At 62.8% G+C, this 54,756-nt stretch carries 60 protein-coding genes (1 of these 60 only partly in view); 34 read left to right on the forward strand and 26 right to left on the reverse strand.

What is annotated here, in order from left to right; translation table 11 throughout:
* Positions 1 to 220 precede the first annotated feature (220 nt).
* Entirely contained in the window at positions 221 to 556 is a 336-nt protein-coding gene (locus AB4136_RS29935) for a hypothetical protein (protein ID WP_024927233.1), read from the forward strand.
* A 355-nt stretch (positions 557 to 911) separates the two neighbouring features.
* On the opposite strand, the gene AB4136_RS29940 is transcribed toward AB4136_RS29935, so the two are convergent.
* Together AB4136_RS29940 and AB4136_RS29945 are read right to left on the reverse strand one after the other, a co-directional pair.
* Positions 912 to 1,403 (reverse strand): GNAT family N-acetyltransferase, encoded by a 492-nt coding sequence (locus AB4136_RS29940; protein ID WP_024925347.1) that lies wholly within the window; start codon positions 1,401 to 1,403, stop codon positions 912 to 914.
* 34 nt (positions 1,404 to 1,437) lie between these two features.
* The gene (locus AB4136_RS29945) at positions 1,438 to 2,541 is read right to left on the reverse strand and encodes a lytic transglycosylase domain-containing protein (RefSeq protein WP_036255226.1); all 1,104 of its coding nucleotides are present in this window, start codon (positions 2,539 to 2,541) and stop codon (positions 1,438 to 1,440) included.
* A gap of 185 nt (positions 2,542 to 2,726) precedes the next feature.
* Between AB4136_RS29945 and AB4136_RS29950 the strand changes: the two genes are divergently transcribed.
* Entirely contained in the window at positions 2,727 to 3,320 is a 594-nt protein-coding gene (locus tag AB4136_RS29950) for a methylated-DNA--[protein]-cysteine S-methyltransferase (RefSeq protein ID WP_051504783.1), read from the forward strand.
* A 47-nt stretch (positions 3,321 to 3,367) separates the two neighbouring features.
* Here AB4136_RS29950 and AB4136_RS29955 read toward each other — a convergent pair whose 3' ends face one another.
* Positions 3,368 to 3,700 (reverse strand): hypothetical protein, encoded by a 333-nt coding sequence (locus AB4136_RS29955; RefSeq protein WP_036255237.1) that lies wholly within the window; start codon positions 3,698 to 3,700, stop codon positions 3,368 to 3,370.
* 271 nt (positions 3,701 to 3,971) lie between these two features.
* Between AB4136_RS29955 and AB4136_RS29960 the strand changes: the two genes are divergently transcribed.
* Entirely contained in the window at positions 3,972 to 4,181 is a 210-nt protein-coding gene (locus AB4136_RS29960) for a cold-shock protein (protein ID WP_024925349.1), read from the forward strand.
* A gap of 228 nt (positions 4,182 to 4,409) precedes the next feature.
* Here AB4136_RS29960 and AB4136_RS29965 read toward each other — a convergent pair whose 3' ends face one another.
* The 3 genes from AB4136_RS29965 to AB4136_RS29975 form a co-directional block, all read right to left on the reverse strand.
* Positions 4,410 to 5,036, reverse strand: coding sequence for a glutathione S-transferase family protein (locus tag AB4136_RS29965; RefSeq protein ID WP_024925350.1), 627 nt, complete (start codon positions 5,034 to 5,036; stop codon positions 4,410 to 4,412).
* A gap of 46 nt (positions 5,037 to 5,082) precedes the next feature.
* On the reverse strand, positions 5,083 to 5,694 hold the full coding sequence (locus tag AB4136_RS29970; protein ID WP_024925351.1) for a glutathione S-transferase family protein: 612 nt from the start codon (positions 5,692 to 5,694) through the stop codon (positions 5,083 to 5,085).
* A 183-nt stretch (positions 5,695 to 5,877) separates the two neighbouring features.
* Complete coding sequence (locus AB4136_RS29975; RefSeq protein ID WP_024925352.1) at positions 5,878 to 6,777, reverse strand: EAL domain-containing protein; 900 nt, start codon at positions 6,775 to 6,777, stop codon at positions 5,878 to 5,880.
* A gap of 182 nt (positions 6,778 to 6,959) precedes the next feature.
* On the opposite strand from AB4136_RS29975, the gene AB4136_RS29980 reads away from it, so the two are divergent.
* Positions 6,960 to 8,162 (forward strand): pyridoxal phosphate-dependent aminotransferase, encoded by a 1,203-nt coding sequence (locus AB4136_RS29980; RefSeq protein WP_024925353.1) that lies wholly within the window; start codon positions 6,960 to 6,962, stop codon positions 8,160 to 8,162.
* 82 nt (positions 8,163 to 8,244) lie between these two features.
* On the opposite strand, the gene AB4136_RS29985 is transcribed toward AB4136_RS29980, so the two are convergent.
* Positions 8,245 to 8,640, reverse strand: a complete 396-nt coding sequence (locus tag AB4136_RS29985) for a (R)-mandelonitrile lyase (protein ID WP_024925354.1) — start codon at positions 8,638 to 8,640, stop codon at positions 8,245 to 8,247.
* A 187-nt stretch (positions 8,641 to 8,827) separates the two neighbouring features.
* On the opposite strand from AB4136_RS29985, the gene AB4136_RS29990 reads away from it, so the two are divergent.
* Together AB4136_RS29990 and AB4136_RS29995 are read left to right on the forward strand one after the other, a co-directional pair.
* Entirely contained in the window at positions 8,828 to 10,879 is a 2,052-nt protein-coding gene (locus tag AB4136_RS29990) for an elongation factor G (RefSeq protein ID WP_441932048.1), read from the forward strand.
* Positions 10,880 to 11,706: 827 nt separating this feature from the next.
* Positions 11,707 to 12,210: a methyltransferase family protein gene (locus AB4136_RS29995; RefSeq protein ID WP_024925356.1), complete on the forward strand. Its 504-nt coding sequence runs from the start codon at positions 11,707 to 11,709 to the stop codon at positions 12,208 to 12,210.
* A gap of 49 nt (positions 12,211 to 12,259) precedes the next feature.
* Here AB4136_RS29995 and AB4136_RS30000 read toward each other — a convergent pair whose 3' ends face one another.
* Positions 12,260 to 13,156, reverse strand: coding sequence for a LysR family transcriptional regulator (locus tag AB4136_RS30000; RefSeq protein WP_024925357.1), 897 nt, complete (start codon positions 13,154 to 13,156; stop codon positions 12,260 to 12,262).
* Positions 13,157 to 13,211: 55 nt separating this feature from the next.
* Positions 13,212 to 14,186: a thioredoxin-disulfide reductase gene (trxB, locus tag AB4136_RS30005; RefSeq protein ID WP_024925358.1), complete on the reverse strand. Its 975-nt coding sequence runs from the start codon at positions 14,184 to 14,186 to the stop codon at positions 13,212 to 13,214.
* 258 nt (positions 14,187 to 14,444) lie between these two features.
* Between trxB and AB4136_RS30010 the strand changes: the two genes are divergently transcribed.
* On the forward strand, positions 14,445 to 14,933 hold the full coding sequence (locus tag AB4136_RS30010) for an Lrp/AsnC family transcriptional regulator (protein ID WP_024925359.1): 489 nt from the start codon (positions 14,445 to 14,447) through the stop codon (positions 14,931 to 14,933).
* Positions 14,934 to 14,984: 51 nt separating this feature from the next.
* Positions 14,985 to 15,800, forward strand: a complete 816-nt coding sequence (locus AB4136_RS30015) for a glycosyltransferase family 2 protein (RefSeq protein WP_024925360.1) — start codon at positions 14,985 to 14,987, stop codon at positions 15,798 to 15,800.
* Here AB4136_RS30015 and AB4136_RS30020 read toward each other — a convergent pair.
* The 3 genes from AB4136_RS30020 to rfaE1 are packed head-to-tail and all read right to left on the reverse strand — an operon-like array spanning position 15,784 to position 18,459.
* Entirely contained in the window at positions 15,784 to 16,383 is a 600-nt protein-coding gene (locus AB4136_RS30020) for an HAD-IIIA family hydrolase (protein ID WP_137901376.1), read from the reverse strand. The genes AB4136_RS30015 and AB4136_RS30020 overlap by 17 nt on opposite strands.
* The gene (locus tag AB4136_RS30025; protein WP_024925362.1) at positions 16,380 to 16,964 is read right to left on the reverse strand and encodes a D-sedoheptulose-7-phosphate isomerase; all 585 of its coding nucleotides are present in this window, start codon (positions 16,962 to 16,964) and stop codon (positions 16,380 to 16,382) included. The genes AB4136_RS30020 and AB4136_RS30025 overlap by 4 nt, the downstream gene beginning before the upstream one ends.
* Before the next feature lie 7 nt (positions 16,965 to 16,971).
* Positions 16,972 to 18,459, reverse strand: a complete 1,488-nt coding sequence (gene rfaE1 / locus AB4136_RS30030; RefSeq protein WP_024925363.1) for a D-glycero-beta-D-manno-heptose-7-phosphate kinase — start codon at positions 18,457 to 18,459, stop codon at positions 16,972 to 16,974.
* Here rfaE1 and AB4136_RS30035 point away from each other — a divergent pair.
* The 4 genes from AB4136_RS30035 to waaC are packed head-to-tail and all read left to right on the forward strand — an operon-like array spanning position 18,458 to position 21,490.
* Positions 18,458 to 18,595: a hypothetical protein gene (locus tag AB4136_RS30035; protein ID WP_161773052.1), complete on the forward strand. Its 138-nt coding sequence runs from the start codon at positions 18,458 to 18,460 to the stop codon at positions 18,593 to 18,595. The genes rfaE1 and AB4136_RS30035 overlap by 2 nt on opposite strands.
* Complete coding sequence (rfaD, locus tag AB4136_RS30040) at positions 18,595 to 19,542, forward strand: ADP-glyceromanno-heptose 6-epimerase (protein WP_024925364.1); 948 nt, start codon at positions 18,595 to 18,597, stop codon at positions 19,540 to 19,542. The genes AB4136_RS30035 and rfaD overlap by 1 nt, the downstream gene beginning before the upstream one ends.
* Entirely contained in the window at positions 19,515 to 20,522 is a 1,008-nt protein-coding gene (waaF, locus tag AB4136_RS30045; RefSeq protein WP_024925365.1) for a lipopolysaccharide heptosyltransferase II, read from the forward strand. Before rfaD ends, waaF begins: the two co-directional genes overlap by 28 nt.
* The gene (gene waaC / locus AB4136_RS30050) at positions 20,519 to 21,490 is read left to right on the forward strand and encodes a lipopolysaccharide heptosyltransferase I (protein WP_024925366.1); all 972 of its coding nucleotides are present in this window, start codon (positions 20,519 to 20,521) and stop codon (positions 21,488 to 21,490) included. Before waaF ends, waaC begins: the two co-directional genes overlap by 4 nt.
* Positions 21,491 to 21,544: 54 nt before the next feature.
* Here waaC and greA read toward each other — a convergent pair whose 3' ends face one another.
* From greA to AB4136_RS30065, 3 genes are all read right to left on the reverse strand, one after another.
* Positions 21,545 to 22,018 (reverse strand): transcription elongation factor GreA, encoded by a 474-nt coding sequence (greA, locus tag AB4136_RS30055; RefSeq protein WP_024925367.1) that lies wholly within the window; start codon positions 22,016 to 22,018, stop codon positions 21,545 to 21,547.
* Positions 22,019 to 22,291: 273 nt separating this feature from the next.
* The gene (locus tag AB4136_RS30060; RefSeq protein WP_024925368.1) at positions 22,292 to 22,876 is read right to left on the reverse strand and encodes a tetratricopeptide repeat protein; all 585 of its coding nucleotides are present in this window, start codon (positions 22,874 to 22,876) and stop codon (positions 22,292 to 22,294) included.
* Positions 22,877 to 22,961: 85 nt separating this feature from the next.
* A complete protein-coding gene (locus AB4136_RS30065) occupies positions 22,962 to 23,312 on the reverse strand; it encodes a DMT family protein (protein ID WP_024925369.1) in 351 nt (116 codons plus the stop codon).
* A gap of 498 nt (positions 23,313 to 23,810) precedes the next feature.
* Here AB4136_RS30065 and AB4136_RS30070 point away from each other — a divergent pair, with 498 nt between their 5' ends.
* From AB4136_RS30070 to AB4136_RS30080, 3 genes are all read left to right on the forward strand, one after another.
* Positions 23,811 to 24,356: an extensin-like domain-containing protein gene (locus AB4136_RS30070; protein ID WP_244431126.1), complete on the forward strand. Its 546-nt coding sequence runs from the start codon at positions 23,811 to 23,813 to the stop codon at positions 24,354 to 24,356.
* Positions 24,357 to 24,485: 129 nt separating this feature from the next.
* Entirely contained in the window at positions 24,486 to 25,298 is an 813-nt protein-coding gene (locus tag AB4136_RS30075) for an extensin-like domain-containing protein (protein ID WP_024925371.1), read from the forward strand.
* Positions 25,299 to 25,386: 88 nt separating this feature from the next.
* On the forward strand, positions 25,387 to 26,697 hold the full coding sequence (locus tag AB4136_RS30080; protein WP_024925372.1) for a hemolysin family protein: 1,311 nt from the start codon (positions 25,387 to 25,389) through the stop codon (positions 26,695 to 26,697).
* 75 nt (positions 26,698 to 26,772) lie between these two features.
* Here the strand turns inward: AB4136_RS30080 and AB4136_RS30085 are convergent, their stop codons facing one another.
* Positions 26,773 to 27,375, reverse strand: a complete 603-nt coding sequence (locus AB4136_RS30085) for an NADPH-dependent FMN reductase (RefSeq protein WP_024925373.1) — start codon at positions 27,373 to 27,375, stop codon at positions 26,773 to 26,775.
* Positions 27,376 to 27,461: 86 nt separating this feature from the next.
* On the opposite strand from AB4136_RS30085, the gene AB4136_RS30090 reads away from it, so the two are divergent.
* Positions 27,462 to 27,836 carry a winged helix-turn-helix transcriptional regulator gene (locus AB4136_RS30090; RefSeq protein WP_024925374.1) on the forward strand — a complete coding sequence of 125 codons (375 nt, stop codon included), beginning with the start codon at positions 27,462 to 27,464 and terminating at the stop codon, positions 27,834 to 27,836.
* A 12-nt stretch (positions 27,837 to 27,848) separates the two neighbouring features.
* Here the strand turns inward: AB4136_RS30090 and AB4136_RS30095 are convergent, their stop codons facing one another.
* Complete coding sequence (locus AB4136_RS30095) at positions 27,849 to 28,241, reverse strand: acyl-CoA thioesterase (protein WP_024925375.1); 393 nt, start codon at positions 28,239 to 28,241, stop codon at positions 27,849 to 27,851.
* A 208-nt stretch (positions 28,242 to 28,449) separates the two neighbouring features.
* Here AB4136_RS30095 and AB4136_RS30100 point away from each other — a divergent pair, with 208 nt between their 5' ends.
* Genes AB4136_RS30100 through AB4136_RS30110 form a run of 3 tightly spaced genes read left to right on the forward strand, consistent with a single transcriptional unit; the run spans position 28,450 to position 32,188 of the window.
* Positions 28,450 to 30,066 carry a GMC family oxidoreductase gene (locus tag AB4136_RS30100; protein ID WP_024925376.1) on the forward strand — a complete coding sequence of 539 codons (1,617 nt, stop codon included), beginning with the start codon at positions 28,450 to 28,452 and terminating at the stop codon, positions 30,064 to 30,066.
* Positions 30,063 to 31,274, forward strand: a complete 1,212-nt coding sequence (locus AB4136_RS30105) for a mandelate racemase/muconate lactonizing enzyme family protein (RefSeq protein ID WP_024925377.1) — start codon at positions 30,063 to 30,065, stop codon at positions 31,272 to 31,274. The genes AB4136_RS30100 and AB4136_RS30105 overlap by 4 nt, the downstream gene beginning before the upstream one ends.
* Complete coding sequence (locus AB4136_RS30110; protein ID WP_024925378.1) at positions 31,271 to 32,188, forward strand: NAD(P)-dependent oxidoreductase; 918 nt, start codon at positions 31,271 to 31,273, stop codon at positions 32,186 to 32,188. Before AB4136_RS30105 ends, AB4136_RS30110 begins: the two co-directional genes overlap by 4 nt.
* Positions 32,189 to 32,297: 109 nt before the next feature.
* On the opposite strand, the gene AB4136_RS30115 is transcribed toward AB4136_RS30110, so the two are convergent.
* Entirely contained in the window at positions 32,298 to 33,236 is a 939-nt protein-coding gene (locus AB4136_RS30115) for a diacylglycerol/lipid kinase family protein (RefSeq protein ID WP_024925379.1), read from the reverse strand.
* A 757-nt stretch (positions 33,237 to 33,993) separates the two neighbouring features.
* Between AB4136_RS30115 and AB4136_RS30120 the strand changes: the two genes are divergently transcribed.
* The gene (locus tag AB4136_RS30120; RefSeq protein ID WP_024925380.1) at positions 33,994 to 34,500 is read left to right on the forward strand and encodes a hypothetical protein; all 507 of its coding nucleotides are present in this window, start codon (positions 33,994 to 33,996) and stop codon (positions 34,498 to 34,500) included.
* A 90-nt stretch (positions 34,501 to 34,590) separates the two neighbouring features.
* Here AB4136_RS30120 and AB4136_RS30125 read toward each other — a convergent pair whose 3' ends face one another.
* Positions 34,591 to 34,833, reverse strand: a complete 243-nt coding sequence (locus tag AB4136_RS30125; protein ID WP_024925381.1) for a DUF1344 domain-containing protein — start codon at positions 34,831 to 34,833, stop codon at positions 34,591 to 34,593.
* Positions 34,834 to 35,356: 523 nt separating this feature from the next.
* Between AB4136_RS30125 and AB4136_RS30130 the strand changes: the two genes are divergently transcribed.
* Positions 35,357 to 35,614 carry a SemiSWEET family sugar transporter gene (locus AB4136_RS30130; RefSeq protein ID WP_024925382.1) on the forward strand — a complete coding sequence of 86 codons (258 nt, stop codon included), beginning with the start codon at positions 35,357 to 35,359 and terminating at the stop codon, positions 35,612 to 35,614.
* 47 nt (positions 35,615 to 35,661) lie between these two features.
* A complete protein-coding gene (locus AB4136_RS30135; protein WP_244431127.1) occupies positions 35,662 to 36,144 on the forward strand; it encodes a YegJ family protein in 483 nt (160 codons plus the stop codon).
* 4 nt (positions 36,145 to 36,148) lie between these two features.
* Here the strand turns inward: AB4136_RS30135 and AB4136_RS30140 are convergent, their stop codons facing one another.
* A complete protein-coding gene (locus AB4136_RS30140; protein WP_024925384.1) occupies positions 36,149 to 37,198 on the reverse strand; it encodes a CapA family protein in 1,050 nt (349 codons plus the stop codon).
* Positions 37,199 to 37,319: 121 nt separating this feature from the next.
* Complete coding sequence (locus AB4136_RS30145; protein ID WP_024925385.1) at positions 37,320 to 38,750, reverse strand: amidase; 1,431 nt, start codon at positions 38,748 to 38,750, stop codon at positions 37,320 to 37,322.
* Positions 38,751 to 39,083: 333 nt separating this feature from the next.
* On the opposite strand from AB4136_RS30145, the gene AB4136_RS30150 reads away from it, so the two are divergent.
* The 5 genes from AB4136_RS30150 (at position 39,084) to AB4136_RS30170 (ending at position 44,107) form a co-directional block, all read left to right on the forward strand.
* Positions 39,084 to 39,623, forward strand: coding sequence for a hypothetical protein (locus tag AB4136_RS30150; RefSeq protein ID WP_137901377.1), 540 nt, complete (start codon positions 39,084 to 39,086; stop codon positions 39,621 to 39,623).
* Between the two features lie 103 nt (positions 39,624 to 39,726).
* A complete protein-coding gene (locus AB4136_RS30155) occupies positions 39,727 to 40,167 on the forward strand; it encodes an SH3 domain-containing protein (RefSeq protein ID WP_024925387.1) in 441 nt (146 codons plus the stop codon).
* A gap of 109 nt (positions 40,168 to 40,276) precedes the next feature.
* A complete protein-coding gene (gene uvrB, locus AB4136_RS30160; protein WP_024925388.1) occupies positions 40,277 to 43,351 on the forward strand; it encodes an excinuclease ABC subunit UvrB in 3,075 nt (1,024 codons plus the stop codon).
* 121 nt (positions 43,352 to 43,472) lie between these two features.
* Positions 43,473 to 43,652 (forward strand): hypothetical protein, encoded by a 180-nt coding sequence (locus tag AB4136_RS30165; RefSeq protein WP_024925389.1) that lies wholly within the window; start codon positions 43,473 to 43,475, stop codon positions 43,650 to 43,652.
* Between the two features lie 26 nt (positions 43,653 to 43,678).
* The gene (locus AB4136_RS30170; RefSeq protein WP_024925390.1) at positions 43,679 to 44,107 is read left to right on the forward strand and encodes a VOC family protein; all 429 of its coding nucleotides are present in this window, start codon (positions 43,679 to 43,681) and stop codon (positions 44,105 to 44,107) included.
* A gap of 218 nt (positions 44,108 to 44,325) precedes the next feature.
* On the opposite strand, the gene AB4136_RS30175 is transcribed toward AB4136_RS30170, so the two are convergent.
* Both AB4136_RS30175 and AB4136_RS30180 read right to left on the reverse strand, forming a co-directional pair.
* On the reverse strand, positions 44,326 to 46,038 hold the full coding sequence (locus AB4136_RS30175) for a sulfotransferase (protein ID WP_441932059.1): 1,713 nt from the start codon (positions 46,036 to 46,038) through the stop codon (positions 44,326 to 44,328).
* Between the two features lie 130 nt (positions 46,039 to 46,168).
* On the reverse strand, positions 46,169 to 46,579 hold the full coding sequence (locus AB4136_RS30180; RefSeq protein WP_024925392.1) for a Kazal-type serine protease inhibitor domain-containing protein: 411 nt from the start codon (positions 46,577 to 46,579) through the stop codon (positions 46,169 to 46,171).
* A 543-nt stretch (positions 46,580 to 47,122) separates the two neighbouring features.
* Here AB4136_RS30180 and AB4136_RS30185 point away from each other — a divergent pair.
* From AB4136_RS30185 to AB4136_RS30195, 3 genes are all read left to right on the forward strand, one after another.
* Positions 47,123 to 47,335, forward strand: coding sequence for a cold-shock protein (locus AB4136_RS30185; RefSeq protein ID WP_024925393.1), 213 nt, complete (start codon positions 47,123 to 47,125; stop codon positions 47,333 to 47,335).
* A gap of 199 nt (positions 47,336 to 47,534) precedes the next feature.
* Positions 47,535 to 47,747, forward strand: a complete 213-nt coding sequence (locus AB4136_RS30190; protein WP_024925394.1) for a cold-shock protein — start codon at positions 47,535 to 47,537, stop codon at positions 47,745 to 47,747.
* Positions 47,748 to 47,938: 191 nt separating this feature from the next.
* Entirely contained in the window at positions 47,939 to 48,361 is a 423-nt protein-coding gene (locus AB4136_RS30195) for a BA14K family protein (protein WP_024925395.1), read from the forward strand.
* Between the two features lie 97 nt (positions 48,362 to 48,458).
* Here the strand turns inward: AB4136_RS30195 and AB4136_RS30200 are convergent, their stop codons facing one another.
* From AB4136_RS30200 to AB4136_RS30210, 3 genes are all read right to left on the reverse strand, one after another.
* Positions 48,459 to 49,100: an MBL fold metallo-hydrolase gene (locus AB4136_RS30200; RefSeq protein WP_024925396.1), complete on the reverse strand. Its 642-nt coding sequence runs from the start codon at positions 49,098 to 49,100 to the stop codon at positions 48,459 to 48,461.
* Between the two features lie 145 nt (positions 49,101 to 49,245).
* Complete coding sequence (locus AB4136_RS30205) at positions 49,246 to 49,557, reverse strand: hypothetical protein (protein ID WP_024925397.1); 312 nt, start codon at positions 49,555 to 49,557, stop codon at positions 49,246 to 49,248.
* Between the two features lie 143 nt (positions 49,558 to 49,700).
* Positions 49,701 to 50,594, reverse strand: coding sequence for a branched-chain amino acid aminotransferase (locus tag AB4136_RS30210; RefSeq protein WP_024925398.1), 894 nt, complete (start codon positions 50,592 to 50,594; stop codon positions 49,701 to 49,703).
* 243 nt (positions 50,595 to 50,837) lie between these two features.
* Between AB4136_RS30210 and AB4136_RS30215 the strand changes: the two genes are divergently transcribed.
* The 4 genes from AB4136_RS30215 to AB4136_RS30230 all read left to right on the forward strand — a co-directional run.
* Positions 50,838 to 51,383: a MarR family winged helix-turn-helix transcriptional regulator gene (locus AB4136_RS30215; protein WP_024925399.1), complete on the forward strand. Its 546-nt coding sequence runs from the start codon at positions 50,838 to 50,840 to the stop codon at positions 51,381 to 51,383.
* Positions 51,370 to 52,089: a response regulator gene (locus AB4136_RS30220; RefSeq protein WP_024925400.1), complete on the forward strand. Its 720-nt coding sequence runs from the start codon at positions 51,370 to 51,372 to the stop codon at positions 52,087 to 52,089. The genes AB4136_RS30215 and AB4136_RS30220 overlap by 14 nt, the downstream gene beginning before the upstream one ends.
* A 56-nt stretch (positions 52,090 to 52,145) precedes the next feature.
* Positions 52,146 to 53,555 (forward strand): ATP-binding protein, encoded by a 1,410-nt coding sequence (locus AB4136_RS30225; RefSeq protein WP_024925401.1) that lies wholly within the window; start codon positions 52,146 to 52,148, stop codon positions 53,553 to 53,555.
* A 192-nt stretch (positions 53,556 to 53,747) separates the two neighbouring features.
* Positions 53,748 to 54,756, forward strand: partial view of a glycosyltransferase family 4 protein gene (locus AB4136_RS30230; protein WP_024925402.1) — the 5' portion only. The gene runs 14 nt beyond the window's last position; 1,009 of the gene's 1,023 nt are visible here — the first part of the coding sequence; it begins with the start codon at positions 53,748 to 53,750; its stop codon lies beyond the right edge, outside the window.

Here is a 54,756-nt window from a genome sequence, read left to right on the forward strand (position 1 = left end):
CGGCTGCCGCGAATGGCGGCTTTGAGGTCCGAAGTCTGCCGTCGCGAATGACGGCGAGGTCGGTCCGGGGCAAGAACACTGGCGGGGCGCCCGGAAGGCGCCACGTACTGTTTGCTAAGAGGCACCGACCCGGCGCCCCGCTTCCCACCCCTTTTTCAACGGCCAGACGCGAAAGCGGGCGTGGCGGCGACGGGCCGCGCGCTTACCCGGGAGTTCGACAATGCCGAGAGACGATTATTACGACGATCTGTGGAAGAACCTGGAGACGCCGGGCTACATGCACGAGTTTCTGTCCAACAATAACCCCTTCGTGCTGGCGCTGTTCACCCGCGCGGCGCGCATGACCTTCACGCGCGACGGCGCGCCGAAATCCTGCCCCAACAAAACCTGCCGCAAGAGCGGCCAATGCCACATCATTTTGCGCCACAAGGCCACCAACTGCACCAGCAGCGTCGGCATCAGCCAGCGCGCGGCGGACGAATTCAAGGCGATCCTGCTCTACCTGATCGACATCGGCTCCAACCCGCCGGAGATCGACTATGGCAGGCGGGAGTGAGAAATGGTCCGCGTTAGCGGACGAAAAGCCAATTGCTTGGCTTTTCGAGTTTCGAACGCCCGAAGCGACAGCGAAGGGCCGGAGTGATGCCGCCCCCGGCCCTCGGCTATGGCCTTAGGCGTTCGAGCCCTTGGGAAGGTCCACCGGACCGCCCCCTGCCCCTCGTAAACTCGGGGCGTTAGCGGACCGCCCCCAGCCCTCGGCTACTGCCTCGGGCGTTCGAGCCCTTTGGAAGGTCCACCGGACCTTCCAATTCGCCTGCGGCGAACCGCTTCCCGGCCCCTCGTAAACTCGGGGCGTTCGAAGCTCGAAAAGCCAAGCAGTTGGCTTTTCGTCCGCTGAAGCGGACCGCTTCTCACCCCGCCCAGTCCACCTCGACCATGCCGTGGCGGCGGTAGAGGCGGATGGCGTTGGCGTTTTCGACCACCATCGTCTTCAGGTCGACGCGGGCGGCGCCCCGCGCCTTGAAGGTGGCGAAGACGTGCAGCAGCAGCGCTTCGGCCAGTCCGTTGCGCCGCGCGTCGGGGTGCACGGCCAGATATTTGAGATAGTCGCTGGTCCAGCACAGCGCCACCGCCGCCAGCCGCCCGTCGGGGCCGTCCACCACGAACCACAGCGCCGGGTCGTATTCGGCGTCGCTGGAATGCAGCGCCCACCAGAGGTCGAAATTCTCTTCTTCCTTCGCCAGCGTCTGGGTGAGCAGCGCATGCACGGCGCGCGCGTCGGCTGCCTGGAAGGGGCGCAGCGTAAAACCGTCGGGCCAGGCCGGCGCCGCGACCTCCTCCGCCAGCGAACGCCGCAGGCGGATGCCGACGTCGTCGGTCTTGTCGATATGGTGCTGGGTCATCGGCCGCTCATCCCTGCCGCTGGCCGTGTCCGGCTCAGGCGTCCGGTTCGGGCTTGCGCTTGCGGTCGCGGCCAAGGCCGGTCTCTTCGAGCAGGCCCTTGCGCTTGGCGTCGTAATAATAGCCGGTCTGGTAAAGCCGGTCGGCGCGCTTGTAGTCGCCATTGGCAACCAGGAAGGCACCGCGCAGATATTTCACCGCGTATTTCAGATTGGTCTCTGCGTCGAACAGGCCCTTGGGCGCGCCGCCGTAACCCATGCCGCGCGCGGTGGCATGCTTGATCTGCATCAGCCCCCAATGGCCATTGTTGTAGGCGCGCGGGTTGAAGGTCGATTCGCGCTTCACCACCGAGCGTACCAGTTCGATCGGCACCTCGTAGAGCGCAGCGTATTTGGCGATCAGCCGATCGACCTCGCCACGGCCCGCACCGGCCGGCGCCGGCGTTTCGGCCTCGGGTTCCGGCAGCGTGAGGTAGATCGGCACCGGGCCGGAATAGGCGATCGGCTGCACACCGGGCAGCGCCTTGGCGGCTTTCGGCGTGGCGGGTGCGGCCGGGAAGACCAGGCTGGTGGCGGCGGAGGCAACGATAACCGGCGCCGGCTTCAGCACCGGCTTGGGTGCCGGCAGATTGCCGCCCATGCGGGCCGAAAGCGTGCTGACGCGGCCGGACGTTGCGGTGGAAGTCGCGGGCTGGGCTGCGGCCTGGGCCGCCGTCGGCTGGGCAGCGCTTGCCGGATTGGCGTGAATGGCGGTCGCGGAGGCCGGTGTAGCGGCTGCGGTCGCAGCAGCCGGGACGGCTGCCGCTGCTACGGCCGTGGAATTGGCGAGACGGGCGCTGGTGCCGGGCGTGGTCGCCAGCGTTGCTGTGGCCTTGGCGGCTTCCTGCGGCGTCGGGCCGGCAAAGGCAGCACCCGCAGCTTCAGCCGGAAGCGCCGCGAACTGCACCGGAGCGAGCCCCGAGGATTCGGGCAGCACCGACACCTGCTCGGGCAGTGCCAGCGCAAAGCCGGCATCGCTCTCGGCGGTCGACGTCGTGGCTGGAGCCAGGGCCGGCTTCACCGCGGTGGTGGATGTGCAACCGGAAACGCCGGCCGCTGCCAGCAGAATACCGATCGACAGGGTGTGGGCTGTTGTTCGCAAGCCGCGCTCTGTTCATGCAAATCGTTAAATGCTCATTACACCACCGATTTTGGTCGGGCAACCTCGAGGGGAAATGGTTTTCGGGTGGCGAAAAGCCGCGAAACATGCCAGATTGTTCATGATTTGTACTGTTTTGCGTCGGTTTCTTCCCTGGAAGCCACGCTGGAAATGGAAGGAACCGCATCATGCAGACCGCCATTGAAAAGACCGTTGCTACAATACCCGGCCATGCCATCTTCGAGACGGCGATGGGTTTCATGGGCATCGCCTGGAACGAACGCGGATTGATCCGCCTGTGCCTGCCGCAGTCCAGTCGCGAAAGCCTGGAACGCCGGCTGCTCAGGCTGGAAGCCGTGCCGGGCAAGCATTTCGATGAGAACACAGCGCCGGGCTGGGTGGCCGAACTGATCGCCTCGATCAAGGCCTACGCGGCCGGCGAAACGGTCGATTTCTCGAAAGTGCCGGTCGATCTCGACGGCGTCGACGATTTTCGTCTTGCCATCTACGACGCCGCCCGCAAGCTGGCCTTCGGCGAAACCACCACCTATGGCGAACTGGCGAAACGCGCCGGCCATACCGGCCTGGCGCGCGAGACGGGGGCGGCGCTCGGCGCCAATCCGGTGCCGCTGGTTATCCCCTGCCATCGCATCACCGCGGCCGGCGGCAAGATCGGTGGCTTCTCGGCTCCGGGCGGCTCCAACACCAAGGAAAAGATGCTGGCGATGGAAGGCGTCCACGTCGGGCCGCCGCCATCAAAGCAGGCTTCGTTCGGGTTCTGAGCAGGCATATGGCCACTGACGCTCGAAAAAGCGCGCCGGGCGAACCGTTAGTCGAACGGCGTGATCATGCGGCGGAAGCGGCGGTCGTTGTCGGGCCGCTTGCATTTGAACACCGGACAGGAACTGGTGTCCGCGCTCGGCACATAGGCGCGGCTGCGCACCTCGCCCATGTCGCAGAAGCGAGCGCTGGCTACGTAGCGGTCATAGAGCGGCAGGTTGGGATTGTGCTTGGAACGATAACGCAGGATGACGGCGCCCTCGCGGGTAACCAGCGCCTGCACCCGGTCGCAGCTCATGCGGGTCGGATCGTAGCGCGAGATCGCCCCGGCTTCGGCGGCCACCAGGGACAGACAGGCGGCAAGCAGGATCGTCTTTTTCATGGCCTCCTCCGGCGTGAAGCGCGCAAGCCGCCAGATTACGCCGCCGTCCTGCATCTCGCCAGTCTGGCGGTGCACTGCATTGACGATTGAACAACACCACCTTGTTTTTGGAGAAAAAGTCGCTTATATGCGTGGCGTTGATATTTGGGCCGATTGACCCCATGCCTCGCGATACCCGCGTTTGCTCCCGTCTTTCTCCAAAATCTCGATACCAACGGCCGGATAGGGTCCGGTCTGAAGAAAACGCAAGTGAATGTGAAGGAACATCGATATGGCAACTGGAACGGTCAAGTGGTTCAACGCCACCAAGGGCTTCGGTTTCATTCAGCCTGATGCCGGCGGCGCGGACGTTTTCGTCCACATCTCCGCTGTGCAGCGTGCTGGTCTGACCACCCTGGCTGATGGCCAGAAGATCAGCTACGAGATCGAGCAGGACCGCCGCACCGGCAAGTCCTCGGCTGGATCTCTGTCGGCAGCCTGATTTGGCGCAAGGCGCGCGCCGGGCAATAGCCCGGGGCGCGCGGCAAGTCACGGATGTACTGGCAGTCGCGCGAGAAGCGCGCCGGAGCATGAAAGGCAAGACAGGCTGAAGCGGCAGATTGCCGCCAGCGTCACCCAGAATGCTCCGGGTCAGGCTAGCAGACATTGGAAAGGCGGGATTTATCCCGCCTTTTTGTTTTTTCCCATCGACCTTCGAAGCGATCGCCGCTCAGGCCGGCGCCACGAACTCCTGGGCGATCGCCTTGAAGACCGGCATCGCCTCGAGCTTTGCCGCATGCGCCGCCAGCTTCGGAAATCCGGACATCGACACCAGCCCCGGATGCGCGTCGTTAACGAAACGCAGCGCCGCTCCCACCGCGATATCGGCATGGCCAATGCGGTCGCCGAACCAGAATTCATGTCCGCGATCCGCCAGATCGCTTTCCAGCGCGGCGAGTACGCCAGCGATCTGCGTCCGGCACCGCTCCGCCCACAGGCCGGAAACATCGGCATGCAGGCGCTTTTCGTAGAACAGGCTCACCGCCTTGTCGGCCATGCCGGTCGCAAGTGCCGCCACCTTGAGCGCCTTGCGCCGCAACGGCTGCGCGCGCGGAAACATCGCCTCCTCGGCCGGCACCAGGCTGTCGAGGTAATCGAGGATGAGATGGCTTTCGATCAGCACTTCGCCATCGTCCAGCACCAGCGTCGGCACGCGGGTCAGCGGATTGTAGGGCCGGATCTTGTCGGCGTCGCCAAAGGTCGCCCAGGGTCTGTGCTCGAAGGGAATGCCGTAGAGCGTCAGCGCGATGCCGACCCGCCGCACGAACGGTGAATCATATTGCCCGATCAGGATCATGAAGTCGCCTTCCCGCAATCAATGGCGCGGCCCATGTTGAATTGTCTCACGGCAGCCATTCGATCGGGACGTGGCCGGGATCGGCCTCAACGCGCTTGAGCCATGCGCCGACGGCCGGATAGACCTTGAGATCGAAGCCGCCGAACTCGGCCGTATGCGTGTAGGCATAAAGCGCGATATCGGCGACGCTGTAGCTGTTTCCTGCAAAGAACGGGCTCTGCCGCAGTCGCTGCTCCATCACGCCAAGCGCCTTGTTGCCGCGCTCCAGCGTCGTTGCGAGCCGTTCCGGCGTTGCATCCTTGGCCCGCTCGGGAAAAGTCAGCAACGCCTTGCGCACGGCGATATAGGGTTCATGGCTGTATTGCTCGAAGAACAGCCATTGATAGGCAAGCGCCCGCTCGTAGCGATCGGCGGGCAGGAACCGCGTGCCTTCGGCAAGATAAAGCAGGATCGCATTGGATTCGGCGATGCGCCTGCCATCGTCCAGTTCGAGCAGAGGCACCATCGCATTCGGGTTCTTGGCGACAAAGTCCGGTTTTCTCGTCGCACCGTTGTGCGAGGAGACTTCGACATTGGTGAAGGGCAGACCAAGCTTGGCCATCAGAAGGCGCGGCTTGTAGCAGTTGCCGCTGTCGATCATGCCGTAGAATATTGTCATCGCGCTTCCCCGGAAAGCACCCCTTTGCCGCAGCCAGGGTACATCATCCAGCGATTTCTTTTGCTGTATTTCGATCAGCGACAGTGATGCATTCGCTTAACGGCGCCGCTCTCGATTCCCGCGCAATTCGTGCAAAGAGCGCGTGAGGGTCGGCCAACAGGCGCTTGCGGCACATGTCGTCGATTATTGGATGATGCGCTTGCCGAAGGTTTTGCCTGGGCGCGCCGGCGGGGACGGCCCGTTGCCGTCAGGTTCCGGAGACGGCTGGTGGTGCGCTTCCAGGGCCTGCATGGTCCTGGTCAGTGCACGGAAACTGGTCGGCGCGATCTCCGGTTTGGCCAGCACGTAGCCTTGCACCATGGAGGCGCCCGATTTCTCGGCGAGATCGAGCTGCCAGCTTTCCTCGATGCCTTCGAAAACCGTTCGGATGCCTCGCCCTTCGAACGCTTCGACCATCGTCATCAGCAGGGCAAAACCCGCGCCGGATTCCATCAACTGGGTGATCCAATGAGCGTCGAACTTGACGATGTCGGGCCGCAGTTCCTTGATACGGTTGATGTCGGAATCGTCGGCGCCGTAGTCGTCCACTGCGATACGAAAGCCGTTCGTCCTCAGCGCTTCGACGAAATTGGAGAGCGCCTCCTTCGAGGCCGAGCGTTGCTCGGTCACCTCGCAGACGACACGCTGTGGGTCGATGCCGGCTTCGTGCAGCACAAGCCGCATTTCGCGCAACGCGCTTTCGGACACGGCCCTGTCGATGAAAACCGAAGGGTCGAAATTGATGAAGATGGAGCTTTCCTCCGGCAGGCTGACGCCGACATTGAGCAAATGCAAGGTGCGGGTGAGCGCTTCGATATGCAGCCGATCCGCCGGCGGGCAATTGGCGAAGAACGCGCTGGGCGACTGCAATTCGCCGTCGCGGAAAGGCCGGATCAACCCCTCGAAGGCGACGACGACAAGCTTGCCTTCCTGGAACGCGAAGATGGGCTGGAAGGCGCTTTTTAAAGTATACGGGCCCCAGACACCGGTCGAGGTACCATCATCGTGACGGATGACATGGGCTAACCCGATGCTGCGCGACACAGTCCCTCGCTTCACGACCTGCAAGAACCCGGCAAATCTACTCACCAAGGTTTTACCGCGCGTTAATATATTCGAATGCGCTTACGGGTCTCTGGCTTATCAAACGAAGCTTGCGCTTGTTTTGCCGATACGACAATACAAGCGCCGCTGCCGTCTTGGCTGCTGCCCAATGGAGATATGTCATGGCCTTCCTCGCCGATGCCCTTTCCCGCGTTAAGCCTTCCGCGACCATCGCGGTCACGCAGAAAGCGCGCGAGCTGAAAAATGCTGGCCGCGACATCATCGGCCTGGGCGCGGGCGAGCCGGACTTCGATACGCCCGACAACGTCAAGAACGCGGCCATCGAAGCGATCCGCCGCGGCGAGACCAAATACCCGCCGGTTTCGGGCATCGCGCCTCTGCGCGACGCCATCGCCAAGAAGTTCAAGCGCGAAAACAATCTCGACTACAAGCCGGAGCAGACGATCGTCGGCACTGGCGGCAAGCAAATATTGTTCAACGCCTTCATGGCCACGCTCAACCCGGGCGACGAGGTCGTCATCCCCCGCCCTTACTGGGTCAGCTATCCCGAAATGGTGGCGATCTGCGGCGGCACCCCGGCCTTTGCCGAGACCAGCATCGACAACGGCTTCAAGCTGACCGCCGCTGCGCTCGAAAAGGCGATCACGCCGAAAACGAAATGGCTGGTGATGAACTCGCCGTCCAATCCGTCCGGCGCCGCCTATAGCGAGGCCGAACTCAAGGCCCTGGCCGAGGTGCTGCTGAAGCACCCGCAGGTCTGGATTTTGACCGACGACATGTATGAGCATCTGACCTATGGCGATTTCGTCTTCAAGACCATCGCCGAGGTGGAGCCGCGTCTCTACGAGCGCACGCTGACCATGAACGGCGTCTCGAAAGCCTATGCCATGACCGGCTGGCGTATCGGCTATGCCGCCGGCCCGCTGCCGCTCATCAAGGCGATGGACATGATCCAGGGCCAGCAGACATCCGGCGCCTGCACCATCGCGCAGTGGGCGTCGGTGGAAGCGCTGAACGGCCCGCAGGATTTCGTGAAGAAAAACAAGGCGATCTTCCAGGCACGTCGCGATCTGGTCGTGTCGATGCTGAACCAGGCACGCGGCATCACCTGCCCGTCGCCGGAAGGCGCCTTCTATGTCTATCCGTCCTGCGCGCAGCTGATCGGCAAGAAGACCGCCGCCGGCAAGGTGATCGATACCGATGAGACGTTCTGCTCCGAGCTGCTCGAGGCGGAAGGTGTGGCGGTGGTGTTCGGCTCGGCTTTCGGCCTCGGCCCGAACTTCCGCATCTCCTACGCAACCTCCGAAACGCTTCTGGAAGAGGCCTGCACGCGCATCCAGCGCTTCACCGCAAGCCTGACCTGAAAACGGCTACCATGATGCAATGATTGAAAAAGCCCGGTCCTGGACCGGGCTTTTTGTTTGGGCAGCGGTCGGGCCGTCGGCCTTAGCCGCCATACTGCTCGTCGCTCACCGGTTCCAGCCAATCGACCGGCGAGCCGTTGAGCGCTTCCTGCATGGCGATATGGGTCATCGCCGTCTTCGGACCGGCGCCGTGCCAGTGTTTCTCGCCAGGCTCGAACCAGACAGTGTCGCCGGCCCTGATCTCGCGGATCGGCCCGCCCGAACTCTGAACAAGTCCCGCTCCGGAGACGACGTAAAGCGTCTGGCCGAGCGGATGCGTGTGCCAATGCGTGCGAGCACCCGGCTCGAAACTGACCGAGGTTGCGCGCAGCCGCGCCGGCGCCTCGGTCTCGATGATCGGATTTTGCGTCACCCGCCCGGTGAAATAGGCATTGGAGGCGATGATTGTCGGCACGCTGCCGCAAGCGATGATTTTCACCGGCGTTCTCCTTCTGAAACCAGCCCGAGCGCCTTTGTCGGTCATCCGCGCCCGATCGTCACCTATTTTCCTTGCCCTGCCTCCTAACCCATGTTTCGATGATCTCCGGCAGGTGGCTAACCGACCTGCCTGCGACGGCCGACAGGCCGGCCGCCGCTCTCAGCGAAATGCCTGAGTGGAGGTCAGCATGGGTAATCGCGCCGGAGGACGACGCTCGGGACCGAAATGCATCGCCATAGTCGGTCCCTTCGCCAGCGGTAAGACGACACTTCTCGAAGCCATTCTCGCCCGCACGGGCGCCATTCCCAGGCAGAACCCGGTCTCGTCCGGCAACACCGTGTCGGATCATTCGCCGGAAGCCCGCTCGCACGCCATGAGCGTCGAAGCCACTTTCGCATCCACCGAATTCATGGGCGACCAGCTCACCTTCGTCGATTGCCCCGGCTCCATCGAATTTGCGTTCGAGGCCGAACCCGTGCTCGCTGCATGCGACATCGCGGTGGTCGTGGCCGAGGCAGACGAGAAGAAGATTCCGGCTCTCCAGCTCATCATGCGCAAGCTCGACGAACTCGGCGTGCCGCGCATCCTGTTCCTCAACAAGGTCGACAAGGCGATAGCCGGCGTGCGCGAAACGCTGAAGATGCTGCAGCCGACCAGCTCCGTGCCGCTATTGTTGCGCCAGATTCCGTTGCGCAAGGACGGGGTCGTCATCGGCTCGATCGACCTCGCTTTGGAGCGCGCCTACATTTATCGCGAATATGCCGAAAGCGAGGTCGCTGAAATCCCCAGCGACGACAAGGCGCGCGAGATCGAGGCCCGCTTCTCGATGCTGGAAACGCTGGCCGACCACGACGATCAGCTGATGGAGCAACTGCTTGAGGAGATCGAACCGCCCCGCGACGCTGTCTTCGACGACCTGGCCGCGGATTTGCGAACCGGCGCGGTGACGCCGGTGCTGATCGGCACCGCCGAAAAGGGCAATGGCGTTCTGCGCCTCCTCAAGACCATCCGCCATGACRCTCCCGACATCGACGCGACCCGCAAGCGCCTCGGTGTGCTCGATGGACCGGCAGCGATCGTGCAGGTGATGAAGACCATCCACACCGCCCATGGCGGCAAGCTGTCAGTCTCCCGCATCCTGTCGGGGCAAGTGGCCGACAGCGCCGAGCTCTTCCTGCCCAATGGAAACACGGCGAAGATTTCCGGCATCTACCGCATGTTGGGCAAGGACCAATCGAAACAGCCGTCGGCCAGGACCGGCGACACGGTCGCGCTGGGCAAGCTCGACGAAGTCCGCACCGGCGAGACCCTGACCTCCGCCAAGGGTGGCGCCAAACCGCTCGCGGCGCTCGCCGCGCCACGGCCGGTCTTTGCCTTTGCCCTGCGGCCCAAGGAACGCAAGGACGATGTCAAAATGTCGGCCGCCATCCAGCGGCTTGCCGAGGAGGATCCCTCGCTCAGCGTCAGCCACAACCAGGATTCGGCCGAGACAGTGCTGTCGGGACATGGCGAGATGCATCTGCGGGTGGTGCGCGAACGTCTGGAAGGCAAGAACCAGATCCAGATCGAGGGCCACGCCCCCGCAGTGCCGTATCGGGAGACAATCCGCAAATCCGTACAGCAGCGTGGCCGCCACAAGAAACAGTCGGGCGGCCACGGCCAGTTCGGCGACGTGGTGCTGGAGATCAAGCCGTTGCCACGCGGCACGGGTTTCCAGTTCACCGACACGATCACAGGCGGTGTGGTGCCGAAGACCTACATCCAGTCGGTGGAGACGGGCGTACGCGACTATCTCAAGGGCGGGCCGCTCGGCTTCCCCGTGGTCGACGTCACCGTGAACCTGTCGGATGGTTCCTACCACGCGGTCGACTCGTCCGACATGGCCTTCCAGATGGCGGCCAAACTCGCCATGAAGGAGGGCATGGCGGCCTGCTCGCCCGTACTGTTGGAGCCGGTCATGAAGGTCGAGATCGTCACGCCATCGGATGCGACGGCCAAGATCATTGCCCTCATTCCGCAACGTCGTGGCCAAATCCTGGGATACGACGCCCGCTCCGACTGGCCGGGATGGGATGTGGTGGAGGCGACAATGCCGCAGGCTGAGATCGGTGACCTCATCATCGAGCTGCGCTCGGCGACCGCCGGCGTGGCCAGCTATACGGCAACCTTCGATCATATGGCCGAATTGACCGGGCGCCTGGCCGACGAGGTCATGAACTCTAACGGCAAGGCAGCCTGAGGAATACCGGCTGCCTTCGGGAAAAGCCGTTTGGCTGGGCCACAAGGCTTGCAGCGTTGAACAAAAAACGGCGCTCCGATTGCGGGGCGCCGTTTTTCTGGGACCGCTTCGTCTCCGGGAGGAAACCTCAAGTCCGCCGCCTGGCCCCGGCGGCCGCCACACCGGGAAAAATAGGACTGGACGCGGCCGTTGCCAGAGCCCGACTGTTCGGAAGATGCCCCCATCCCCGAACAATCCACACCGCGTCCTGGGTATGTGCATAGTCGCTAATTCGCGTCGACTGCATGTTACCTGATGTTACATGTCACCGTTACACGGCGGATGAATAGCGCTTGGGCAGCCGATTTCCGAAACCGCCGCGCGCTGGACCAGCTGGCGACGGTGGATGGTGCGGCACTATTGGTCGGGAATGGGGCTCGATGCTGAAAGATCGCCGCGAGGGCGTATCCTGCTTCAGAAAACAAAAAAGCCGGATCGCGAAGACCCGGCTAAGTTGAATGGAAGTGCCCGTTAGGGCTAAACCTCCAGAGGGGAACACTCGAGGGCGCTAATGGGAGGAGAACGCGCCCAGGAGATGACTGATATATGGGCGTATCCTGCCCAAGAAACAAGCACTCATTTTGCAACGCACACATGCAAAAAGGCACAGGCTGTGGTCCAACGCGCATTTCTTGGCCATAGGGCCAGAAAAGCAAGCATATTGCACAATGATTGTCGTGCTGCGCTGCAAACAACGTCGATCAGGCATGCCAACAGCGCGGACCGCTGCCATCGAAACAGGCATCATATGGGCTAGCCCTTTCGCGGCCCAATGCACGGGGATTGTCATGAAGACCAGAGCTTCGGCGGTGGCGGGCAGTGCCGTCTTCTTCCTGCTGGCACCGTGCATCGTAGCTGGTGTGTTGCCTTGGCTGGTCCTCGACCGTTACAGGATGCCCTTCTCAGGCTTCCTGCCTCAAACCCTGCTCGGCGCGCTGCTGATCATCACGGCGATTGCCGTGCTGGTTCATTGCTTTGCCCGTTTTGCCCTCGAAGGCTCCGGCACCCCTGCCCCGATCGCGCCGACCGAAAAGCTGGTCGTTGGCGGTGTCTACCGCTTCGTCCGCAACCCGATGTATGTCGCGGTGCTGTCGATCATTGTCGGCCAAGCGATGCTCTTCGCCAGTTGGGCCGTCCTTCTCTACGCGATCGTCGTGGCGGTGGCGGTAGGGTCTTTTGTTCGCCTTTACGAAGAACCGACCCTGGCAAGGCGTTACGGCGCCCAGTACGAAGCCTATCGGCGCGCCGTTCCCGGCTGGCTGCCACGGCTGACGCCATGGCAAGGCGGCTGAGCGCCGCCGGCACCCAATCTGCCGAAACGGGAGCTGAACCAGCTTGCCTTCAATATGACCAGTTGCGAGCCTTCGCGATGATGAAGTCGCGGAACACATGCAGCTTGGCCTGATTCTTCATCGCATCGGGATACGCGAAGTAGGTGTCGAAGGACGGTACTTCGGTTTCCGGAAGAAGCTGCACCAGACCGGCATCCTTGCCGATGACATAGTCGGGCAGCATGGCGATGCCTGCGCCGCCCTGGACGGCGCGCTTGATCGACAGGATGTCGTTGATCTGCAGCGTCGGAACGCGCTGGCCGCTTTCGAAATCGCCGACCGTCTCCAGCCAGTTGAGCTCCGAAAGATGTGTCGGCACCGGCACGCCGAACGTGACGATGCGGTGGTTTTTCAACTCGGCCACGGAGGCCGGCTTGCCATATTTGTTCACATAGGCCGGCGAGGCGTAGAGGTGGAAGTGGACCGTGAACAGGCGCCGCTGGATCAGATCCGGCTGCTGGGGCTGCCTGAGCCGGATGGCGCAGTCCGCCTGCCGCATGGTCAGGTCCAGCTCTTCATTGGCGAGGATGAGCTGGAGGTGGATTTCCGGGTAGAGGTCGATGAATTCCTGCACCCGATCGGTCAACCAGCCGGCCCCAAGACCGACCGTGGTCGTCACGCGCAGAATGCCGGATGGCCGATCCTTGGACTCCGCCAGCCTTGTCTTGATCGATTCCAACTTCATCAGCACGTCGTGCGCCGTGCGAAACAGCATCTCGCCCTGTTCGGTCAGCACCAGCCCGCGGGCATGGCGATGGAACAGGGGCACGCCGACATCGTGTTCCAGCGCGCTGACCTGCCGCGAAATGGCCGATTGTGAAAGATGCAGTGTCTCGGCCGCATGCGTGAAGGAGCCAGCCTCCGCTGCGGCGTGAAACACGCGAAGTTTGTCCCAATCCAGCGCCATGATTCCCCTCGTTTTCGTTTTGGCGTCTGAAGAAAGATTTCGGAGATTTTGCGGCTTACTCCGCCGCTTCCCGATGTACCTCTATGCCCGCGAGATATTTCTCGGCTTCGAGCGCCGCCATGCATCCCATACCCGCCGCGGTCACCGCCTGCCGATAGATATCGTCGGTGACATCGCCGGCCGCGAAGACGCCCGGAATATCGGTGCGCGTCGAATCCGGCGCGGTCCACAGATAACCATTCGACTTCTGCTTGAGCTTGCCGGCGAACAGTTCGACCGCCGGCGCGTGACCGATCGCCACGAACACGCCATCGACCTTGAGTAGGCTTTCCTGACCGGTGACGGCGTTGCGCAGCTTCAGTCCTTCGACCGAAGGCGGCAGCGGTGTCTTCCCGGGGCGGCCGGTGATCTCGTCCACCACCGTGTCCCAGATGACGCGGACATTATCCTTCTTCATCAGGCGTTCGCGCAGAATGCGTTCCGCCCTGAACTCGCTGCGACGGTGAATGACCGTAACCGACTTGGCCAGATTGGCCAGATAGAGCGCCTCTTCAACAGCGGAATTACCGCCGCCGACCACGGCGACGTCCTTGCCGCGATAGAAAAAGCCGTCGCAGGTGGCGCAAGCCGACACGCCAAAGCCCATGAAAGTCTGCTCGGAAGGGATGCCCAGCCACTTGGCCTGCGCACCGGTGGCGATGATCAGCGTATCCGCCGTGTAGGTCGTGCCGGAATCGCCCTTGGCCACGAAGGGGCGAACATCCAGGTTCACCTCGGTGATAATGTCATTGACGATGTCGGTACCGACGTGTTCGGCCTGCTTCAGCATCTCGCTCATCAGCCACGGCCCCTGCACCGGCTCGGCAAAACCCGGATAGTTCTCGACATCCGTGGTGATCATGAGCTGGCCGCCCTGCTGCAGGCCCGCGACCAGCATCGGCTTCAGCATCGCCCGCGCCGCGTAGATGGCAGCAGTGTAGCCGGCCGGGCCGGAGCCGATGATGAGAACGGGCGCGTGCTTGACGGTCATGAAACGGCCTTTTGCGAAGGACGGCCGCATGGCGCGGCCGAAACGAGCGGCAATTGTTGCCGCAATGTAAGTGCTGGCCCCTTCCCCAGCAAGGACGTGCGACAAGTGTCCCCATAATGCTGAATACACGATGCGGAACCGGATGCTTGTGGTTAACCCCCGGTGAATATCGAAATTTCCTTTTCGCAGGGATGGCGCGACCCGCAAACTCGTTTAATGACGATGTCGCGAAACATTCTTGCGCAGCGGACAGCGACCATGCCGATCAAGGCCGATCTCGACGCCATCGACTGGAAGATATTGCGCGAGCTGCAAAAAGACGGCCGTATGACCAATGTCGAGCTTTCGCGCAGGGTCGGCATTTCCGCCCCTCCCTGTCTTCGACGCGTCAAGCGACTGGAGGAAAGCGGCATCATCCGCGGCTATCGCGCCTTGCTGAATGCGCCCGTGCTCGGCATGGATGTCGTGGCATTCTGCCTCATCGGTCTGCATCATCAGGCCGATGCGGAACTCAAGGCCTTCGCCGAACGTACCCGCAGCTGGCCCATCGTTCGCGACGCCTGGATGGTATCGGGGGAATCCGACTTTCTGCTACATTGCGTTACCAGCGACCTCGCCACCTTCCAAAGTTTCGTGATCGAGGAACTAACCTCCACGCCGAATGTTGACACGGTGCGGACCGCATTGACCATCCGCCAGGTCAAGGACGAAGGACTGGTTGAAATCGGCGCGGCGCACCAAACATAGGGAAAGTGCCGGCCGCAAGGCATTATCCGACCTTCTCTCAGATTGTTTCAGATGTCCCGATTTCAAGCTCCCGTTTCCGCGCTCATCATTTGCAAGAACGAAGTCGGCATGATCGCCGACTGCCTGGAAAGCGTCGACTTCTGCGCGGAGATCGTCGTCGTGGATTCGGGATCGACCGACGGCACGCTCGAATGCATCGAAAGCTTTGCGGCGAAAGGCTTTCCGATCCGTCTGATCCGCAATGAGTGGCCTGGTTTTCCGCAGCAGCGGCTCTTCGCACTCACGCACGCTACCCAGCCCTGGTGCCTGAGCATCGATGCCGATGAGCGCGTCGATACCGAGTTGAAGCAGTCGATCATGGAAGCGACACAGAAGGGCGATGACGCCGTCAACGGCTGGTACGTCCGCCGCCGCGATTGGATCAACGGTTACGGCTATGCCCATCGGTGGGTTGCCCATAACCGCATCTTTCGGCTCTTCCGGCGCGACAAGGCATCGGTCGACCTCTCCCGCCGCGTGCATGAAACCTACAAGGTCCCTGGCGAGACAGCCCTGATTCAGAAAGGCACATTGCTCCACCGCCGCCCGACGTCGGTTGCGAACGAGTTGAGCCGCACGAACGCCTATTCGTCGCTCAAGGTCGAAGCCCAGATGGAGCAGGGAGACGAGCCGAGCATGTCGCGCCTCGTGTTCTCACCCTGGGTCAATTTCCTCAAATTTTACGTCGGCAAGCGCTATTTTCTCTGCGGCCGCCACGGCTACGTCCATTCTGCGATGGTGTTTCTCTATTCTTATGTGACCGAGGCGAAGCTGTTCGAAGCGCGCGACTCCAGCTCCAATGGCAGCTCGGTCAAAGCCGGCGAATAGTTTCCATTTCGGCGATCGCGGCCTGTTCCGCGCTGACCGCGCCGCCCACCAGGAATATTTTCGACAGCCCCGCCCGACACCCGGCTTCAGCATCGGCTTGCTTGTCGCCGACCACAAGCGAATGTGCCAGATCGACCTTCAAAATCTCGGCCGCCCGCAGCAACATGCCCGGATTGGGCTTGCGCATCGGGTGATCGGCCACGCCGAGCAGTCCGTTGCCTGCTTCGTGATAGGCGCACGCCAACACCAGGTCGACCGAGCAATGCCTTGCGTGCAAAAGCTCCAGCACGCGACCATTGACCGCCGCGAATTCAGCCCAGCCGAAATAGCCGCGCGCGATGCCGGACTGATTGGTTACCACGACGACCGGAAGCCCGACGCTGTTGGCGGTCTGGATGACCGGCACGATTTCTTCGCGCAGAACGACCTGTCCGGCATTGCTCGGATAGCCGGTATCGACATTGATGGTGCCGTCGCGATCGAGAAAGAGGGCCGGCTCGCCCGACGGAAAGACGGTGTCGCCGACACGCTCCACCCACAGCCCCGGCTCGGCGAGCGGGAACCGGACAGCGTCTTCCGTCATCGGTTGTCCGGGCTGGCGCTGAGGCGGATTTCCACCTCCTCGCACAGATAATGGTAGAGGCAGATGTGGCCTTGCTGGATGATCGGCGTCGAGGTCGAAGGCACGTTGAGCAGCACATCGCAGAGCGGCTTCAGCTTGCCGCCGGTATCGCCGGTCATGCCAATCACGGTCATGCCCATCGTTCGCGCCTGTTCGGCCGCTGCCAGGATGGATGGCGAATTGCCACTGGTCGAAATCGCCAGCAGCACCGCACCTTGCGCACCATGCGCTTCGACCTGGCGCGAAAAGACAGTGTCGAAACCGTAGTCGTTGCCCCAGGCGGTCAACACCGCGGCATTGGCAGGCAGCGCAATGACGTTATAGGCCTTGCGCTCTTTCAGGAACCGCCCGACCAGTTCGCCGGCGATGTGGATCGCATCGCTGGCCGAACCGCCATTGCCACAGATCAGAAACGCCTTGCCCGATGACAAAGCGGTTACGACCGCATCGGTCGCCCGTTGCATTTCGGCCGAAAGATCGCGTTCGACCATGGCGGTGATCGCGGCGGCCGAACGGTCGAGGTAGTCATTCAGATTGGACATGAAGCTCTCAGTTTCCTGTGCCGGCGCGCAGTTTGCCGATTGTGCCGGTGGTACTCTTTCCCGCGACGAGATCGACCAGGACAACGCGCCCGCCCGCTTTCTGCACCACCTCTGCACCGACCACCTGGTCGATCGTATAGTCCGCGCCCTTGACCAGGATGTCGGGTAGCAGCGTTTCGATAAGCTTCAGCGGCGTATCCTCGTCGAAGACCACGACGGCATCGACGGAAGCGAGCGCCGCCAACACGCAAGCGCGGTCGTGCTGATCGTTGACGGGCCGGTTCGGTCCTTTCAGGCGCCGCACCGAGGCGTCGCTGTTCAGGCCGAGCACCAGCCGATCGCACTGGCTGCGCGCGGCATGCAGCAGGCTGACGTGCCCGGCGTGCAAAATGTCGAAGCAGCCGTTGGTGAAACCCACCGTCAGCCCCTCTTCCTTCCAGGTCGCCACCAGCCGCTGCGCGGCGGCGGCGTCGAGGATGGCGTCCTTGTGAATGGCGCCGTGCGAGCGGAACAGCGCGCCGGTCAATTCGTCGGCGGTCAGCCGCGCCGTGCCGCGTTTGCCGACGACGACACCGCCGGCGGCATTGGCAATGGCCGCCGCTGCGGCGCGGTCGGCCCCGGCGGCCAGCGCCAGCGCGAAGGAGGCGATCACGGTGTCGCCGGCGCCGGAGACGTCGAACACTTCCCGTGCCTGCGTGGCGATATGGCGAGCCGATCCGGCATCGACCACGCTCATGCCCTTTTCGCTGCGCGTGGCGACGACAAAGTCAAAGCCGTTCGCGGCGATCAACTCGCGCGCCGCAGCCACGATCTCATCGTCGGCGAACACGGCGCGTCCCGCCGCCTCGCCCAGTTCCTTGCGGTTCGGCGTGACAGCGGTCGCACCGCGATAGGGTGAATAGTCCCGCCCCTTCGGATCGACGAGCACCGGCTTGCCGGCCTCGCGGCAAATCGCGATCAATTCCGCGGCCACGCCGTCGAGCAGAACACCCTTGCCGTAGTCGGAGAGGATGACGATGTCCGCGCGCTCGAGCGCTGCGCGAAAATGCGCGACGAGCTCCTTGCGCTCCGCCGCATTGGGTGCGCGGACCTCTTCCTCGTCGAAGCGCAGAACCTGCTGGTTAAGCGCGCTGAACCGGCTTTTCGAGGAGGTCATGCGTTCGCGCGTCTGCCCGATCCCTGTGGCATCGACGCCGAGTTCCTCGAACATGCGCATGACGTTGCGGCCCGCCGCGTCATCGCCGAGCACCGAGACAGGAACCGCCCGGCCACCCAGCGAAACGATGTTGGAGACGACATTGCCGGCGCCGCCAACGGCCAGCATCTCGCCGCGCCCGTGCAGAACCGGGATCGGCGCTTCCGGTGAGATGCGCTCGATGACGCCATTGACGAAGCGGTCGAGAATGAGGTCGCCGACGACCAGGACGGTGACATCGGCGAACCGTGCAATCGCGCGGTGGAGGATTTCGGGAGAAGACAGGTGCAACTCGCTCATGGCGAAGCGGATATACCGCAAACCCTGTCTGCGCAACTGCGGCGCCGCCAGCACGACCGGCAAGGCAAGCCGTGTCGACAGCTTCGCCGGCCTCTCTTATAAGAGCCTCGATCCGCTCACCAATTCGAGGCCCTGATGATCATCGTAACCGGTGGAGCCGGCATGATCGGCTCCAACATCGTCGCCGCGCTCAACGCGGAAGGCCATGACGACATCCTCGTCGTCGACGACCTGACCGACGGCCACAAGATCGTCAATCTGGCCGACCTCAGGATCGCCGATTACCTCGACAAGGACGAATTCCTGCCGCTCATTGAGGCCGGGAAACTCGGCTTCGTCGAAGCCGTCTTCCATCAGGGTGCCTGCTCGACGACCACCGAGTGGAACGGCAAGTTCATGATGGACGTGAACTTCACCTACTCGAAACGACTGCTGCACGCCTGTCTGGGCTCACGCGTGCCGTTCCTCTACGCCTCCTCCGCATCCGTCTACGGCGGCGGCTCTGAGTTCCGCGAGGAAGCCGAGTTCGAGCGCCCGCTCAACGTTTATGCATGGTCGAAGAAACTTTTCGACGACTATGTGCGCCGCAACGTCGGTCCCAGCCATTCGCAGGTTGCGGGCCTGCGCTATTTCAACGTTTACGGCCCGCGCGAGCGGCACAAGGGCACGATGGCTTCGGTCGCCTTCCACCTGTTCAACCAGGTCGGGCGTGGCGAAAACCCGAAGCTGTTCGGCGCCTATGACGGGTTTGGTCCCGGCGAGCAGAGCCGTGATTTCATCCACGTCGGCGATGTCGCCGACGTCAATCTCTGGCTCTGGAAACGCGGCGTCAGCGGCATCTTCAACTGCGGTACCGGCCGCGCCCAGCCTTTCCGCGCCATAGCTGAGACGGTCATCACCTCGCTCGGCAAGGGGAGCATCGAATATATCGACTTCCCCGATCATCTGAAGGGCAGCTACCAGAGCTTCACGCAAGCTGATATGTCCCGCCTGCGCGCAGCCGGCTACAATGGCCAGTTCCGCGATGTCGAAACCGGCGTGAAAGACTATGTCGAATGGCTGAAAGCCCGACGATCCTCGTGATCGGCCCCCGCTGGGTGGGCGACATGGTCATGGCGCAGTGCCTGTTCTCGGCACTGAAGCAGCTTTATCCAAACGCCGGCATCGACGTGATGGCGCCTGCCTGGGCCGCTCCGCTGGTAGGGCGCATGCCGGAAGTTCGCCAGCAGATCGAAATGCCGGTACCGTCCGGCAAGCTGGAGCTTGGCGTGCGCCGCCGCTTCGGCCGCATGCTCAAGGGCCGCTACGACATGGCCTATGTTCTGCCCGGCAGCCTGAAGTCGGCGCTTATCCCGTTCTTTGCAGGCATCCCCAAGCGCGTCGGCCATCTGCGCGAGATGCGCTACGGCCTGCTCACCGACATCGTGCCGCTGCCCGAGAAGCAGAAACGCCGCACGGCGCATGGGTTCTTTTCGCTGGCGCGTGGTGGTTCCTTCCAGGCTCCGAAGCTGACCGTGGATGGCGCGAACCAGGCGGAACTCCTCGCTCGCTACGGGCTTGTTGAGGGGGCGTTCGTGGCAATGATGCCGGGCGCCGAGTTCGGGCCGGCGAAGCGTTGGCCGAGCGCTTCCTATGCCGGCCTTGCCCGCGCCATGATGGCGAAAGGGTTGCGGGTGGCGCTGTTCGGCTCCAGGAACGATAGCGCCGTAACGGCAGAAATCGCCGAGTTGGCTCCCGGATGTGTCGATCTGGCCGGCAAGACGCAGCTGGTGGACGCCATCGACCTGATCGCGGCGGCAAGGCTCGCTGTATCCAACGACAGTGGGCTCATGCACGTCGCGGCCGCCGTCGGGACGCCGGTCGTTGCAGTCTATGGCTCGACTTCGCCCGAAAACACGCCTCCGCTGGCCGAGCGGCGCGAGCTGGTATGGCTGCAGCTTTCCTGCTCGCCGTGTCACAAGAAAGTCTGCCCGCTCGGCCATATGAATTGCCTGAACACCCTCGATGTCGAACGTGTGTTGCAGGCCGCCGACCATCTGATCGATGCGCCGGCCGCCGCATGAAAGTGCTGATCGTCAAGACGTCCTCGATGGGCGATGTGATCCACACCTTTCCCGCCGTTCAGGACGCGTTGAACGCACGACCCGACATGTCCTTCGATTGGTGCGTGGAAGAAGCCTTCGCCAACATCGTTGCACTCCACCCCGCGATCGGTACCATTCACAAGGTTGCCCTGCGGCGCTGGCGGAAGCAGGTCGTCTCCTCCAACACCTGGCGCGAGGGCGCCGCGCTGCGCCACGCATTGCGCGCCGGCCACTACGATCTCGTTCTCGATGCTCAAGGCTTGCTGAAATCTGCCTTCGTGGCGAAGCTCGCCGGAGCACCGATCGCCGGCTTCGACAAGGCGAGCGCGCGCGAACCCTCGGCAACCGTCTTTTACGACCAGCGCTATGGCGTGCCCCGCGACATGCATGCCATCGAGCGCACCAGGCGCCTGTTCGGCCTGGCACTTGGTTACGAGCCGGACCTGTCGACGCTCGATTCCGGCATCGTGGTGCCGCCCGGCGCGCCCTTGGCGCAGGCAGAGCGAACCGCGATCCTGCTGCACGGAACCAGCCGCGAGGACAAGAAATGGCCGATGCAAGACTGGATCGAAACGGCCCAACTTATGGTCGCCAGCAGGTTCTCTCCGGTTACCACTTGGTCAAATGACAAGGAAAGAACCGTGGCGGAGGCGATCGGCAATGCCGTGCCGGAAACGCTGGTGGTGCCGAAATCGCCTCTGTCGGATGTCGCGCGCCTGATCGGCGGCGCGACGCTGGTTGTCGGCGCGGACACGGGTTTGACGCATCTTGCCGCAGCCTTTGGATTGCCGACGGTTGCCATCTTCCTGACCACGGAGCCGGGGCTGACCGGACCGCGTGGCCCCTTTGCCTCGACATTGATCGCAGGCGAAAACGGACGCGTCACGCCTCGGGCCGCTTTCGAGGAAGCGGCCAGGCTGCTGGCTTTGAAAGACGGGCGAGCCTGACCGTTCAGGCGCCCCGGCGAGCGGGATCGCTACACCGGGGGAAATCCGAAAAACTCAGACGAAACGGACCTCTACGATCTCGTAGCCGCGGGCGCCGCCTGGCGCGTTGACCTCGATGGCATCGCCAACGGCCTTGCCGATCAGCGCGCGGGCAATCGGTGAGGAGATCGAAATGCGGCCCGACTTCACGTCGGCTTCCTGGTCGCCGACAATCTGGTAGGTCTTCTCTTCCTCGGTATCCTCGTCGACAAGCACGACGGTGGCGCCGAATTTGACCTTGTCGCCGGTCAGCTTGGAAACGTCGATGATTTCGGCGCGGGCAACCAGATCCTCGAGTTCGCTGACGCGACCCTCATTGAGGCTCTGCTGCTCTTTTGCGGCGTGGTATTCGGCGTTTTCCGAAAGATCGCCATGCGAGCGCGCCTCTGAAATCGCCTCGATGATGCGCGGCCGCTCTTCTTGTTGGCGCCAGCGCAACTCTTCCCTGAGCGTCGCAAAACCTCCGCCTGTCATCGGCACTTTGTTCATCGTTTCACCTTTCATGCCGCCAGCCCCTCAACGGGGCAGACCGTGTCGCTGGGTGCAAAAAGAAAACGGTCCGGCAGCCTCGGACTGACGGAACCGTGTCACCTCAGATTCCCGGAATATAGCAAGCTTGCGGCGATTTTCACGTCAAAAAAACAACGCCGACGATTTGGGGATACCGCGGCGCCCATGGCACCGCAGCCAAGAACTCGCCTGTTTCAGAGATAGGTAAATGCCGGCCGCTCGCTGACAGCCGGCATTCAAAACCGGTGGGCTTCAGCTGCGTTCGTAGTGCTCGATCTGCTCCGAAAGCATGCCGTATTCGCGAGACGTCTTGCCTGTGCGCTTTTCGATCTCGCCAAGCTGCGCGCGCGCTCCGATGATATCGCCCATCTGCAGCCGTGCCTCGCCGAGATATTCGCGCACCAGCGTGTAGTCGGGGTTCTGGCGCAATGCTTCCTCGTAATAACCGAGGCCGACAACGACGCGGCCGGACTTGCGGTGCGAATAGCCGAGATAATTGAGGATGCGCGGGTCTTTCTTGTTCTCGGCGAGCGTCAGCACGGCGATCGCCTCGTCATAGCGACCTGCCATGGCGAGATCGTGCCCCGCCTGGTAGATGTTATTGTCATCCAGCATGCCCTGCTTGGGCAGCACGCATTTCTTGGACTTGGTGTCGTAGACCTCGCCCTTCTTCTTGCATTTGGCGGTTGTCTCGGCGCTACCGCCTCCGCCGCTGCTCGCGCCACCGCTGGTGCCGCCTCCGCTCCCGCCACTCTCGCCAGCGGCGTAGACTTGGGCGACAAGGAACGGCAGCGAGACCAGTGCAGCCGCCGCATGGATCAGAAGTCGCTTTTGCATGGGAATTCCTCCTGGCGTTTCGATCAGAACGATAACGCCGGGGCAGCTCGAATTCATCCCATCCGTTCGTTGGGCATCCAGATTGTCATCCCTTGAAGATGAAGGCGGCACCGCCGGCGATCAGCGCAAAGCCGATCGCATGGTTCCAGGTCAGCGATTCCTTCAGATAAAACACCGAGAACACCGCGAAGACCGTAAGCGTGACGACCTCCTGTATCGTCTTCAGTTCAGCCGCTGAATAGATCTGGCTGCCGATGCGGTTGGCCGGCACCGCAAACCAATATTCGAAGAAGGCGATCATCCAACTCGCGATCACCGCGATCCAGATCGGCGAGGTCTTGAACTTGAGATGGCCGTACCAGGCGAAGGTCATGAAGACGTTCGAGGCGACAAGCATCAGGATCGGCAGGAAGCGAGGCGACAGAATCTGGGACATTTTGGGAAAACCGGCAAAAAGGAGGGAACCGCATTTCAAGCTGTTGGCGTTGGCAGTCAACATCTCTCGAAGACACTGACGGCCAATCTTCCGCGACAGAGCGGTAACCCATTGTGATCGCCAACTTCCCTTCGCTCCGCAACCGATGCGGATGGCATTCGTTTGCAACCGGCCATGCTGTCGAAACGGACATTGTCGCCAATCGCAATAGCGTTGCTTGCCGCAGCTGCGGCATCGCAAGGCGATCTGCTTTGGGCCAAGCCCACACAGCTGCCGTCCCGGGCTCCGGTGCCGGAGATCAATCGCGACGCCTCGGAACCAACACCTCCCGCGGCGCCCGACATACCGCTGCCGCAGCCCAAGCCGAGGGAAGCCGACACATCGCCCACCCTGCCCCCAAAACCGTTCCAGGGCCCAAGCCCGCCGCCGGGATGGACGAAACAGCCCAATCCTCCGGCCACCCCGGACCCGCGTTCCGCGAACATAGCCGAGGACAAGATGCCCGCGGACGAATTGGCCTGCCGCGAGCGGTTGAAGGCGCTGGGCGCCGAATTCTCAGACCGGCCGCCGGAGCGCGACACCGCGCTAGGCTGCTCGGTGCCCTACCCGCTCACCCTTCGCAAGGCAGGAGGGTCGATCGAAATCACACCGGCGGCCGAACTCAATTGCGCGATGGCGGAAACGCTGTCCCGCTTCCTCATCGATGTCGTCTCGCCGGCAGCGCAGGCCGAACTCGGCGCGGCGCCGATATCGGTCGCACAGGCTTCCGGCTATGTCTGCCGGCCACGCAACGGCAGCACGAAACTCTCCGAACACGGCTTCGGCAACGCCCTGGACATCGCCAGCCTCACACTTGCCGACAACACGGTGGTTGAAGTCGACGGCGCACGACCCGAAAAGCAGGCAAGATTGCTTGATCGCGTGCGCCAGGCGGCCTGCGGGCCTTTCAAGACCGTGCTCGGCCCCGGCAGCGATGCCGACCACGCCAAACACCTGCATCTGGACCTGGCGCCTCGCCGCAACGGCGGCACTTTCTGCCAATGAGCGCAGGCCGCGACGGAGCCGCCGCCGCATTTCCACCACAGCCGTAAACCGCGCCGCTGAGCTTTCCTTTACCCTTGCAGCGTAAAACACGCTGGCTGGGAGGGGATTGCCCAACGGACGGGAACGACGATGGCTGGAAAACTGCATGCCATGCGGAGCGCCGCGCGGCCGAAGCGCGCCCCGTGGACGACACCCGGCCGCCTTGTGGCATTGTGCGTCGTGGCTGTGGCTTCAGCCTGCACCACCGGCGACGTCTTCGAATTGAAGCCTGCCGTGGATGTCGGCTCCACGACCGCCGCCCTGCCGAAAACGTCCGGCCTGCAAAGCCTCGTCCCTTCCAACCCCTACATGACCGCTGCCTATCCGCGCATGGATGAGCCGATGTCGCCGGTCGAGCAGTTGTCGGCGGAAGAGGTCGATTGCCGACAGGAATTGAAGCGGCTTGACGTGGCCTATACCGACCTCGCACCGATCCGCGAAGGGCAATGCGGCATCGAGCATCCGGTGAAAGTGACTGCGATCGGCAGCGTGCAGATGAAGCCGGCAGCGACATTGAGCTGCAACATGGCGGCCACCTTCGCTGCCTGGACAGAGAAGGAGCTCGTTCCGACTGCACGCTGGCGCTACTTCTCCGGCGTCAAGACCATCCATCAGGGATCGAGCTATTCCTGCCGCAGGATCGCCGGTGAAGGCGTTCTTTCCGAGCACGGCAAGGGCAACGCGCTCGATGTGATGAGCATCGAATTGAACAATGGTGAGGATATCGACGTGCGCAAGCCCGGCTGGTTCGCCTTCCGCACCAGCGGCTTCCTTGATTCCGTGCGCTCCGACGGCTGCGACTACTTCACCACGGTGCTCGGCCCCGGCTACAATTACGACCACCGCAACCATTTCCATTTCGACGTCAAGAACCGCAAGAACGGCTATCGCGCCTGCCGCTGAGGCGGCGCGTCCGATCAAGTTCAACATACATTGGACAAAACAGAGCTCGCCGCTTTTCGAAGCCCCCTTCGAAATGCTATGAGCGCGCATGCTTTATGCTGAAATCGGTATCGTGGTCGCTCTCATCTGTGTGAACGGCCTTTTGGCAATGTCCGAGCTCGCGATCGTCTCGGCCCGCCCCGCAAGGCTGAAGGCGATGATCGACCGCGATGTCCATGGCGCGGCGCGCGCGCTGGAACTGGGCGCCAACCCCGGCAAATTCCTGTCTTCGGTCCAGATCGGCATTACGCTGGTCGGCATCTTGTCGGGCGCGTTTTCGGGCGCCACGCTGGGCGAACGACTTGCCGACTTCCTGGCCGCTTCCGGCGTTGGTCCGCGATTTGCCAACCCCGTCGGCGTGGGCATCGTTGTCGCCATCATTACCTATGCGTCGCTCATCATCGGCGAACTGGTGCCCAAGCAGATCGCGCTGCGCGATCCCGAGCGCGTGGCGGCCCGCGCGGCGCCTTTCATGGCGGTGCTCGCCAAGATCGCCGCACCCGTGGTGTTCGTCCTAGACATTTCCGGCCGCGCCGTATTGTGGCTGCTCGGCCAGCGCGGCGAAAGCGAAGAGAAGGTCACCGACGAAGAGATCAAGATGCTGGTTGCCGAGGCCGAACATCACGGCACCATCGAATCCGACGAACGCCGCATGATTGCCGGCGTCATGCGGCTGGGCGACCGCGCCGTCCGCGCCGTGATGACACCGCGCACCGACATCGACTGGATCAACCTGCAGGCCGACGACGCCACCACGCGCAAGCTCTTGATGGAAACGCAGCACTCGCGTCTCCCCGCCGGCGAGAGCGTGGATGCCATGTTGGGTGTGGTGCAGACACGCGACGTGCTGGCTGCAATGCTTGGCGGCCGCGCGCTCGACCCGCGAAAGCATGTGAAGGCGGCCCCGATCGTCCACGACCAGGCCGATGCGCTGGACGTGTTGGCCAAGCTGCGCGAATCCGACGTGCCGATGGCGCTGGTCCATGACGAATACGGCCACTTCGAAGGCGTCGTCACGCCCGCCGACATCCTCGAGGCGATCACCGGCGTGTTCCGTTCCGACCTGGACGCCGGCGACGAGGAAGAAAGTGCCGTCCAGCGCGAGGATGGCTCGTGGTTGCTGGCCGGCTACATGCCCGCCGACGAAATGGCCGATCTGCTCGGCTTCGACCTGCCGGAAGATCGCGACTACGAAACCGTCGCCGGCTATCTCCTGTCCCACTTCGCGCATCTGCCGACGACCGGGGAAACAGTGGACGCGCAAGGCTGGCGCTTCGAGGTAGTCGATCTCGACGGTCGCCGTATCGACAAGGTCATCGCCTCGCGTCTGGCAGCGGCGCATCGTGGCGTGGTGCGCTAAGCTCCGGGCCTGAGGGCGCGGCAAGGGCAGCCTGTCGGCTGCCTTTTGCGCGTTCAGATCAACATCCAGGCGACTTCAAGCTGCTGCCACATCCGCCGTCTCGGCATCCGCGTCGCGCGCGGCCTTCAAGGCATGTGCAAACCAGGACAACTGGTTCAGCATGTCGTGCGCGGCCTGGTTGAGGTGCTCGAACTCCACGATCTTCCTGCCGGCTTTGATGGCGAGGTAGTCGGCAAGAACGATGTGCACGGCCGTACGCACCGGCGCCATCTGCAATTCGACGGCATTGAGACGCAGCTGTTCGATCGCGCGGGCACCGCCGACACCGCCATACCCCACGAAAGCCGCAGGTTTCCTGTTCCACTCGGTGTAGGCATAGTCGAGCGCGTTCTTCAGGACCGCGCTGGGCCCGCGATTGTATTCGCCGGTGACGAAGATGTAGCCGTCATATTCCTCGACCTTCTTCTGCCACTTCTGCGCAATCTCGTTGCTGGAGGGCACCCACAGCGACGACGCCACCTCATCGAAGAACGGCATCGGAAAATCACGAAGGTCCACCACCTCGACGGTTAAGTCGCCGCGTTCCCGGGCCAGTTTTGCAATCCATTCGGTCGGCGCGTCGGCGAAGCGGGCGGCACGCGTCGAGCCGATAACGACGGCGATCTTGGGCTTTGACATCTACAAGCTCCTCATCAAATACAGTATCATTTGGATACCGAGACTATATCTGATACTGTCAACTCGGTTGGCAAGGAGGCACTTTTTTGAAACCGAGGCACCCCCACATCACCAAGGATTGCCAGGCGGTGAGCGATATCCTGCAACGCATCGGCGACAAATGGTCTTTGCTCGTGGTGCAGAATCTCGGAGAGGGCCCGCAGCGCTTCAACGAGATCAAGCACGGCATCGGCAACATCTCGCAAAAGATGCTGACGACGACGCTGCGCAGCCTGGAACGCGACGGGTTTGTCACGCGCACGGTCTTTCCGACCATTCCGCCAAGGGTGGATTACGAATTGACCGATCTTGGCCGAGAGCTGTCGATCCCGGTCAAGGGATTGGCTGAATGGGCCATCGCCAATACAGGCCGCATCAACGAAGCGCGTGCCCGTTTTGACGGCATCAAGGCTGTGGCCTGACGGCCATCAGCGTCATTCGGCCGGCACGACTTTCGGCCTGCCTTCGCCATCGAGCGCCACCATGACGAAATCGGCGTGGGTTACCATTTCCATCAGGTCGGAAAGGTATCGTTGCGCCCAGGCCTCGACCTTCAGTGTCATCGAGGTCCGGCCGACACGCTCGACATGCGTGTAGATGCACAGCGTATCGCCGATTTTCATCGGCTTTGCGAAGGACATTTCCTTCACCGCCGCCGTCACCACCCTTCCCTTGGCGCGCTCCGCCGCGCGGATGCCGCAGGCAAGGTCCATCTGCGCCATCACCCAGCCGCCGAAAATGTCGCCCGCGGCATTGGCGTCCGAAGGCATGGCCAGCGTCCGCAGCGTCAGATCGCCGAGCGGTTTTCCATCCGCGTAATGCACCATGCGAAAGTCCCTCATGCCAAAGCGTCGTCATGATGGCGTAGCGACGTGACGCCAAGGCGTCAACGCCGCCACCACGCGAGACAGTGTTGCGCGAATGAAGAAACCACGTGGTCGCATTTCTCACACAGCATGCCGGAAGTGCCGGTGATTGCAGGGAATGCGACAGCTAGTCTGATGCCGACAAGCATTCCGGACATCACACCCCAACATGCAGACTTATGATTTCATCGTCGTTGGATCGGGCTCGGCAGGCTCGGTCGTGGCAGAACGCCTCTCGGCCTCCGGTCGCTTCTCGGTCCTGGTGCTGGAGGCAGGCGGCACCGACCGTCGCTTCTTCGTGCAGATGCCCCTGGGCTACGGCAAGACCTTTTTTGACCCTGTGGTGAACTGGAACTACAAGGCGGAACCGGACCCGGGGCTTGCCAACAGCGCCGATCATTGGCCGCGCGGCAAGATCCTGGGTGGATCGAGTTCCATCAACGCGATGGTATGGATCCGTGGTGCGCGGGAGGATTTCGACGCCTGGGCCGAAGCCGGCAACCCCGGCTGGAGCTATGACGACGTCCTGCCGATCTTCAAGGCGCTCGAGGACAACGAGGCTGGTGCCAACCAGTGGCGCGGGCGCGGCGGGCCAGTCCACATCACCGACAATCGCGCGCGCGTGCATCCACTGACGGTCCGCTATCTCAAAGCAGCCGAGCAGGCTGGCCTGCCGCCGAACAGCGACTTCAACGGTGCCGCGCAGGAGGGCGCCGGCGTCTACCAGATCACCACCAGGAACGGCCGTCGTGTCTCGGCGGCGCGTGCCTTCCTGCGCCCCGCCATGAAGCGCGCCAATGTCCGCGTCGAAATGCATGCGCTGGCAACAAAAATCCTGTTCGAGGGCAAACGCGCCGTCGGCGTCGAATATGTCCAGAATGGCGAAACCAGGACCGCGCGTGCCGGCAGGGAAGTCATCCTGTCGGGCGGCTCCATCAATTCGCCGCAGCTTTTGCAATTGTCGGGCGTTGGACCCGGCCCCCTGCTCACCGACCTCGACATCCCGGTCGTCCACGCGGCGGACAATGTCGGCCGCAACCTCCAGGACCACCAGGGCGTCAACTACACCTGGAAGGCTACGCAGCCGACGCTTAACCAGATCCTGCGACCGTGGTGGGGCAAGCTGCTGGTCGGCCTGCACTATCTGGTGCTGCGCTCCGGACCGCTGTCGATGTCGATGAACCAGGGTGGCGGCTTCTTCCGCACGGATGCCGACCAGCCGCGCCCGAACATGCAGCTCTATTTCCAGGTGTTCTCGACCGTGCTGCCTCGAGCCGGAGAGCGCCCTATCCTGACACCGGACCCCTGGCCGGGCTTCTCCATCGGCCTTTCCAACTGCAGACCGTCGAGCCGTGGCGAAATCATGATCCGCTCGGCGGACCCATTCGCCTACCCGAAGATCACGCCCAATGCCTTTTCGACCAATGAAGACGTGTCGGAAATGCTCGACGCGGTGAAATTCCTGCGCCGCATCGCAGCCATGCCGGCGATGGCCGAGGTCATCGCGGAAGAGGTTTTGCCAGGCCCGTCAATCACTTCCGATGCGGACCTGATTCAGGATTTCAGGAAGCGCTCGGGCACCGTTTATCATCCCGTCTCGACCTGCCGCATGGGGCCGGACCCATCGCGCGCCGTGGTCGATCCGCGCCTCAAGGTCCATGGCCTTGCGGGCCTGCGCGTCATCGACGCTTCGATTTTCCCTGACAATATCGCCGGCAACACCAATGCCGCCTCGATCATGACGGGTTGGAAAGGCGCCGAAATGGTTTTGGAGGACCACCGATGAAAATCACCGACGTCAAGACCTGGGTTGTCGGCAACCCTCCGCCGGGCATCGGCGGCAAGTATTTCATCTTCGTGAAGCTGACGACCGATTCCAACGTCGTCGGCTATGGCGAGGCTTACAACGCCACTTTCTCTGCGCATGTCACCGCGCGCATGATCGAGGATATGGCGGAACGCTATCTGGTCGGTCGCGACCCGCATGATGTCGAGAACTTCTTCCGCCGCTGCTATTCGTCCGGCTTCACCCAGCGTCCGGACGTGTCCGGCATGGGCTGTTTCTCGGCGCTCGAAATGGCTTGCTGGGACATCATCGGCAAGGAGGCCGGCAAACCGGTATACAAGCTGCTGGGCGGCCAGGTGCACGAGAAGCTGCGTTCCTACACCTATCTCTATCCGCATTCCGGCAGCGTCCATTCGGAGGACGCGAGCGGCAAGAACGTCTACAACGACCCCGACCTTGCCGCAGAATGCGCCGCACTCTACGTCGGCCAGGGCTTCAACGCGGTGAAGCTCGATCCGGCCGGTCCCTATACGGCCTTTGACGGCCATCAGCCCCGCCTGATCGACATCGACCTGTCCGCCCGGATGATCAAGGCGATCCGCGAGGCGGTCGGCACCCGCGCCGACATCCTGTTCGGCACGCACGGCCAGTTCACCGCGTCCGGCGCCTTGCGCATGGCTCGCGCCATCGAGCCCTACGATCCGCTCTGGTTCGAGGAGCCGGTGCCGCCGGACATGCCCGAGGTGATGGCGCAGGTCGCTCGTGGCACGTCGATCCCGATCGCCACCGGCGAGCGGCTGACGACGAAATTCGAGTTCGCACGTGTCATCGAAAATCGTGCCGCCACCATCCTGCAGCCGGATCTCGGCCGCTCGGGCGGCATTCTGGAAACCAAGAAGATCGCGGCGATGGCTGAGGCCTATCACATCCAGATCGCTCCGCATTGCTATTGCGGACCGATCGTCGGCGCCGCCAACATCCAGCTCGCCGCGACTCTGCCGAACTTCCTGATCCTGGAATCGCTCAAGCAATGGGATGGCTTCCACGCCACCCTGCTGAAGAAAAAAATCGAATGGCAGGACGGCTGGGTCATCCCATCGAAGGAGCCGGGCCTCGGCGTCGAGCTGAACGAGGCGGTGTGCGAAGCGCATCCCTACAGCGGCAAGGAACTTCACCTGCAGATGATGCAGACGCCGTTGATGCCGTGAGCGAGGCATACGCCTTCATCGGCCTCGGCCATCTCGGGGGTCATCTCGCCGCCTCGCTCGTCCGCAACGGCTTCGACGTCACCGTCCACGACCATGATCCGGCGGCGGTCGCGCGCCTCGTAGCGCTCGGCGCCACCGCCGCCGCCTCTCCAGCGGACGCGGCGGCCCGCGCAAAAAACGCCATCACCTGCCTGCCCTCGCCCAAGATCAGCGAGGCCGTACTCGCCGGCCCGGCTGGGCTGCTGGAAGGCCTGACGAGGGGCGGAACCTGGATCGAGATGTCGACCAACGGCCGCGACGAAATTATCCGTCTCGCGGCGCTTGCCGCCGCGAGGGGCGTCGAGACGCTGGAGTGCCCCGTCACCGGTGGCGTCCACCTCGCGGCCACGGGAAAAATCACGGCACTGGTCGGCGGCGACCCCGCCCTCTACGAGCGCCACCGCGAAGCAATCGAAGCGATGTGTTCGCGCTCGTTCCTGATGGGCCCGGTCGGCTCGGCGGCGGTGATCAAGGTCATCACCAACATGCTGGCCTTCATCCACCTCGTCGCCGCCGGCGAGGCGCTGATGCTGGCGAAGCAGGGCGGGCTCGATCTCGCCCAGGCGTTTCACGCCATCGCCGCCTCGTCGGGCACCAGCTTTGTCCACGAGACCGAGAGCCAGTTAGTGCTCAGCGGCTCCTACGACATCGGCTTCACCATGGATCTCGCGCTGAAGGATCTCGGCTTTGCCGCGCGCATGGGCGAGGAGTTCGGCGTGCCGCTCGACCTCGCATCGCGGGTCAATGCCATCTTCGAGTTGGGCAAACAAAAATACGGCGGCGACGCCTGGTCGACGATGATCGTCAAACTCCTGGAAGACGCAGTCGGCACTGACCTTCGAGCTCCAGGCTTTCCGGCCAAGCTTGAGGCCTGAGGAAAACGATTCAAGATCAACGGCTTGCCGCCCATAGCGGAATCGGATCGGCAGGTGGTTGAATCAACACCTGAGGACATTCGGCGTATGTCGCTGGAACCAGGCCTGCTTACCACCTGACCGACAGGGCCCGCGGCAGGATCTCGAACTGCGCCGGAATCTGGCCCGGCGACTCTCCGTCAATGTCGACGAGCGCGCTGTTGCCGTTCGCATCGCCGACCGGCTCCACCAGTAGCCTTTTGCCCCGTACGATGGTGATGGCCGGATGATTGCGATGCCGGCCGCCATAGAGCAGCCGGATATCCCAGATCAGCCGGAGCTTGCTCGCCGCCCGCAGGATGACGAAGTCGAACTGCCCATCGTCGAGCACGGCATCGGGCGCGATCATCATGCCACCGCCGAAGAAACGGCCATTGGCGGCGGCGACCAGCGCGACGCGCGCTTCGAACGGCTCGCCGTCGTCGACGGTGATCGACACCGTCTGAAAGCGGTAGCGCAGGAACTCCGTCGCCGTGCGCCATAGGAAGAGCAGTTTCGCCGACACCCTTCCCTTGCGCTTGTCGGCATTCACCGCCCGGTCCGCCGCCCCGGAAAGGCCGGCGCTGGCGATGTTGATGAAATGCCGGCTGGCGAGCGCTCCGTGGTCGTCGACATAACAGATGCGGCCGACATCGATCATGCGGGCTTCGCTGGCGGCGATCCGCGCGAGCAGCGCATCGATGTCGCGCGGAAGATCGAGCCCGCGCGCGAAATCGCTTCCGGTGCCGCAAGGCAGCAAGGCGAGCGCCGTGCCGGCATGGCCTTCGCCCACGGCCTGCAGCAGGCCGTCGGCCACTTCGCTGGCCGTACCGTCGCCGCCGGCGGCCAGCACCAGCTCGTAACCTTCGACGGCGAATTCCAGCGCCAGCCGCTCGGCATCACGCTCGGCCTGCGTCTCCCGCATGTCGAAGGCACCGAGATGCCGTTCGATCGCCGCGGCGACCATGGTCCAGTCCTGCTTCAATCGCCCGCCGCCGGCGACCGGATTGAGGATGACACCGACTTTCAACCGCGCCTCCCCCGATCGTGGCGGTTCTTTGCCGGCATTGAAGCGCGCAGGGGAATGGAGAGCAAGCGCCTGACCGAATTCGCCTGTTCAGGCCGCTCGCGGCAAACCGGCCTGTTTACCCGAAAAAACTGCGACCGCCAGCCGATATACCCGATAATCCCGGTATCCACAGGCCGTCAGCGGTTCCGGGCGCCGTCAAACGGGCGTATGGTTAGATTATCTCAGGCGGCCACGGATTGAACGGTCGAAAGACAACGGCAACCACGCGGAAACTCCTGAGGCCCGTACGGCGCCGACCGGCGCAGGTTTCGGCCTGATGCTGGAGCGGGAGCCACGAAGTACGGGGCCGCGGAAAGCGTGCGAACGCCAACGGCGGACCGATGCAAGCCATGAAGGCCGGGAAAGACCTTCGATGGCACGTCGACCGGAGTTCGAAAGGACCGAGAACGGCGTGATCCGGAAAGGGCGCTGCCTTTCGGGGTGCGCGACCTGAAGGGTCGTCAAAATCAAGGCTGGCACGCTGCAACAACCTTTGGATGTTGCGACCGCTGACTGGTCCTGGTCTGACAGGGAGGCGCTGGGAGAGATCCCGGCGCCAACTGTCTTTTGGAACCTGCCGGGCCGAACACGGCCACGGCTGCTGATCTTGTCGCGGCCGGCAGCGCTGCGCAAAACGCCACGCTCATTTCACAATCACAGCGAAATCCCGCCTTGTTCGAAGGTCATCGTCGTCGCGACTTCCGAAGGGACCGAACACGTGATCAAGACCGCCCTCGTCGCCATGACCATCGTCGGCTGCGACTGTGACGCCAAGCTTTGCGAATATATCGGCGAGACGCCGGCCAAATGGTCGAACCTTGCCGACTGCGAGGCAGCCATGAAAAGCCAAGTGCTGCGCCACAAGAGTTTCGACTATCCGTTGGTGTCCGGCGTTTGCCGCACCGTGCAGAAGCCGGCCAGCAAGCTCGCCGCGGCGCCTGCCACGCCCGATAACGGCCCGCCGCCTGTCATCACCGACGAAATCGCGGCGCTCGGGCTGCGCCGGCCCGAAATGCCAATCGGTCCGAGTGCGACGGCGGTCGCCAATCCCGATTTCAAGCCGACTTTCTACGATACGATGGTCGACGGAGGCCGCGCCGTCCTCTACCGCACCGAAAATGGCTACGCCCTGGTCAAGACCGGCCTCAGCCAGACTGTGTCCAGCACGGCTTCGGCAATGGGGCGTTCGGCCGGCTGGCTCTCGGCACAGTTGCCCTCGCCGTAACAAACGGCGTTGCGTCCGCGTTTGCCTGCACATAGCGGCCGGCCCGTCGGGGCCGGCCATCCATGGAAGGTTGTCGCCCGAAACGCGCGGCTACGATCCCTTGGCGATCGACGTCACGGTGCCCGTCTTGTCGTCGACGGTGACGTTCACTTTGGCGCCGACCTTGAGATGCGTCAGCGAGGCTTCCGGGGGCAGCTGATAGATTTTGCCGTCGTCAAGCGTGATCGACTTGGTGGCAGGGTCGATTGCCTCGATCTTGCCGGCCACCGTCGCGGCATAGGCTGAGCCGACGAGGGCAAGGAGAGCGGCTGCGGTCGCGAGGGTCTTCTTCATGGCTTGATGCTCCGTTTTCGGAAATCGAAAGTGCCCTTCAGCCTCTCCGCCAAAACAGGATCGAACGCGGCAGGAGCGGCAGGACAGTCAAAAGCTAACCGTTGACGGCCAGCGCAAACAAATCACGAAGGGTGACTTTGTTAAATGAAATCATGGGCTTATTTCAGACACATTTGCGCATAGCCACTGCTTCGGACCGTCTCGTGCCATTCGCTGCAGCGGTTTTGCGCAACAAAAGGAACTCGCTCGCCACCGAGCCCCGATGCCACCCGAACGCCGCATTTCGCGATCCCGCCATTCACGAAACGGCGCCGAAAAAATCCTGCCAGACACGTTTTATGACATCGCTTAGAGGCTTGTGACGCCCGGTTCGCGCCTCACGGATCGCTCGCATGGAGGGTTCCACGGGCCTGACATCTTCTTTTTTGGTCCAGCCCATGTCCGTCTTCCCAGGAATCACGCTTTCTGCCATTATTGAACCGGTTCAATCGGCCTCCCACCGATATTTGCGAAAGAAACTGTCTTGCTCCCGTCAATCGAACTCATCGGCGCGGTCGCCGCTTTCATTACGACCGTCGGCTGGATTCCGCAGGTCGCCAAGATCGCGCGCGAGCGCCGGGCTGGCGACATCTCGCTGGCCACCACCGGCTTCCTGGCCTTTGGCATCCTGCTGTGGGCACTCTACGGGGTGCTGATCGGCTCCTGGCCGGTCATCTTGGCCAACGGCTTCACCTTCGTGCTGGTCGCGGCTATCGTCGCCATGAAGCTGCGTTACGGCTGAAAGATTAAAGCCAAACTCGGATTGACCGGCAACAGCAGGAGCTGCCCGTGAACCGCTTGCCTCGACTGTTGCTGCTCATAGCCCTGTTCCTGGTCCCGCTTACCGCCGGCGCGCAAAGCGATGACAAGGTCGTCGACATCGCTCGGGACGACCCCGACATGAACGCCGCGATCAAACACGCCCGGGCGACGCTGGACGATTTCCTGAAACTGGCCGAAGCGCCACCGAACGACACCCAAGGCTACAAGCTGAAGGTGATGGTCCGCGACGGCGACGCCACGGAACATTTCTGGGTCATCCCGTTCAGCCGTACCAAGGAGGGTTTTGAGGGCACCCTTGCAAACGAGCCGCAAGCGGTCCGCAACGTGGTTGCCGGCCAGACCATCCAGTTCACCCGCGACGACATCTCCGACTGGGGCTACGCCAAGAACGGCCGCCAGATCGGCAGCTTCACGGTTTGCGCCATGTTCAAGCAGATGCCGAAGGAAGACGTCGAATTTTACCGCACCAATTACGGTTTCGATTGCTGACCAATCAGGCCTCGGCTGCCCCCAGCACACGCGCCAACCGCGCCTCGACCCGCGCGCGCAGCCGTCCGGGCAACGCATCCACAGGCATCAGCCGCTCGCGTCCGCCATCGCGCAACCGCATGAAGGGATGCATCCGGTAGCTGGCGACCTGCCCCCGGCTGCCCTCTTCCGCGCTGACATCGACGGTAAAGATCGCACCGATGCGGCCCGGCCATGGCTGGCGGGCCAACGCGGTGCCGAGGAAATCGCCGAGCCCATAGGCGACAGGTACCATGCCAACCTGCCCGACCGGCTGCACGACATGAGCGTGGTGCCCGGCAATCAGCCCGAAACCGTGCTCCACCAGGCGCCCGGCCAGCTCCATCGTTTCGCGTTGCGGAAAATGCCTGAACTCCCAGCCCCAATGCGGCACCGCGCACATGAGGTCGGCGTCTGCCAGACTACCATCCAGCCAACGTGCCGGATCGCCTTCCGTTGAGACACGGCCGGCAAACAGCGCCTCGTCGGCGTTGCGCCACAGCGTGAAGGCGGCGAAGCCGACCGACAGGTCCTGGACTTTGATACGCTTTACCGGACCGTCGGCAGCCGCGCCGATCACACCGATGCCGAGGCGCCGCAAGGCCGCCAGCGTCTCGTCGAACCCGTCAGGGCCCTGGTCCAGCATGTGGTTGTTGGCCACCGACAGCACCAGGCGTTGGGGCACGATACCGACGGCCGCGATTGCCTCCGACAGGAAGGTCTCGTTCATCGCATGATGCGTACCGATCCATGTGCCGAAACGGGCGCGCGCACGTCCCACCACCGGGCTCTCGCAATTGCCGATGACGAGATCGGCCGAACCGAGCAGTTCCTTCAAAGCTGGATCGCACACCGGCGCCTGTCGCGACGCAACCGCCGAAATGTCGCCGATGAACGCCAGCCGCACCGTTCTTGCCGGCCTGGGCGCGATCAGCGCGGCGGCGGGCGGCGCGAAATCCCGGGCATCGCCGTCGAGCGACGGACTCAGGAAGCGCGGCAGCCAGGAGAGCTTGTAGGAGAGCGGATAGTTCGACACGCGCGGCCCGGTTCGTTTGCTCCCGTTTACACATTCGAGCCGAACGGGTGAAGCAGCGTCAGGTCGAGTTCGTACCGACAAGGGTGCGAAACGACAAAGCCGTATTCAAAAGCGCGAACCTTCACGCGCTGATCGATGGCCGCCTGTCCTTCCAGGGCATAGCCTGTTCGAGCTGGGTCGAGACGGCCAGCACGGCGGCCTCGTCGCCATAGCGCCCGACGAGCTGAACCCCGATCGGAATGTCCTCGCAAGACCAGCCGAGCGGCAATGAGATCGCCGGCAAACCCGAGAGGTTGAACGGAAACGCGAAACCGGCATCCGCCCATTTCGCATTGTAGCGGTCGAGATCGGTCTCAGACATGTCGTAATAGCCCATCGGGCGCGGCAATTGCGTCAGCGTCGGTGTGACGAAGATGTCATAGGGGGAAAGATCGGTCGCGATGGCGCGGCTGAGCAGGCGCAGCTTATGAACGTCTTGCGCATGCTTGATGCCGCTGATCGAACGGCCGCGCTCGATCACCGCCCAGGTGATCGGCTCGACATCGTCCCGCGTCACCGGACGCCCGACGACAGCGGCCAGTTCCTCGAACATCGCCGCCACCTCCACAGGCCCCATATGGGTATAGGTGTTCCAGGCGTCGTTGCCGTCGAGCGCCATATTGTGCTCCTCGACATCGTGTCCGAGCCCCTCAAGGGTCTTGGCAGTCGCCAGCACCGCCGACTTCACTTCGGGGTCGACCGGCGTGCCGTTGGTGGACGTGACGGTGTAGCCGATGCGCAGCCGCTTCGGCGCGCGTCGCGACAATTCCAGCCAGCTTTCGGCTGGCCGTGGCGGCACGTAGGTATCGCCAGGCAGCGCACCGGCGACCGCGTCGAGATAGGCAGCGGTGTCGCGCACCGTGCGTGAATGGCACAGGAAATAGGCGCCGCCGTACCAGAAGTCGCCGTCGGGTGCGAGCGTGACGCGGCCACGCGAGGGTTTCAGCCCGACGATGCCGCAACAGGAGGCCGGGATGCGGATGGAGCCGGCCCCGTCGCTCGCCTCGCTGATCTGCACCATGCGCGAGGCCACTGCCGCCGCGGTGCCGCCGCTCGAACCGCCAGCGGTGATGCCTTCCTTCCAGGGGTTGATGGTAGCGCCATGCAGTTTGGGCTCGGTCGAGATCGACCAGCCATTCTCCGGTGCGTTCGACTTGCCGACCAGAACCAGGCCCGCCGCCTTAGCACGGCGCACCCCTTCGGAATCGTCGCTGGCCACGATATGCTTCAGATAGGCCGACGAATTGGTGCGCGGCGCGCCCTTCCACGAACTGCCAAGTTCCTTGGCCAGGAACGGAACGCCCGCGAACGGCGCCTTGCGGTCAACCCTGGCCGCCGTTTCCCGCCCCATGTCATAGAGACGGTGAATGACCGCATTGAGCCTGGGATTGAGGCGCTCGATCATCGCGATGGCGGTCTCGACCACTTCCAGCGGCGAAACCTCGCCCCGCTGCACCAGCCCAGCCAGACCCAGCGCGTCGGATTCGATGTAGACGGCCTGCAAACTCGTCATGATGACTCCTCCTCGCCAAAGACGGTGGCCCGGTCCCTCATCCGTCCCTGATACCAATGAAGATAGGCGCGTAGCGTCTGCCAAATAGAGCAGATAAGACAACTGTGCCGGGCCAGTTGCTGCATGGATAGCGTCCGCGAAACCGAAGCCCGGCTGGGCTATCTGGATATTGCGGTCAAAGTATCCGCGCTTCCATCAGCAAACGATATCCGCACAACGCGAAATGTCTAAATGCGAGGTTCACTAAACTTAAACTTGTACCTCTCACAGGAGCAACCATAGGTCAGTTTCCCAAAAAAGATCGCCCGAGTAAAAAATACCGGGGGATCACATTTGGCGCATATAGTTCTAAAACATCCCAGCAGGCGGGATAGAGCACCAGATATTGGCGATAAATTCTTCTTTTCCAAAAAATATCTTAGACTGGTTCAGAGCGCTCTGGGCGATTGGGTTCTCTTGTATATGCCGAGGCGCTCCGGAATATCGGCTTCTGGAAACTACAATGCGATTGCCTTTGCGGAGAATATCGTCGAGGCCTCCGAGCGGAACGGACACTACGTCCTCTCGCTGTCCCGTCTCGAGACGCTCGATCCGCCGCTGGGGGCAATCAGTCCCTACGTGATATATGAGAAAGGCTTAGCCGAGCCAGGATGGAAGTCTCCTCCGCAACGGCAAGTCCGAAAACTTGGCGATCGGGAGTTCATCAATATCCTTCAGGATCACCTTCAGGGATCGGCATATCAAACTCACTTCAATGCATCGTCTAAAGAACAAGAAGAGCATTCGAGGAAAATCGATCTTATCGAAGAATTGATACGGCGAGATCGAGAGCGAATTCGACAAAACTTTCCTCACGAACCCGATGGAACCTGACTTTCTTCCAGTCTCCCTAACTATATCTACAGACAAGGCTGGTGACGCTGCGAAAGCGCGGGCTAATATGCAATCCTTCGAACCGAAGTCATGGAGGAGGACGATGATGTTTCGTAAATTGCTGACCGCCCTTGCCTTGCTTGGCGGGATCGCAACCGCCGCGCCGGCGCTGGCGGCCACGGCCCACACCACCGGCAACGTCAACGTGCGCTCCGGCCCGGGGGCGGGTTATGCCAAGCTCGGCACGCTGACGGCGGGCACTCGCGTGAACCTGCGTGGCTGCGAAGACAATTGGTGCAATGTGCGGGGCGCCGGCCTCCATGGCTGGGTCTCGGCCAACTATCTGACCAATTATGCCGGCCGCCCGCCTGCGGTGGTCATCGCACCGACGATCGTCGTGCGGCCGCCACATCGCCCGCCGCACTGGCAGCGGCCGCCCCATTGGCACAAGCCACCGCACCGTCCGGGCTGGAAACCGCGTCCGCCCAGGCCGCATCCCGGCGCTCATTGCAAGATCGCCCCCGGTTTCCCCTGCCCGCGCTGACCGGCTCCTGACAGCCTGATGTCAGCAGCGCCGTTGAGATCGAAGCCGAAGGGTCGCTCAAGACCTTTCGGCTCTTCCCATTTTGGCGGACTCCTCCCATATTCGACGCATGGCCAAATCCTCCGACAAGAAAACGTCCGCATCGGCGCCTGACGACCGTGCGCAGCCGCGCAAGCGCGGCAACGGGGTTACCGACTTCCTCGACGCATCCGAGCCGCTGCATCGCGGTGGCTTCAACGAAGCGCCGCAAGCAGAATTCGCCGGTGCGCCATTGAGCGGCTCGATCTCGGACTGGGCCGAACAGATTTCCAGGGAAGCGGAGAAGGCGACACCGAAGCCGAAAAAGGTTCCCGAAAAGAGCGCCGCACCGACGCGCACGGCACGTGGCACCTCCATGGGCGGCGCCGCCACGGCCAAGGAGCGCACAGCGGCCGGCCTCAACCCGGTCGCCGGCCTCGATATCTCGCTCGAAGATGCCGAAACGCTGTCCAATTCCGGCGTCACCGCCACCGTTGCCGCGCTGTCGGCGCTGATTGAAAGCGGCAACCCGCTGCACAAGAACGGCGTGCTGTGGACACCGCACCGCCCCGAACGCCCGGAGAAGTCGGAAGGCGGCATCGCCATCAAGATGGAAACGGAATTCAAGCCGTCCGGCGACCAGCCCACGGCGATCAAGGACCTTGTCGAAGGTGTCGCCAATGAGGACCGCACCCAGGTTCTGCTCGGCGTCACCGGCTCGGGCAAGACCTTCACCATGGCCAAGGTGATCGAAGAGACCCAGCGCCCCGCCCTGATCCTGGCGCCGAACAAGACGCTGGCAGCGCAGCTCTATGCCGAGTTCAAGAAGTTCTTCCCGGAGAACGCGGTCGAGTATTTCGTCTCCTACTACGACTACTACCAACCGGAAGCCTATGTGCCCCGGACGGACACCTATATCGAGAAGGAAAGCTCCATCAACGAGCAGATCGACCGCATGCGCCACTCGGCGACGCGCTCGCTGCTCGAACGCGACGACGTCATCATCGTCGCTTCGGTCTCGTGCATCTACGGTATCGGTTCGGTCGAAACCTACACCGCGATGACCTTCCAGATGTCGATCGGCGACCGCCTCGACCAGCGCCAACTGCTCGCCGACCTCGTCGCCCAGCAATACAAGCGCCAGGACGCCAACTTCGTGCGCGGCTCCTTCCGCGTGCGCGGCGACACCATCGAAATCTTTCCGGCCCACCTGGAAGACCGCGCCTGGCGCATCTCGATGTTCGGCGACGAGATCGAGACGATCACTGAGTTCGATCCGCTGACCGGCAACAAGACCGGCGACCTGAAAAGCGTGAAGATCTATGCCAACTCGCACTATGTGACGCCGCGGCCGACGCTGAATCAAGCCATCAAGTCGATCAAGGAAGAATTGCAGCATCGCCTGCAAGAGCTTGAAAAAGCTGGCCGTCTGCTCGAGGCGCAACGTCTGGAACAGCGCACCCGCTTCGACCTGGAGATGCTGGAAGCCACCGGCTCCTGCGCCGGCATCGAGAACTATTCGCGCTATCTCACCGGCCGCCGGCCCGGCGATCCGCCGCCGACGTTGTTCGAATACATCCCCGACAACGCGCTCGTCTTCATCGATGAAAGCCACGTCACCGTGCCGCAGATCGGCGGCATGTACCGGGGCGACTTCCGCCGCAAGGCGACGCTGGCCGAATACGGCTTCCGCCTGCCGTCGTGCATGGATAACCGGCCGCTGCGTTTCGAGGAGTGGGATGCGATGCGTCCGCTCACCGTCGGTGTTTCCGCCACCCCCGGCGCCTGGGAGATGGAACAGGCCGGCGGCGTCTTCGCCGAACAGGTCATCCGTCCGACTGGCCTGATCGACCCGCCGGTCGAGATTCGGCCAGCGAAGAGCCAGGTCGACGATGTCGTTGGCGAAATCCGCGAGACGACCAAGGCCGGTTACCGCACGCTGGTCACAGTGTTGACCAAGCGCATGGCCGAGGACCTGACCGAATATCTGCACGAGAACGGCATCCGCGTGCGCTACATGCACTCCGACATCGACACGCTGGAGCGGATCGAGATCCTGCGCGACTTGCGCCTCGGCGCCTTCGACGTGCTAGTCGGCATCAACCTGTTGCGCGAAGGCCTCGACATTCCCGAATGCGGTTTCGTCGCCATCCTTGACGCCGACAAGGAAGGCTTCCTGCGTTCCGAGACGTCGCTGATCCAGACGATCGGCCGCGCCGCGCGCAATGTCGACGGCAAGGTCATCCTCTATGCCGACCAGGTCACCGGCTCGATGGAGCGGGCGATGGCGGAGACCAACCGCCGCCGCGAGAAGCAGCTGGAATACAATGAGGCCAACGGCATCACGCCGGAAAGCGTGAAGTCGCGCATCGCCGACATCCTGGATTCGGTCTACGAGAAGGACCACGTCCGCGCCGACATCTCGCAGTTCACCGATAGTGCCGGCGCGATGATGGGCAACAACCTCAAGGCCCATCTGGAAGCGCTCGACAAGCAGATGCGCGACGCGGCCGCCAATCTGGACTTCGAGAAGGCGGCCCGCGTCCGCGACGAGATCAAACGGCTGCGCGAGATGGAGCTCGCCATCTCCGACGACCCGCTAGCGCGCGAGGTCGAGGGCCAAAGCCCCTCCTCTGGCCGGGAGAAGGGCAAGCACAACAAGGGTGTGGCCAAGCACCGTACCGCCGAGGAGCAGGAGCGTTTCCGCAAGCTCGACGAAGCCCGCGCCGCCGAGGAAGCGGCCAAGGCTGCCCGGCCGAACCTCTTCCGCAAGCCGCATCTCGACGAGATGGGCGCCGATGGTGCCGTCCCCGTGAAGAAATCGCTGTTTGCCAAGCCGTCCATCGACGACATGGGACCGGGCACCGACATGCCGACGCCGGCTGGCGCGGTTTCGCGTTCGCTGTTCAAGAAACAATCGGCGGCCGAGGCGCACGGCTCGGACTATGGCACACCGGACGACGGCAAGTCGCTGTTCCGCAAGAACACGCTCGACGAGATGACGGTGCGGCGAACGGAAAAGCCGGTCGAGGGTGCGCGTCCGGTCAAGCCGGAGGACGTGAAGCCGGTCGTGCGCGAACGTGCCGGCATCGGCTCCTACGAAGATCCGGGCGACCAGCGCCGGCAGACACGGCGACCCAAGAAAAGCGGCCGGCCGGGACACTGATCGCGAGGGCTCCCTCCGTCGGCTGAAATAAATTTTGCGCCGCTGTCGGAATGCGATCGCACCATTCGTTCCTTGGTTGTCGGCACGATGATGTCGCCGCCAATCAGAGGGAGAATGCACCATGTCGATCCTGTCATCCATTGGTCGCATCGCGACCCGATATTCGGCGGCACGCACCCACGCTCGAACCCAGCGCGTGCTTCGTTCGCTGCCGATCGAATTGCGCAAGGACATCGGCTGGCCCGAGGCTGTCGATGAACAGCCGAGCCGGCCTTTCAGAATCCAGGCAACAGTTCGCTAGTCACATTGTAACGAGAGGAAAGTCAGATGAACGACACGACCGCACAGACCGAATATCCCCGCCCGAAAGTACTCGGCGGACTGATCGCCTATCTCCAGGTTGACGGTGCCGTGAAAGCCGCCGATTTCTACAAGCGTGCCTTCGGCGCCGAGGAGGTGTTCTCCTATCCGCCGGACGAACAGGGCCGCACCATGCACATCCATCTCTACATCAACGGTTCGTCGCTGATGCTGAGCGATGCGTTTCCGGAGCATGGCCATCCGCACAAAGCGGCCCAAGGCTATACGATGCAGCTCGTGCTTGGGGCTGACAACATCGAAAGCTGGTGGAAACGCGCGGTGGATGCCGGCTGTGAAATCGAAAACCCGCTTGCGGAAATGTTCTGGGGCGACCGCTGGGGCAGCCTGCGCGACCCCTTCGGTGTCAACTGGGCAATGAACGCTCCCATCAAGTAGCCAGAGGCCGGCCTTTCCAAAACGGAGGCCGGTTTCCAACCGCCGGATCGTATCCCCAGACGATCCGGCGGTTCGTTTTTTGAGATCCGGCGCAGCCCGCCCAATCTGCTAAAAGCGATTGCAGAGACGGCAGAGAGCTGGCCTGCCTTGCGCGCACCGCCAAATTGGCACCGTGCGCATCATGAAGCTGTTCTAAGCCGTTCAACCTTCGAGCGGCGCTACTTCAGCCGCTCGATCAGCGGGTTCAGCCGATCGCCATAACGTTTCCACAGGTCGACCGAACCCTTGTACATGGGCTGGCGCACTTGCGCGGCCGACGCCGTGCGCACCTGTCGCTCGTTCTGATGGAACGACAATACGGCATCGCTCCATGGCAGGCCGAGATAGTCGATCAGCGCGCGGCTCTGGCCTTCCTGGTCGGCGACGAAATCCTCATAGCGCACGTCGTGCACGACACCCGGCAGGACGGCGTGCCAATGCGCCATCATGTCCAGGTAGAGATTGTGGAAATCGGCCAGCTCGGCGAGGTCGTAGCCATAGAGATGGCCGTCGCCGCGGAAATGCGACTTGAAGATCGACAGGCAGGTGGCCACCGCGTTGCGGCTGCAATGCACGATCTTGGCCTTGGGCAGCATCAGGTGCAGGAAGCCGACGAGCAGGAAGTTGCCTGGCATTTTGTCGGTGACATGTTTGAAGCCCGGATAGCGGGTATGCAGCATGTCGAGATAATCGTGCCCGGCATCGGCAAACGCCTTGTCAGGCATATCGGCGATGCCAGCCGGGAAGCCGCCCTTCATGTCGAGCGGGAACCCCTTGCCGACAGCGGTCTTGAGGATGGTGAGCTCGCCGGCGCCGAACACCTGCGGATGGCTGGCGATGATCTGCTCGACCAGCGTGGTGCCCGAACGCGGCATGCCGACGACGAAGATCGGCGCATCGTCCTCGATCGCACTCGACTTGTGCTTCTCGAAAAATGCTTTGGTGAAGGTCGCCTTCATCGCCTCGAATTCGGCGCGCGTCCTGGCGCCGTCGTAGGCGATGCCCTTGCGGCGGATGGCGTTGCCCTCGGCGAAATAGTCGAACGCCTTGTCGTAGACCTTGAGATCGTCATGCGCCTTGCCGAGGCCGAAGGAAAGCTGCATGCGCGCCAGGCTGTCGGCCGGTACCTTGGCATGCTGCGCTTTCATCGCGGCCAGTTCGCCGTCGCTTTCACGCTGCGGCTTGACCTGGGAAAGCATCAGCCATGATTTCGCCTGCGTCGGATCGGCCACCAGCGCCGTGCGGAAATGCTCGGCCGCTTCGGAAAGCCGCCCCTTCTCCATCAGCCCCACGCCATAGCCGTGGTTGAGTTCGGCATCCTTGGGCCGGATGGCCAGCGCCTCGCGGAAAGTGGCCAACGCATCGTCCAGTCGCCCGGCTTCCTGCTGCGTCTCGGCAAGGCCGGCCCTGGCCCGCATATGGAACGGGTTACGGCCGATCGTGGCGCGGAACACCTCTTCCGCGGCGTCGAAATGGCCGATCTGGCGAAGCGTCGAGCCGAGATTGTCGCGGGCCGCGCCATGGTCCGGCTTTGCCGCCACCGCCTTGCGGAACTGCTCGGCCGCCGCAACCCCGCGACCGGCATCGCGCAGCACCGTGCCATAATTGTTCAGGAAGTCCGGATTCTTCGGCTCGGCCCGCAGCGACTGTTCAATCAGCGCAAGTCCCTCGGTACTGCGACCGGTCTGATGCAGAAGCAGGCCGAGAAAATGCGCGGCCGCGGCATGGTTTGCCTTGGCGCCAAGCACCTGCCGGTAGAGGTTTTCGGCTTCCTGCAGCCGCCCCATCTGGTGCAGTTGCAACGCCTGCCCGACGGCGCGATCCAGATCGCCACCGCGCGGTGGTTGCGTCGGGCCACCGGCCCCACCCTTTGCGCCTTCGCGCCTTCTCAATGCCCGGTTGATGGGACACCTGCCATGTTCGTCTGAGCCTGTTGCGACCTAGGCTATCCGAGAGCCGGTTTCAAGCATCAACCGAGGTGGGTGCCGTTGCCGGAAAGACAACGGCACCCGTGTTCACGGTCTAGCAGGGGCCATCGTCGACGACGCGCCAGCCGGCGGCGCGCGCCTCGCAGCCGTTCGGAAATGTCTGCAACTGGCCATGCCGGCGGGCACAGACCGGCGCATATTCGCGGGTGCAGAACTGCGGACGATCGCCGCCATCGTCCCAGCCACCGCCTCGGCATTGGCCGTCGCCAATGATGCGATAGCCGGACCGACGTGCCATGCAGGCATTGGCAAAGGTCTGCCTGTCTCCGCCGCGCCGCGCGCAGACGGGCGCATATTCGCGCGTGCAGAATTGTGGCCCAGGCCCCGGGAAAGGCGGGCGTGGTCCTGGCCCTTCGTCGACCACCACCGTACAGGCCGCAAGCACCAGGGCGACAATGGCAAGCGCCGCTCCCTGCGGCCGCAAGAAGAACTTCAGAAACTGCATGGTCGTCCCTCCATCACCCCCTCCCGACGCAAGACGCCGGGCGATATGGCCGTGCGCAGCGATTAACGCGACAGCCATATTCAGCGCGATTGAATAGACACGGCTTGGCGGAACGCAAGCGCCGGCTTCAACCGTGGTGAATAGGCGGCCCTACGGGGCATGAAACGACACGCGGCCGCTCGTCGCCGACGAGGGACGAAACCCGTTCCTCTCGATCTGGGCCTATCCTTGCGCGCCTGTGGTAGATGACCATGTATTGTCTTAGTATTAGGGAGCGTGAAAGCTGGGTGTTGTTCCCTCAGGCTTCAGCTTGCAACAATCACATTTCCGTGCGATAAATTTTGTGTTCGGGCATTTGCGACCCGGAGACTGGAACGTTTTGCACGACCCTTTCCCCGATAGTGTGAATCTCTGACGGCCCCGTTTTTCGGCGGGGGTTTTTGTCGTGCGCGAATGCATGAACGCCGAAGCAAGAACCGGGAACTGCCAACCGGCGCGAGACGAGGCAGAACCCACCATTGAACGGGTGAAGGAGTTTCCCCAATGGCCCAGACCGGTACCGTAAAGTTCTTCAACAGCACCAAAGGCTTTGGCTTCATCACGCCGGACGGCGGCGCCAAGGACGTGTTCGTTCACATCTCGGCGGTCGAGGCCTCCGGTCTGCGCACGCTCGTCGATGGCCAGAAGGTCACCTTCGACGTGGAACCCGACCGCATGGGCAAGGGTCCGAAGGCCGTCAACCTGCGCGCGGCATAAGTTTTTTCGAATTCGAGCAAATTCGAGAGGCGCGACGGTTTCCGTCGCGCCTTTTTTCATTGTCAAAGCATCGGCGCGGCTGCGGTTTCCGTACAGCAAAAGTTTTTCTTGCCGATATCGCCAAAATAAACGACAAATTTGCCGTCTGGGTTCTTTGCGGGCCCGGAGACTGGACTGATGGGGTTCAAAGGAGTTTCCCATGCCGCAGACCGGCACTGTCAAATTCTTCAATCATGCCAAGGGTTTCGGCTTCATCACGCCGGACGACGGGGCGAAGGATGTCTTCGTTCATATCTCGGCTGTACAAGCATCGGGACTTCCTGGTCTTGAAGATGGACAGAAAGTGACTTTCGACACCGAGCCGGATAAGCGCGGCAAGGGTCCCAAGGCGGTCAACCTGACGGTCGGCTAAGCCGGCGATCAGGAATTACATGGACCGATAGAGTTCGCCCACCGCCTGATCGACGCGGTGGGACGTATTGGCCGGGTCGCGCAAGCGCCACTTTTGTTCAGCCTCCGTTCAGCCACGACCCACTATTACTGGCTGCAAGACCGGGCCACGCCTCCAGAAGAACCAGGCGAACCGGGATGAAGGAGACCGTCATGAACAGATTTTTCAAAGCCGCCATCCTGTCCGTTGCCGTCGGCGCGACGACGCTGGCGACCTTCTCGCCCGCAAGTGCTGATGACTGGCGCTGGCGCCGTCACCACAACCGTTCGGGTGATGCCCTCGCCGCCGGTGTCGTGGGCCTTGCGGCCGGAGCCATCATCGCTGGCGCGCTGTCGCAACCGCGCTATCGCGAGCCGACCTATTACGACGACTACGATCCTTACTACGAGCCTCAGCCCCGTTACGTGGTGCGACCGCGGCCGGTCGTGCGGCAGTATTATTCCTACGCCGGCGGCGTCGAGCCCTGGACTCCGGAATGGTACAGCTATTGCTCGGACCGCTACCGCTCGTTCAACGCGCGTTCCGGTACCTTTACCGGCTATGACGGCCAGCAGCATTTCTGCACCGCCAACTAACCGGCCACCAAACCAAAGTTCCCTGCCCAACGAAAAGCGCCGCCTTCGGGCGGCGCTTTTTTTCTTGTGATACCGCTCTGACGGGAAGTCGAAGGGATCAGACCAGGAAAGGGTTGGAGCGGCGTTCGTCGCCGAACCGGCTGCCCGGGCCGTGCCCACACAAGAAGCCGATGTCGTCGCCAAGCGGCAGTAGCTTTTCCTTGATCATGCGGATCAACGTTTCATGACTTCCGCCGGGAAGATCGGTGCGGCCGACGGAACCGTGGAACAACACGTCGCCGACATGGGCGAACTTCGCCGCGCGGTTGAAAAAGACGACATGCCCGGGCGCGTGCCCCGGGCAATGCAGCACCTCGAAGACATGCTCGCCGAACGATACGGTCTCGCCTTCAGCCAGGAACCGGTCCGGCACGCAGTTGCGGATCGTATCGGTGACGCCGAAACGGCGCGCCTGGTTTTCCAAATTGTCGAGCAGCGGCTGGTCCGCTTCATGCGGTCCGATGATATCGACGCCAAGCGCATCCTTCAAATCCATCGCGCCGCCGGCATGATCGATATGGCCGTGTGTGATCCAGATCGCCTCGACGGAAATGCCGTTGTCGCGCACTGCCGCCAGAATGCGGTCGACATCGCCGCCGGGATCGACCACCACGCCCGCCTTGCTGTCGCCGTCGAACAGGATCGTGCAGTTCTGCTGGAATGGCGTGACCGGAACGATGCCGGCGTTGAGCTGACCCATGATGGCTCCTTCGTCTTGTCCTTCCACCTAGAGACCCCGACCGGCCGCGTCCAGTCTCGCCGAACATGGGAAGGCTCCGAGGGGGCTTCCCAAAACGAAATGGGCGGCCGAAGCCGCCCATGCCGAAAGATATAAGTGTCCCGACTTACTTCTTCATCGCGTTCATGACCATGCCGATGACGCCGGTCAGGATCGCACCACCGCCGGCGCCGCCGACGATGTTGTTCAGGTTGAGTGCGCTGCCCAGACCGCTGGCGGCAGCCGTAGCTGCAGCCGGGTCAACCGCGCCGCCGTGAAGCAGGCTGCCGAGAATTGCAGCACCGCCAACGCCGCCGATTGCACCACCGAGCAGCTTCGGAAGCTGGGACATCGCTGCTTGCTGCAGCGCCGCGCCCACCGCCTGACCGCCGACGATACCGGTAACCACCTGGACGATGATCGGAAGAAGTGTTTCCATTCTGAAGTCCCTCCTTGGATGCCAGCCGCCGCCGGCAGACGCCATCATGAGACCGCGAATCGGTTGAAAGTCAAATGCAGAAAAATGCAGGCTTAAAAAACCAGCGCAAAACTGCTTTCTGACCACAATTCCACGATTTTTTCTTATGCAGCGGCCGCCGCGCGCTTGGGTCGAACAGCATCGGCATAAGCCTGCACAAGTGTTTTGCTGATCGCACCGACCGCGAATCGATATTCGCCGACCTCGCTGATCGGCGTCACCTCAGCCGCCGAACCGGTCAGGAAACATTCTTCGAAGCCCGCCAGTTCCTCCGGCCAGATCGCGCGCTCGACCACTTCTATGCCGCGCTCGCGCGCCAGTTCCATCACCGTGCGCCGGGTGATGCCGTCGAGGAAACAGTCGGCCGTCGGCGTGTGCAGCTTGCCGTCCTTGACGAAGAAGACGTTGGCGCCGGTCGCTTCCGCCACCTGCCCGCGCCAATCGAGCATCAGCGCGTCGGCATAGCCCCTCGCCTCGGCCAGATGCCTGGACATGGTGCAGATCATATAGAGGCCGGATGCCTTCGACTTCGAAGGCGCCGTTTTGGGATCCGGTCGCCTGTAGTCGGCCCAGTCGAGCCTCAGTCCCTTCATCTTCTGTTCGGCATCGAAATAGCTCGGCCACTGCCAGATGGCGACCGCGCAATGGATGCGGTTGTTTTGAGCTGCGACGGAGGTCTGCTCGCTGCCGCGCCAGGCGATCGGCCGCACATAGGCGTCCTCAAAACCCTGCATCTTCAAAAGGGTGCTGCAGGCCTCGTCGATCTCGGCCACCGAATAGGGAATGGTGTAGCCGAGGATTTTCGCCGACTCGTGCAGGCGCTGGCTGTGCTCGGTCAGCTTGAAGATTTCACCGCCATAGGCCCGCTCGCCTTCGAAGACGGCGCCACCGTAGTGGAGGCTGTGGGTCAAGACGTGGACTTTCGCATCGGCCCATTTGATGAACTCGCCGTTCATCCAGATGAAGCCTTCCAATTGGTCGAAGGGAACAGGCGCCATAAATCCTCCCGCGCGCGGACGGTCCGCGCATCGCTGTCACGTTGCGTTTGCTGTCGTTTCGGCTTGAGGGCGGCCGGTCGATGCCTCGGCAGGCTTCGCTTGCAAACTGTCGAAAAGTTCGGGAAAGGCGGTCTCGCCTTGCCTTTTCGTTCGCAATCGGCCCTAAAGCTTATCAAAAATTACCATCGTCCGGAAAATACGTCAATAATGCTGACATAATTTTCGGCTAGGTACGGGATCATCATGGCAGACCGCAAGACCGCTCGACCAACGCCGATCACAACGCCGGTAAGCGACGAGGACGGCATCGACTTCGGCATCATCGAGCTCTTCTTCTTCGCCTATCGGGATTTCACCTCGGATCCCGACGAGATCCTCACCGATTATGGCTTCGGCCGGGCGCACCATCGCGTGCTGCACTTCGTCAACCGCAGACCCGGCCTCACCGTCGCCGAATTGCTGGACGTGCTCAAGATCACCAAGCAATCCCTGGCCCGCGTGCTGAAACAGCTGATCGACACCGACCACATCGTGCAGTTACCCGGCCCGCGCGACCGCCGCCAGCGGGAGCTCTATCCAACCACCAAGGGCCGCGCCCTGGCGCTGGCCTTGGCACGGCCACAGTCGCGCCGCATCAGTACGGCATTGGGAGATTCCGGTGTCGAAAACCGCGCCTCGGTCGAATTGTTCCTGAAGGCAATGGTCAATCCGGAACTGCGGGCGCAGATTGATATTCTGCCCAGAAACCCGATCCAGAAACTGTCAGGGGACGATCATGGAGAACATTGAAAGGACTGACAGGCCGCTGGCCCCGAATGACGATGCACCGCATCTGCTGGTGGTCGATGACGATACGCGCATCCGCAACCTCCTGAAGCAGTACCTCACCGAGAATGGCTTCCGCGTCACCGTCGCCGGCAACGCCGACGAGGCGCGTCGCAAGCTTGTCGGCCTCGATTTCGACCTCCTGGTCCTCGACATCATGATGCCCGGCGAAAGCGGCGTCGACCTGACCCGATCGCTGCGGACCGACAAGAACGTGCCGATCCTGATGTTGACCGCGCTGTCGGAGACCGACAACCGCATCAGCGGGCTGGAGGCTGGCGCCGACGACTATTTGCCGAAGCCATTCGATCCGCGTGAGCTGATCCTGCGCATCAACAACATCCTGCGCCGCGGCGGCCCGGCCACCACGCCGAAGGTCGAGCAGCTGGTGTTCGGCCCTTACACGTTCCAGATCGCCAAGCGCGAGTTGAAGCGTGGCGGCGAGGCGCTGAAACTGACCGATCGCGAACAGGAGATCCTCGCGATCTTCGCCGCCCGCGCCGGAGAGACCATCCCCCGGCACGAACTGGTCGGCGACGATTCAGAGGTTGGGGAGCGTACGATCGACGTCCAGATCAACCGCCTGCGCCGCAAGATCGAGCGCGATCCCGCCAATCCCGTCTGGCTGCAGACGGTGCGGGGTATTGGGTATCGGTTGAGCGTGGAATAGAATGAGATGCTGGCGACCGGTTCACCGGCGACAGCTTCGCGCGAACCGGTAGGTGGATGGCGACTTCGGAATTGCAGGGACCCAAACCGGAAGGCGGACCTATCGGTCGCGTGCTAGGCGCCTTGCCGCGCGGCTGGCGCCGGTTCTGGCGCCTCGTCTCCTTCTATATGCCGAAGCGGCTCTATGCCCGCTCGCTCATCATCGTCATCGCGCCGATGATCCTTTTGCAGTCGGTCATCGCCTATGTCTTCCTCGAGCGGCATTGGCAGCAGATGACGCAGTTGCTGTCGCAGGCGGTGGTGCGCGATATCGCCGCCGTGATCGACCTGATGGAGACCTATCCGCGCGAGGCCGACTACGCCAACATCATCCGCATGGCGCAGGATCGCATGCAGCTGAAGGTCGACCTCCTGCCGCCCGACCCGCTGCCGCCGCCGGGACCGAAACCCTTTTTCTCCATTCTCGACGACGTGCTGCCGGCCGAGATCACCCGCCAGATCAACCGGCCATTCTGGATCGACACGGTCGGCAATTCCAACGTCATCGAAGTGCGCATCCAGCTGGAAAACAAGGTGCTGCGTGTCTTTGTCCGCCGCAGCCAGGCTTACGCGTCCAACACCATCGTCTTCCTGATCTGGATGGTCGGTACCTCGCTGGTGTTGCTGTTGATTGCCATTCCTTTCCTGCGCAACCAGATCCGGCCGATCCTGGCGTTGACCGAGGCCGCCGAGAGCTTCGGCAAGGGCCGACCGATGCCACGCGACTTCCGCCCGCGCGGCGCCGAGGAAGTACGGCGCGCCGGTTTCGCCTTCATCCAGATGCGTGAACGCATCGAACGCCAGATGGAGCAGCGCACGGCGATGCTGACCGGCGTCAGCCACGACCTGCGCACCGTGCTGACCCGCTTCAAGTTGCAATTGGCGCTTATCGGCGGCAGGCGAGCCGACACCGAGGCGCTCAACCAGGACATCCAGGACATGCAGTCGATGCTGGAAGGCTACCTGGCCTTCGCGCGCGGCGAGGCCTCCGAAGACCAGGGCGATTTCGATCTGGAGACCTATTTCCAGAAGTTGCGCGACGAGGCGACGCTGCGCAAACGCAAGTTGACGACGGCCATCAGCGGTCCACGCCTTGTCCATGTCCGCCCGAACGCCTTCGAACGCCTGCTGTCGAATGTCGCCGGCAACGCCTTCCGTTATGGCCAGATCGTCGACATCAAGGCCGTCAACAGCCGTGGCTCGCTGGTGGTGACGATCGACGACGACGGCCCCGGCATCCCCGCCGACAAGCGCGAGGAAGTGTTCAAGCCTTTCGTGCGGCTGGACGAAGCGCGCAACCTCGACGCCAGCGGCACCGGCCTCGGCCTTTCCATCGCCCGCGACATCGTTCGCAGCCATGGTGGCGACATCACCCTGGACGACAGTCCACAGGGCGGCTTGCGGGCTGTCATCCGGGTGCCGTCCTAGGACATTTCATCGCGGCGTCATGAAAACATGGTCAAGAGCGCGCATGAAACGCGCGATTTTCCATGATTCGATCTGGCGGTTGGACCCCGGCGTCCTGCCCGCCCGACCGGGCTGGCGCGAGGAATGGCCGTTGTTGGGCCGCCCTCGCCGATCACGCGCGGACAAGATCCGGCGACAGCGCGGCGAGGCCTCATGCGCATCCTGATGGTGACCGATGCCTGGCGCCCTCAAGTCAACGGTGTCGTCCACACATTGGAGCGGCTGTCCGAGACCCTGAAGGGACAAGGCGTCGAAACCGAATTCCTGACACCCAACATCTTCCGCACCCTGCCACTGCCGACCTACCCGGACATCAGACTGGCCCTGACCACACCGCGCCATGTCGCGCGACTGATCGCCGAGACCAAGGCCGACCATATCCACATCGTCACCGAGGGGCCGCTGGGCATGATGGCGCGGCGCTATTGCCGAGCAAATGGCCGGCCTTTCACCACCAGCTATCACACGCGCTTCCCGGAATATCTCAGCGCCCGCCTGCCCGTGCCCGAAAGCTGGGCCTATGGCTGGCTACGCGACTTCCACAATTCCGGCCAAGGCACACTCGTCGCCACCCAGTCGCTGGCCGATGACCTCGCCGCGCGCGGCTTCAACAAGCTGAAGCCCTGGACCCGTGGCGTCGACATCGAGCATTTCCGGCCGACCAAGCGCGGCGAGCTTGCCTTTCCGCGGCCTATTTTTCTCTCGGTCGGCCGGGTCGCCATCGAAAAGAACCTGCCGGCCTTCCTCGATCTCGATTTGCCTGGAAGCAAGGTGGTCGTCGGTGATGGGCCAGAGCGCGCCAAGCTCTCGGCACGCTATCCCGGCGTGCATTTCCTCGGCCATCGCCCCAGCGGCGAGCTGGCCGAACTCTACGCCTCCGCCGACGTCTTCGTGTTTCCAAGCCGCACCGACACGTTCGGCAACGTCATCATCGAGGCGCTGGCCAGCGGCACGCCTGTTGCCGCCTATCCGGTGACGGGGCCGATCGACATCATCGGCGACGGCATCGGCGGCAAGGTATCGGAAGATTTGCGCGAGGCCGCGCTCGGCGCCCTCGAAGTCAGCCGCACGGAAGCCCGCGAGCGCGCCTTGCGCTACAGCTGGAAGGCCTGCGCGGACATGTTCATGGACACGGTGAACGATGCTTTGGGACGGCGCGAGA

Origin of the sequence: Mesorhizobium sp. 2RAF21 (assembly GCF_052115345.1) — a bacterium.
Classification (GTDB): domain Bacteria; phylum Pseudomonadota; class Alphaproteobacteria; order Rhizobiales; family Rhizobiaceae; genus Mesorhizobium; species Mesorhizobium terrae.

Excerpts from the sequence above, each read along its gene's own strand:
- trxB (WP_024925358.1), bottom strand. The coding sequence starts at position 14,186 with ATGACCGTCAAGCACGCGCCCGTTCTCATCATCGGCTCCGGCCCGGCC.
- AB4136_RS30205 (WP_024925397.1), bottom strand. The coding sequence starts at position 49,557 with ATGGAAACACTTCTTCCGATCATCGTCCAGGTGGTTACCGGTATCGTC.
- AB4136_RS30080 (WP_024925372.1), top strand. The coding sequence starts at position 25,387 with ATGCTTTATGCTGAAATCGGTATCGTGGTCGCTCTCATCTGTGTGAAC.
- AB4136_RS29960 (WP_024925349.1), top strand. The coding sequence starts at position 3,972 with ATGGCAACTGGAACGGTCAAGTGGTTCAACGCCACCAAGGGCTTCGGT.
- AB4136_RS30020 (WP_137901376.1), bottom strand. The coding sequence starts at position 16,383 with ATGACGGAAGACGCTGTCCGGTTCCCGCTCGCCGAGCCGGGGCTGTGG.
- AB4136_RS30015 (WP_024925360.1), top strand. The coding sequence starts at position 14,985 with ATGTCCCGATTTCAAGCTCCCGTTTCCGCGCTCATCATTTGCAAGAAC.
- AB4136_RS30185 (WP_024925393.1), top strand. The coding sequence starts at position 47,123 with ATGGCCCAGACCGGTACCGTAAAGTTCTTCAACAGCACCAAAGGCTTT.
- AB4136_RS30025 (WP_024925362.1), bottom strand. The coding sequence starts at position 16,964 with ATGTCCAATCTGAATGACTACCTCGACCGTTCGGCCGCCGCGATCACC.
- AB4136_RS30225 (WP_024925401.1), top strand. The coding sequence starts at position 52,146 with ATGGCGACTTCGGAATTGCAGGGACCCAAACCGGAAGGCGGACCTATC.
- AB4136_RS30170 (WP_024925390.1), top strand. The coding sequence starts at position 43,679 with ATGAACGACACGACCGCACAGACCGAATATCCCCGCCCGAAAGTACTC.
- AB4136_RS29995 (WP_024925356.1), top strand. The coding sequence starts at position 11,707 with ATGAAGACCAGAGCTTCGGCGGTGGCGGGCAGTGCCGTCTTCTTCCTG.
- AB4136_RS30190 (WP_024925394.1), top strand. The coding sequence starts at position 47,535 with ATGCCGCAGACCGGCACTGTCAAATTCTTCAATCATGCCAAGGGTTTC.
- AB4136_RS30065 (WP_024925369.1), bottom strand. The coding sequence starts at position 23,312 with ATGTCCCAGATTCTGTCGCCTCGCTTCCTGCCGATCCTGATGCTTGTC.
- AB4136_RS29970 (WP_024925351.1), bottom strand. The coding sequence starts at position 5,694 with ATGACAATATTCTACGGCATGATCGACAGCGGCAACTGCTACAAGCCG.
- AB4136_RS29955 (WP_036255237.1), bottom strand. The coding sequence starts at position 3,700 with ATGAAAAAGACGATCCTGCTTGCCGCCTGTCTGTCCCTGGTGGCCGCC.
- AB4136_RS30145 (WP_024925385.1), bottom strand. The coding sequence starts at position 38,750 with ATGACGAGTTTGCAGGCCGTCTACATCGAATCCGACGCGCTGGGTCTG.
- AB4136_RS30210 (WP_024925398.1), bottom strand. The coding sequence starts at position 50,594 with ATGGCGCCTGTTCCCTTCGACCAATTGGAAGGCTTCATCTGGATGAAC.
- AB4136_RS30125 (WP_024925381.1), bottom strand. The coding sequence starts at position 34,833 with ATGAAGAAGACCCTCGCGACCGCAGCCGCTCTCCTTGCCCTCGTCGGC.
- AB4136_RS30215 (WP_024925399.1), top strand. The coding sequence starts at position 50,838 with ATGGCAGACCGCAAGACCGCTCGACCAACGCCGATCACAACGCCGGTA.
- AB4136_RS29935 (WP_024927233.1), top strand. The coding sequence starts at position 221 with ATGCCGAGAGACGATTATTACGACGATCTGTGGAAGAACCTGGAGACG.
- AB4136_RS30155 (WP_024925387.1), top strand. The coding sequence starts at position 39,727 with ATGATGTTTCGTAAATTGCTGACCGCCCTTGCCTTGCTTGGCGGGATC.
- AB4136_RS30060 (WP_024925368.1), bottom strand. The coding sequence starts at position 22,876 with ATGCAAAAGCGACTTCTGATCCATGCGGCGGCTGCACTGGTCTCGCTG.
- rfaD (WP_024925364.1), top strand. The coding sequence starts at position 18,595 with ATGATCATCGTAACCGGTGGAGCCGGCATGATCGGCTCCAACATCGTC.
- AB4136_RS30100 (WP_024925376.1), top strand. The coding sequence starts at position 28,450 with ATGCAGACTTATGATTTCATCGTCGTTGGATCGGGCTCGGCAGGCTCG.
- AB4136_RS30070 (WP_244431126.1), top strand. The coding sequence starts at position 23,811 with ATGCCCGCGGACGAATTGGCCTGCCGCGAGCGGTTGAAGGCGCTGGGC.
- AB4136_RS30000 (WP_024925357.1), bottom strand. The coding sequence starts at position 13,156 with ATGGCGCTGGATTGGGACAAACTTCGCGTGTTTCACGCCGCAGCGGAG.
- AB4136_RS29980 (WP_024925353.1), top strand. The coding sequence starts at position 6,960 with ATGGCCTTCCTCGCCGATGCCCTTTCCCGCGTTAAGCCTTCCGCGACC.
- AB4136_RS30075 (WP_024925371.1), top strand. The coding sequence starts at position 24,486 with ATGGCTGGAAAACTGCATGCCATGCGGAGCGCCGCGCGGCCGAAGCGC.
- AB4136_RS30035 (WP_161773052.1), top strand. The coding sequence starts at position 18,458 with ATGGCGAAGCGGATATACCGCAAACCCTGTCTGCGCAACTGCGGCGCC.
- AB4136_RS29965 (WP_024925350.1), bottom strand. The coding sequence starts at position 5,036 with ATGATCCTGATCGGGCAATATGATTCACCGTTCGTGCGGCGGGTCGGC.
- AB4136_RS30200 (WP_024925396.1), bottom strand. The coding sequence starts at position 49,100 with ATGGGTCAGCTCAACGCCGGCATCGTTCCGGTCACGCCATTCCAGCAG.
- AB4136_RS30165 (WP_024925389.1), top strand. The coding sequence starts at position 43,473 with ATGTCGATCCTGTCATCCATTGGTCGCATCGCGACCCGATATTCGGCG.
- AB4136_RS29950 (WP_051504783.1), top strand. The coding sequence starts at position 2,727 with ATGCAGACCGCCATTGAAAAGACCGTTGCTACAATACCCGGCCATGCC.
- AB4136_RS30105 (WP_024925377.1), top strand. The coding sequence starts at position 30,063 with ATGAAAATCACCGACGTCAAGACCTGGGTTGTCGGCAACCCTCCGCCG.
- AB4136_RS30220 (WP_024925400.1), top strand. The coding sequence starts at position 51,370 with ATGGAGAACATTGAAAGGACTGACAGGCCGCTGGCCCCGAATGACGAT.
- waaC (WP_024925366.1), top strand. The coding sequence starts at position 20,519 with ATGAAAGTGCTGATCGTCAAGACGTCCTCGATGGGCGATGTGATCCAC.
- greA (WP_024925367.1), bottom strand. The coding sequence starts at position 22,018 with ATGAACAAAGTGCCGATGACAGGCGGAGGTTTTGCGACGCTCAGGGAA.
- AB4136_RS30085 (WP_024925373.1), bottom strand. The coding sequence starts at position 27,375 with ATGTCAAAGCCCAAGATCGCCGTCGTTATCGGCTCGACGCGTGCCGCC.
- rfaE1 (WP_024925363.1), bottom strand. The coding sequence starts at position 18,459 with ATGAGCGAGTTGCACCTGTCTTCTCCCGAAATCCTCCACCGCGCGATT.
- AB4136_RS30095 (WP_024925375.1), bottom strand. The coding sequence starts at position 28,241 with ATGGTGCATTACGCGGATGGAAAACCGCTCGGCGATCTGACGCTGCGG.
- AB4136_RS30195 (WP_024925395.1), top strand. The coding sequence starts at position 47,939 with ATGAACAGATTTTTCAAAGCCGCCATCCTGTCCGTTGCCGTCGGCGCG.
- AB4136_RS29940 (WP_024925347.1), bottom strand. The coding sequence starts at position 1,403 with ATGACCCAGCACCATATCGACAAGACCGACGACGTCGGCATCCGCCTG.
- AB4136_RS30180 (WP_024925392.1), bottom strand. The coding sequence starts at position 46,579 with ATGCAGTTTCTGAAGTTCTTCTTGCGGCCGCAGGGAGCGGCGCTTGCC.
- uvrB (WP_024925388.1), top strand. The coding sequence starts at position 40,277 with ATGGCCAAATCCTCCGACAAGAAAACGTCCGCATCGGCGCCTGACGAC.
- AB4136_RS30010 (WP_024925359.1), top strand. The coding sequence starts at position 14,445 with ATGCCGATCAAGGCCGATCTCGACGCCATCGACTGGAAGATATTGCGC.
- waaF (WP_024925365.1), top strand. The coding sequence starts at position 19,515 with ATGGCTGAAAGCCCGACGATCCTCGTGATCGGCCCCCGCTGGGTGGGC.